Raw genomic sequence first — 53,313 nt, forward strand, 5'->3', positions numbered from 1 at the left:
GAAGCGGGTGAGTATGAACTGGAGCGTTTTATATTTAATTGCACCTAACTACTTACAAAACCAACGCTTAGTTTTGTGGGGTTTCTCTGACAAGCACAGGTCACCCTCTTTTTTTTGGAGTTTGCAATGGCGACACAGGTTTACCAAGTAAGAAACAAGGTTCTAACGCAAAATCAACTGAGGCTAAACTCTCAACTTCGTTTAGAAAGTGCGATAAAAACCACCTTAAAGGTGATGAATCAAGTTGCCACACCAGGCTTTAGTAGATTCGATCCTGGTGTGGCTCAACCTGCTAATTACATCCCTAAACAGAATGGGGTGTCACCCAGGGTTTATGAGTATGCAACAAGTGCGCCTGCTCAATACAAAAATAGTGGAGGGGGTGTAAATCGCTATAGAGATATTCCAGCAACTCCTGTTAGAGACTCGTTCAAACAATACATCGAATCAAAAATACCTCCTCCCTACGAGTACATCCCCAAAAAACAGGGTGTCGCACCTAGGGTTTACGAGTATCAAACACAGACAGCACCTCAATACTCAAACAATTCTGGTGGTGTGAACCGATACAAGGAAATTTCAGGGACACCCGTTAGAGATCCTTTCGCAGCTTATCAAGAGAAAACGTTAAGAAAGGGACTGATTAATCAAAATCCCGCAATTAGAAACGGCTCTAATCCTGTCAAGGCTCAACTAGGTACTAGCGGCGGCGGTACAGCGATGATGGGTACTGCTTCCGTTTTAGGTGAAGTGGCGCTACAGCAAACGGTGATCATGAATGCCGAGGCAAAACGAACCTTGCAGCAGCAAATTAAAGACGCTGGATTGACTGAGGAACTAGCGGACATCAATGTTGGCTTTTTTGGTGCCGCCGAGTTATCGGAATACGGTAAAGCTCGAATCGCTCAAGCTGAATTACAGCGCTACATCGATCGCCAACAAGCAAAACCCGAAGTCAGACGCAAACTCTACGATCGCCTCATGGCAAATCAGGGGGGCGGTTCTAGTAGTTCTGTCAGTGGCGGCTACCAAGGGCGCATGAACTCGTCCAATCCGACAGCGGGAACAAGACCTTACCTCCCTGCTTACACCCCACCCATCCCTGACGCGAATTTTCCCGGTGGATTTGTGCCCGTGACTAAGGAAAACTATCCTCCTTTTCAAGATGTAAACCCCGGCGGAACAAATCCCGCAAATGACTTCAAATCTCCAGCACCCGAAGATTTTGTCACCCCCTACAATGACCCACTAGCCCCAAGAACTCAAATTTGGTTGGGAAACGGCAATCTACCCCCCGGATTTGAACCTTCACCTCCCTCACCAGGCGTACCCCAACCTGGAAGAGTGGCAGGAAAGCTTTACATCGTTCAGTTAAGCTACGCAACTACCTCGATCCAGTTTGGCGGTGAGTATCCCGATACGACTGTGGTAGGGGTTTATGGCCCCGTTGGAAACGTTTCAGTTAGTGGGGGAAACGCTTTTCTAAATGCATTTGATGCGGCGGGGAACCCAAAGCAATTTCAGTTTTTGCAGATCGATCCTAATGCTGGAAGGATTATCAGGGCTAGTGTGTCTAGTCTGGCTCCGGCGGCTGGCTACCCTCCTGATCCAATTCTTCCAGGCGACCCACAGCCAGCACCGCAAATTCCAACCAATCCAGACGGAAGCCCAGACCTTCCCGAAATCGATACCAAGCCGACGATCGACTCTCCCACGTCCCCGGCACGATCGCCCTCACCCTCACCCAGAAACTCACCCAGCGGCCAACCGTCACCAACCGCTAGACCCGATACAACCCCTACGCTTAACCCAGGCATCGCCCCAACCTTTCAGCCGTTTGCACCTCCACAGATTCAAAATCCACTCACACCCAAATCACCCTCTAATCCGTTAGCAAACCCTACGCTACCTCTGACCAACCCGGCAGCCCATCCATCGACGGGGAATCCAACTAAAACGACTGACCTACCGGGCACCAGCGTCACGATCAACGGTGAACCTGTACAAAATGGCGATACGCCCATCCGACAGATCACAGCGCAACCCTCACGGCAAATGACCCCATCTCAAAACGTCAAGGCTCCCTCGTTTGGGCCTGGTACAAACGTCACGATCAATGGGCAACCCGTTAACACACCTGCAAACGTAAACAAACCTGATGGCACAGTAGACCCTGAAAAAGTACAGCAGAGAGAACAGCAAAAACAACCGCAAACACAACCGGAAGCACCTAGAAAGACGTGCGATGATCCATGCATTCAGGGATTGCATGACAAGTTAGATACACAAGGTAATAACAATAGCGAGACAATCGAATTCAAAATCTTTAAAGAATGCAGTCAGGAAACAGGTGAGGCAGTCTATACAACAGGGTCTCTGTCTGTACCAAAGATTGCATCTGCAATTCTCAAAGCAGCACTTGATAGAATTGCAGAATCACAAGGGGAACAATGCAGTAATAATTGTGAGTGCTACGCTGCAATCCCTGACTGGTGGCAGATTCGACTAGGGGCAGACATCCCACAGGCAGTAGTGCAATATGCCGAAGTCAAAGCCGATGGCAAGTTTGGATCACCTAAATATGCTGTATCAATTCCCCATTATGCAAAGTCACGAGAAGCAACTGTAGCGAGTGACTTCCCAACCTACATTAAAGGTCAGAGGATGGGCATTCTAACACTTAGAGATAACTCAAAACTAATTGTTAATGCAGATGGAAATGATGCAGATCGAGTCATTAAGGAACTCGAAAAGTTAATTGAACCTCTCTGGTTAACCGGGGCAATTTACAGCGACGGTAAGCGCAAGGGAACGGCGTTAAAAACCATCCGAGTTGCACCTCGAATCGTCAAGTTTTTCCCAACTGGTCAGACCGACACTAAGCCAAAATGGATCAAGTATTTTTAGTTAAGTTTCCGTTCAAATCTAAGCGAGTTGAAAGTGATGAGCAGCTCGATCGGCTGCTAAATTCTCACGACTTCGCAAAGCAATTTCACATTGTCGAGCGAACCGCTTATCAGTGGGCGCGGGTTGGAAAAGTTTGGGCAACTAAGATCGGTAGCCGATGGTACTTCGATCCTCTGTCTGTGAAACAGGAGGAGTAAGTTACTAGTCGGGGCTTAAGGGCCGACAGAATGAACAGAAACTTATGCCAGAGGTTGAGGTTATGTTTTGAGTATCAAACGATACGACATAAACAACTCTCAACACTTAGGAGATTTACAACATGGCTGCTGCAATTACAACCACTGCAACCTCTCTCGAAGGGCAATTAGTCGAAGTCGTCCGTGCGATCGAAGCAGCCGAAAAAGCTGTTCCTGAGACGACTCGTGAGAACCGCGTCTCAATCACGCTGGATGTGGACAACGGCCGGATTTCCATCTCTTCCACTTTGAACGCAACCATTAGCGGTTCTGGTGGACAGATTGTCTTTGCGCCTGTCACGTACCTGCCTTAATCGCCTAACTAACAACTGAAAAAGGAAGGCTAAAAAATTATGGCAAGAACTGAACGCGGCAATTATTTCGCTCGATATGCGGGTAAAACTGGCACCAATATCGCTTTTCGGTCTCCCAAAGCAATCTACGACTCCATCAAAGGGGATTTGGGTGTGCAAGATGTGACCGAAGCAAACGATCAAGCGATGCTCTATGGTTTGGCGGGTCGCTATCTGCCTCGTCTGTCTCTCGGCTTGCAGCAGACCCTTTTAAACACTGGGTTGGGCAATCAGGCCCAGGGAGACACTCAAAACACAGTGCGCGTCTTTTGCTCGACAACTAACTTGGGGACGGCGATCGCGAGTTTGGTGGGCAAAACTACCAGAGGACGGCGGATCGTCAAGGTCAGCATTCCTAAACGACGGGTGTTTCTGTAATGGATGAACTGCCAGTCATTGAAGGTTTATCACCTCAAGAAGTGGCATTTCTGATCGCGTCTGGAGAGGTCGAGGTTGAATATGAGCCAGTGGAGAATGTCATCGAAACGGTAGATCTGATTCTGCCTGCTGGCTTTTCTTCACTGGCTGAATTTGAAGACAAAGTGATCTGGACTCCTGACAGTGAACGGGAAAGGCGCGAAACAACTACCTTAGTTTTGTAGAAATGCTTGCGGATTCTTGGCGGTTGATCGGGGCGGTCAGTTTTAACCGTCCCCAAACAGATGTATCGGCTAGTCCGGCGCGTTCTCTCACTAGCCGCGTTGTCAGAATCAAAACGGTTTCGTCTACTCGTGCTAATTGGCGACGGGGCTGCTACATGAAACAGATGTATGTATCAGCAGAGACAGACAATAGAGTAGTACCACTGAACCAAGACTCTATTTTTGAGCTTTCTCACCTGGCTACAGGTAGGTATGAGCTGGTTTTTACGCCTGTACGGTGGTTGCCTGATTTGGTGGTTTGGGTGTGGGAGTACACCGGGAATCTTGATTTCTTGCCTGAATCGGTCGATCGCGGGGCCTCGGTGAATGATGGGACTGTGAGCGACTAATGACGATTCAACACAAGACGTTCTTAAAGCCGGGTAGGGTGCCTCGGTCTGATGAGTTGGTTGTAGGGCAACTCGCAATCAATGCAGCAGACGGGAAACTCTTTATCGAGTTGCTTGATGGGTCGGTGATTTGCGTTGGGGTTGATATTGGTGGGTTCGTTTCACAAGAAACTCTGAGCGCGGCGTTGTTAGCGTTTCAAAGTGCGACAAATGAAGCGTTAGCGACGAAGGCTAACACCTCACATACTCATGAGATTGCTCACATTGGCACTCTTTCAGACCTGCTGAATGGAAAGGCCAATCAGGCAGACATGACAGCAGCGCTCAACCAAAAAGCCAATGCTGATCACACGCATCCCACGACGGCGATCGCTTGGGGGGCACCAGGCGCGATCGGTGCCACAACTCCCAACTCTGGAAGGTTCACGACTCTGACCATTACCAGCAATGCCAACACAGTCAGCACGACAACGGGGGCCTTCTTCTGTCTGGGCGGTGCAGTGATTTCCAGAAATACGATTATTCAAGGTCAATTGAGCGTGTATGACGCTTTCAGGCATTCGGGAGCATCGATCGGCTTTTTGGGTGCGACACCGATCGCCCGTCCAACCGTTAGCGGCTCTCGCGGTGGGAATGCGGCTCTACTCAGTCTCACGACGGCGCTCAAAAATTTGGGGCTGATTATCGACTCAACTACGGCTTAAAGGTATGGCTATCAAACTGTTTGAAGATTTGCCCGTTTTGATGTCGGAAGAAAAGCGCACCTGGTGTTGCTCGATTCTTTCTCCATTAGGGGAAGAGCCACGTACAGAGGTTTATCGAGAGAAGGTGAGGCGATTGTCTACGGGGGAGGTGACGACTTATCAAGACTCGTCACCGATCGTCGTCAGACCTGCTGAGATGGGAGGATTAGCAAAATTTGCTGAGATTCCTCCGGAGTACGCTCATCTAATCCCTGATAAAGCAACGCTTGGAAAGTTTTTGGCACTGTTGCCGCTTTTGGTCTCAATCGCCTGTGATGCAGCAGAGAGGAAGAAAAATGAAAATCACCCGTAGCTTGAAACAAAAAATCTCGTTTGTCGCCTTCCAGGTTGTGACAGGGCAATTAAACGATTTGGGGGCGCTGGCTGATTTGTTGGATGCGATCGCAAGTGAGGCACGAAAGCAAAATGAAACTTGAGATCAGCAATGTTATCTCGATACTTACCTTTCTTGCGGGTGCAGGTTCGGCCGTTTGGGGAATGGTGCGATGGTATGGGGATGGTGAGAAAAAACGCTATGCGGCTGAGAGAGACTTTCAGCATTTGCGGCGCAATCAAGAGCAAATGAAGGAACAGATCAGCCACATTGGAAAAGAGATCGACGGTTTGAGCGATGATTTTAAGACGCTCAATGCTTGCTTTAACCTGCTGCTAGGGCAGTCTGGACAAACAATGTCAGGCATTCTGGGCTATCGAAAGCGATCGGAGGATGGCAATGAGTGACGGCAGCGCGACAGTTGATATAAATGAGGTTGGTGCTGAAAAGGCAATGCTGAGGCTGCTTTTGAGCATTGGGAAATTTCGTGGCGATTGGACGACGGCGTTGGCCCTTGAGGGTGTGGCGGATGAAATTCGGCGCCGCGTTGTCGTCACGGGGGAGGGGACGATCTCAACGCCGTGAAATCCTTCTATCTCCATTCAGAGGATTATGTTGAAGTCGATCTGGTTTAACCTGTTTGCAACCAAGCAGAGGGACGATCGAATCGTTGCGGCGCTTGCCTTAAAACCTCAAACCGCTTCAATGCTGTCAGAACAACTCGGATGGCTCGTTCCAACTGAGGCTCTATGGGCATTGGAGCGGAAAGGGGGTTTTGACCTCTTACTGGGATGAGGCAAGGTTGACACAACGCGGTGGAATGAGACGACGGTTTTATGTGGTCAGAGGTTAGCTCACCAGATCTGTCGATCGTCTTTGTTTGGGGTGCCGTAAGTGATGCTGAAACACTCCGAATACTGGGTTCCAGTGGCTAGAGGCCAGCGACCGCGGTAGGGACGGGTGTTTCCACTAAACTCAACGTCAACTTCATACTCTCCGGGCTGGAGCGTGTAAGTCTGGGTGACTCCAACTTTAGGACAGCTTTTGGGAGGAGTCGAATAGATTTGGCAGGTCTCACATCGCGGGATTTCTACACTTTTCTTTTCAGTTCCCTTGAAGAAAATTTTCATGTCCTGTGGTGAGGCGTTTTTGATGGAGAGTTGCACGATCGTTGACCCAGTTGTACCGATCACTTGAGGTGGTGGAATGGGAATAAAGTCTTCTCGTTTGGCTGTGAGGGCGTTTTTGCTGTTGGATGCACTCACTTGAATCAGAAGCATGGCAATTAAGGCAGCCACAATAAGCCACGTCGATTGATCGATCTTGATGCGTGCGGGATGGCGGGTGTGTTTGCTGGTGCCTTGTTTCATGATGACCTGGAAGAGGTAAAGCGGCAACAAAAGAAGCGCGACACCTAACAGGACAGGAATTATCTGGATGAGAGTCTCTAGCATTGGGAATAATGAGTTTGGGTCTGATTTACGTGCAAACAAAAAACCCTTTCATGTCGTTGTGAGAGGGGTCTTTGCTTATTTATGATTCCCAGGCTGTGAGGACGCGCTACCCTTCGCTCCGGCGGTCTCTCATCTCGTCAATCAGGTCTCTGATAGCGTTTTGGTTAGCTTGAGCAAGGAACGCGGATGACTCAGCAGCTTGCGCCGATCGACGGGATGACTCTACAGATTCGCGTACAGTGCGAGAAAGCTCAGAGACAGCGCGGGTGGTTTCTCCGAGAATGGAGGCAAATTGTTGAATGGTTTGCTGTTGACGAGTGGCAGTTTCAGCCTGACGTTCTACCACTTCTCGCAAGCCATTGAAACCTTGACTAATCGCTTGACTCAAAGCGTCAATACTTTCGCGCTGCTGTTGGCTTAATTCAAGCTGAATTTCTGCCATTCTGACAAGTTGAGAGAGTGAGTCGCTGTTGATTTGATCAGCCATAATGATTTAGAGACTACAACATTTTTTTAATGATAAGCCTCTCTAGATTGCTTCTAGGGAGGTTCTTTTTATGAGCAAACAAAAACCCCCCGGTGACGAGTCGGAGGGCTTTCTTGATGACGTGGTAGGAACTGATTTTTACTGATCAGTTTTCTCAACGATCGACCGCTTACCAGATGGAACTTTTTTGAGATGAAACTGAACCATTGCGATCGGAACTCTTGCCTTTTTTGCAATCGCGGCGATCGTCGTCTCAGTCTGCATTGCTGCTTTGAGTCTTTCTAAGCTATTCATGGCTTGTTTGCTGGGTTTCTAGGGTTGCCTGGATCGTACTCAGTCGGATAGTAGAAGCCTGGTTCATCCACTTCAAAGATAGCAGTGTTGAACCGTTTGGAATCATCCACGTCTGAAGCGTCTCGACCGTCCTTGGTTCGGATGTCAGAGCCGCCGTCGTACTCATCAAATCGCGCAGCCTGATCGAGTGTTTCATCTTTGCTGTGATTCGTGTACTGAATGCCTGAGTTAGTGTCTACAAAGCTCTCGTCATCATCATCAGACTCATTACCGAAAAAGATTCTAGAAAAAATTGACATTGCTACCTCACTTTGGTTGATACTGAACGCCTTGAGAATCGAGTTCAAATTCAGCGATCGTGAATTTCTGCCCAGATTCAACGTCATAAGTTGCAGAAGTATCGATAGAAGCATCGTTCCAGACGGCTTCTCTGCCCTCCTCAAGCGCTCTCGATTCAGCTTCAACAGCATCAGTAATGTTGCCAACCTGATAAGTATTGTGGGAGCCTGTATCGCTAAAGTCTCCGTCTTTGTCGTCGGATTCTAGAATCCATGTTTGTCCAGGCATAATTGAAAGTACCTCGATAATTTTGTGGTTGTTGGGGTGTGTCCAGGGCTGTAGTTTGAGCGCTTCCGCCCTGGTCATTGATTTGGGGATAGAAGGCTGATAGAGGCGACGGTATCTGTTGCCCGATCGCTCACTACCGCTATCTCTCCGTCTTCAGTCATGTAGAAGTCGGTTGAAGTCGCATCGTCAAATCGGTTTGGGTAGCCGACTCTTCCAAGCAGCGATCGCATTCGATTCCCCGGCGCGGTGTTCATTAAAATCGTGGCTCGTCGATCCCGATAAGTAGGCTTTGCAGGTCTGCGAGCAGGCTGATTGCCCAAAGATGTGGGCATCTCTTCAGAAGTAGGAACTGATGCCATCGTTGGAAGCGGCGCCGCGCAGGGTTCGATCGAAGATCCATTACTGCGTCCAACCGGGGGAGTGTTTTGGGGAACGGGAAGCGGAGTTTCTTCGACTTCTTGGGCTTCTGCACTGTTGCCATAGGAGGCACTCCAGCGAGAAAGTGAATCCAGAAAGGAGGCGTTCACTCGCATCACGATCGCTGGGGTAGCCAGAAGTCCTCCAGCAATAAAGCCGAGCATGAATTTAATTTGACTGTTGGTCATAAGTCCTTTGAGGTTGAAATTGAGTTGAGTATCTTGGGGACAAAACATTGAAAAGTGTGAGAAGCACGATCGCCCAAAACATCGTTCGCTTTAGCCGATAGTTTCTTAGTTCAGTTCTCGGAATGTTCTCGGAATGTTCTGAGAAGTTTCCGAGAATTCCTAGAACAAAGAAGCGATCAGTTGCTTTGGGTTGGTCACCTCTGGTAGTGCTGAGTTTTCAACCGTTGAGAGGTCAACAACTGCAAGCTCATCGACAAAATCGTTAAAGGCTTTGTCAGCCACTACACGAGTCTCTAGATAGCCTTTAACCTTACTGGCTAACTCAGCTTTAGCAATCGCACTTCCTTCTTGATAGCCTGCTTCAGTGCGTTGTAGCAATAGACTACCAGATGATTGCATCACATCAGTTCTCAGTTGCAGATTGTGATTCTGTTCTGATTCGGCTTGTGCTTCCTGGTTTTCTCGGTTTCGTCTCTCTTCCATACTCAGAACGTTCTCAGAATCATTCTGAGTAACCTCAGCTTTTCTAGGATTTGGTGTGAGAGTGCCATGACGACAAGCGTTAATTAAGTCTTGATCGACATCATTGAAGTAGGTTCGATTGCGTTCACCGGGCTGACCAATCTCGTAGCCTAACTTTCTAACTTTTGCGACCCAGTTGGTGAGCGATCGTGAGTCGATTTTCCAAAACTCTGCTAGTTGTTTGGTATGCATTGACATGTTGCTGTCAGCATAGATAGCGTCATTGACTGCTGCATTTTTCATGTTGGTTTCCTGATTTTGATTGAACAAACAAAGGGCGCACGGGTTTCCCGCAGCGAAGCTGTTCGCTCCCACTAATGGAGGCGATCGCCCTCTGGCTTGAACAAAGAATCGGAATACAGAGATAATCATGGTCTCTACAGTTGAGGTTTATAGGCTGTGGAGCATCCAGGGAGAGTTAACGGCTCTGCCCTGGTTTTAAGTTTTTAGCGGTACACTTCGCGACGATGACCGATTTTGACGACGATGACGATTAGAACTTCGTCGTAGATTTCGTAGACAACTCGGTATTTGCCAACGCGAATGCGGTAGGCATCGTCTCCTGACATTTTCGCAATGCCCATTGGTCGTGGGTCTGCTGCTAGGTCGGTGAGTGCCTGCAATACCTCAGCTTGAATGTCTGAGGGTAGTTTTTTGAGTTGACGACGTGCGCTGGGTGATAACTCGACTTGATAGGACATCACGCCAATCCCAATTCGCGCTTGACTTGTTCTAGAGGAATGGTGCCTTCTCGTTTGATTTCTTCACGAGCGGCGCGGACATCCTCCAGGTCTTCTGCCAATTCGAGTTCTTCTTGATGGTGCTGGTGTTTGATGAATCGAACAAAGTCGAGAATCTGATATTGCATCTGCTCTGGAGTCTGCTCAAGTTCTTCCAGAAGTTCGTTCAGGATGAGTTTGGTGTCCATGTTTTGACGGGTTGGTAATGGATATCTTCATTGTCTGTCAGGATTGAAGTGTCCTTTTGACGGGACTGGTCAGGGTGAAATAGACCTTGACCTTAAAGTTTTTCCTCTTCTAGTGAATCGTCGATCGTCGCGCTGGGATGTGTTGAGTCACGCCTCAGCGTTTTTGTTTGCGGATTTGAAATGGTCAGGCAGTTCCTCAAGTTCGCAATTCAGCAGACTGCACAGTGCTTTGACTTGCCAAATGAAAAGTCGCGGCTCTTCTCTGCCCTTTTCCCAGTTTCTAACCGTGTGGTCAGTCACCCCAAGGGCATCTGCTAAAGCTTTTTGAGTTACTCCTGCTCTTTTTCTAAGTTCCACAAGTGTTGATTTAGCGCTGTCATCAGTCATCTTACCGTATGTGTGTTTACGAGTAAACCGACATACGGTATTCTTGTTAAAGCCTACCGTAAGTCCGCTTACGCTGGTGAATTAGCTCACAGGGTTCTGATTGCCAAGTCCTAGCCCTGTGTGGCTATCCAATGATCCACGGGAATTGCCACTCTGAGGAACTCAACCCTTCAGAAGCCTTACTGCGATTCCCTTCACACTCCGGAGACCCTATGACCCAAAGACAAACGACTGAGACCGCGATCGACCTGGAAGCGATCGGTCACGACGCGGTTTTGACTGATGAACCTGATGCGAATGACGAAATCGACCAAATTTTCATCTTGTTCAGAAAACTCCCTCGATGGCGGCAATTAGCCGTTGTCGAACGTATGCAAGTGTTTCTTGACCACAGGCCAGAGCCAAGCTTTCACGGCGATCTCTCCGAGTTACCCGCAAGGGGTCGGTTCGAGTAATAAAAACGCGATCGCCTTCCTGAGTGGGGAAGAGCGATCGCAGAAATTGACTTTTGTTTTTTAGCGATCGGAAACTTTATGCCTACAAATCATCAGGCTCTAACCCTGTCTTCTTGGCAATTCGAGCCAACATCTTCGGGCCAATTTCATCCCCATCGTGAAACGCAAAGATGTAATCCTCCCAACCCTCACGCTCTAAGACCTGGTGAGAACCGACCTGGCGCTTCACACTCCAACCGATTCGGAGCAGCGCCGCTAGAACCTTTCTAGCCTTCGACGATGGCCACTGACTCATGCTGCAACAAACGAAATGGACTCAGGCACCGATTCACCATGCTCAATCCGGTCAGCCAGCACTCTCAGCGCTAACGCTTTTGCATTGGCGATCGCCTCCTCCCTCGTCTGCCCATAAGCCAGCACCCCCGGCAAAGCTGAAACCTCAGCAATCCACCGCCGATCATCTTCCTGCTCAAGCTCAATGTTGAACATCATTCAGCCTCTTTCACTGCCCTCATTATCCCAACAAAAAAGCGATCGCCTCCAAACAGCGATCGCCCCTTCAATTTGAATTTTGAAACTACCCAGAGGTTACCGTATGCCGCAACTCATGGAACAAATTCTTTCACTGCCAGAAGTCCAGCAGGTTGAGATCATCAACGCCCTTTAAACGGGATGAGGCGCACCGTCTAGCAAACGAGTGCGCCTCGATTTCAGGTTCGCCTAGGAACGAACGTAAACACTTAATCCGAGTCATGCCATGAATACTAGCGTAAAACCACGTAAAACTGAACCCCACCACAGACTGACTGTAAAAGATGTCATCAGAGACTATAAAGCGGGGCTGCTGACTACCAGGGGCGCAATCTTCTACTTGGTGGCCGCCGCCCGCAAAATCGGGGAAATCGTCAAAGTTAGCGTCAGTTGGATTTGTAAGCAACTGGGCATTAATCCCTCGACTTACTACCGCGCGATCGGGGCACTTTCAGAGCAGTCTCGGCTCAAAATTAACGCACCCGACGAAATGGAGATGAGCATTCCAATCTCAACCACAGAAGGCGTTCCCGATTATATTTTTTTGGAAAAATTGTCGCATTTCTGCAACAACCCGTTGCAAGATTGCAACACAGAGTTGCAAGATCGCGAGTCAGAATTGCACGATTGCAACAGTCAGTTGCAGAAATGCGACAAAAAAACCCCAGAACCCAGTCACAGCAATCGGTCTGAAACCCCTCAGTCTTTACACTCTCTTCAATCTTTCTCTATTGAGGAAAAGAGAGAGAGAGAGCCAAAAAAAAGTGAAGAAAGCTTAATCCCAGAGGAAGAACAGGAAAACTTTTTGGAATGGCTCGATCGCAAGGCCGATCAACTTCCCTCACCTCCAGCCCTCAGAGAGCAGTGGCTCAAATCTCAAAGCAGGGTGAAAGAGAATCAAATAGATTTTCTAAAAGAAAAAAGCTTACAGGAGAAGACAAAACGTTCCGCCGCGCCGCCAAACTGGGATCAGATTGAATTCGCTTGTGATGCGTCGATCGCCAAATCGGATTATGTTTGGGCACTAAAACGACTCCAGACACTCAGAGACGATGGCTACAAAGCAGAAGTAGACGAGCTTTTGGGCTATCATCCTGACTGGAATTTAGCGATCGCCTATGGGTGCGTAGTGAGGGCAGAGTCATGATCGAACCCCTTGACCACAGCGATCGGCTATCCCGCGTTCAGGCGATCATCATCACTCTGAGAGACCTCACACCTGATGGCGATTGGAGCGATCACCCACTTTTCAGAAAGTGGCAAAAACGCCCCTACAGCCTGACGACAAAAGAGTTCGGCACCCTAGAACGTCACCTGGAGCGGCATCATAGAGAGCTTGTTCAGCAGACGATCGCTAAAAACTACATCCAGATCGACCTGTTTGGAGGCGGACATGAGTAAAACCTCTGACTGGGTGCCTACCTCTACCGTCTGCGAGCAGTTAGGGTTCAGCGTCAAACACCTCTGGAGACTACGCGACGAGGGACTTTTTAAGGAAAACATCCACTGGAGAAACGTCTCACGGCCGCAAGCGGCTAGACCCACCTACCGATGGCACCTCAAACGCTGTGAGGAGGCTTTAGAGATTCCTCCGGAGATGAGGGGCTAGGAGGCAAGGGGCGATCGGCTCTCAGCATCAGCGCCTCATACGCTCTCTGGTGAACCTCCTCACTGATCCAGGCGTGATAGATCTCGCTATGGACTCTTACGCTATGCCCCATCTGTTGGGCAGCCAGGCTGATGTCTAACCCAAACTCCATCGATCGCACCGCCCAGGCGTGTCGCAAATTGTAAGCAGGGAAGGGCACTTCATAGCGCTTGAACTGGTGACTTACCCGGCTGCCCAAATCAGAATTGTTGCGGCCGCTCACCGTCGGCAATGTCCCCTCTCTCAAGTTCCACAGTTCAAGCCACTCAGGGTAGAACGGATAGATTCGTCTCTGCCCTGTTTTCGTGGCTTCTCCCACTTGCAGCACTGGAAATTTGTCCAGGTTGCAATGAAACACTTCATGCGGTCTGAGTCCATAGGTTGCAATCAACCCATACGCATACCGCCATTTCTGGTTAGGGATTCCCTCTCGCCACTGCGCGATCGTTTCGTCGGTTGGCAAGTCACGCGGCATCACCTTACTCGGTGAATAATTGCCCCTCAGTGGCTTAAAATTCGCCTCTAGCCCCAATACATCCACAAAGCGCTGACGAGTCCTAGAATCGGCTTCTGTGCCCGTGATGGCACTCGTCAACAGTTGCAGCGTGATCGGTTCATCCGGCGGTAGACGTGAGAGAACTTGAGAGTAGTCTGTCTTCCAGGTCGTCTCGCTTTTGGGCGATCGCTTGCGGCGGTTGAAATAGTCAGACTCAAATTTGTCCACCCAATTTATGATCGTCAGTGGGTCGATCGCAGATTCTCTCAAATAGGGTTGCCATGAAAATTCGTGACAGTCTAGCAACGCCCCAACTTTTCTGGCTTCCTGCTCTGCCAGTTTCAATCCGGTGGGGTTGGCATGGTAGCCAAGCGTCAAGCGCTGCTGAGAAGGTTTTTCTTTATCAGAGTCTGGTTTGGGAGGGAAGGTCGATCGTAGATAAAGACGATTCCCAACAGCCTCGATGCTGACACCCACGTTAGAAGCCTTCAACCGTCCGTTAGCCTGTGCCAATCGTCCTGCAATCATTTGACTAAAACTTGCCTAAAAACTAGAGGGGGATTAGGGGTTATTAGGGATGATTAGGGATGATTGCAAATATGCAAATATCCCGTAACCCCTTCAAATAGTGAATTACAGAACATTTTATTTCAGCTAGAAGATGCCAGGAACGAGACTTGAACTCGTGACACGAGGATTTTCAGTCCTCTGCTCTACCAACTGAGCTATCCCGGCGAATTGGGGTGCTTGATTCAGCGCTTAACTAAGGTAGCAAAGTTAGCAACACTTTGCAAGCTAATTTTTGAAGTTCCAGGGTTGAGAACGCAAATCAGTTGCTTTACCAGGGTTGAACTTGGACGACTCTGACCATTTTGATCTAAGCTGGGGGCGATCGCTCTTAACCTTTTTACCGACCTCAACCTTTTTAATGTGGATTTGATCGGTCAAAATAAAAGGAGTGACTTTATCGTCGTCACCAATGCCTTGCTAACAGTCGAGCTACTCCTGTTCAAAACATTATGATTCGCAGACGTTCTACACCTTGGATTCATCGCTGGTCGCGTCCGATCATTGGTGCGATCGCCACGTTGGGAGCCATCATCACAGGCTACATCACTGCGACCAAGCTATTTGGCGGAGAAGTGGCTTGTCCGGCGGGTGGCTGTGACCTGGTGCTTTCTAGCCCGTACGCCACCGTATTTGGGCTGCCGCTTGCCTTATTTGGGTTTCTTGCTTACGCGAGTGTGGCAGTGCTGTCTCTGGTGCCATTAGCCGTGAGTGCGGAAAATAATAAATCGCTGCGAACTAGTCTAGACAATTGGACATGGCTGCTGCTGTTTGCAATCTCAACGGCCATGCTGCTGTTTAGCGGCTATCTGATGTACATTATGGCCTTTGAGCTAAAGACGATTTGCTATTACTGTATCGCCTCTGCCCTTTTTGCGACGGCGCTGTTTGTATTGACGCTGGTGGGGCGATCGTGGCAAGACATTGGTCAGCTATTCATGATTGGCATTGTGGTAGGGATGGTGACTTTGGTCGGGACGCTGGCCGTCTACTCGGCTCCGACAGCTAAGGCTGGCGAGTATACGATCGGGCCTGCCAACGGTCAGGCGTTCTTTACCGTCAAAGACACGTCAGGCGAAGCAGAAATCAAACTCGCTCAACATCTCAAAAATATCAACGCCAAGATGTATAGCGCTTACTGGTGTCCTCACTGCTACGAGCAAAAGAAATTATTTGGAGCCGAAGCGCTTCAGTACTTGCCTTCGATTGAGTGTGCCGAAGACGGCAAAAATCCTCAAGCAAACCTGTGTCGAGAGATTGCGCCCAAGGTTGAAAAAGAGACAGGTCGCGGCTTTGGCTTCCCTACTTGGGAGATCAACGGCAAATTTTACGCTGGACAGCAGCCTCTAGAAGAACTCGCAAAAGCTTCAGGCTACGACGGCCCCCGCAACTTCAAAAACAGCTTCTAATAATCTCAAAAACTCCGTCTCCAGACAGCTTCCAGGCTTTAGCAAGGGAGTTTTGAAAGAAGTTGCCAATCTTGGAGAGTTAACTAGATCCTCCAATTCCAGGAACTTTGACTTTCAGACTCATCATTAAAGGCAGATGGGTAAACTTACGGCGTTGCTGATTGGAAGAATGAATCTGTGAGAAGTGTCAATCTTTTCGCCCCCTAAATTCCTCAAGATTGGAGGACTTTGAACATTGGGTTCCCCTCCACTTTGGGGCAATTCATCCCCTGATTCAGCAACGCCAATTTACAAAACGAGGGATGCAAACATTCACAAATCAATTGAACCAACCTTTCATCCCTCCTCCCTCCTCCCTCATTCCTCATTCCTCATCCTTCCCTCAATCAACCCGCTCTAGCTGCCAGAGAATCTGATTTCCTTCGCGGCGAACTCGTGACACCACCCAATTGCGCCAAACCCAGTTATCGCCTCGACTGGTGACCGCGCTGGCATTGACATCCATCAAATCCGCCAACTCCGAACTGGTGATCAGATAGGCACGGCTGGCGATTTCGTCGGCGATGTGCAGGGTTTCAACCAGTCCTCGCAGTTGTTCGACTCGGATCTCGCGGGGCAACTCTTCTGAGGAGTCGATCGCAGTCGTAGATGTGTCCGTCATAGCAACCTCAGAATCGGGTGTTGGGTCGTTGAGGGTCTTTAGAGCAGGCGTTTGTTTGAGTGAGAAGGCACGGGCGATCGCATCACACCGTTCGTTGCCAACATCGCCTGTGTGTCCGCGCACATACCGCCATTCAACCTGGTTTGAGTTGAGTTCGTCTAGAATTTCCCACAAATCTTGATTGAGAACGGCTTTGCCTGCGGCGGTTTTCCAGCCTTTTTGCTTCCAGCCTCTGATCCATTTGGTGATGCCATTTTTGACATATTCACTGTCGGTGTAGAGGGCGATCGCGTCCTGCTGATCAGAGTCTGCCAAAAATTTGAGGGCCGCTACGGCTGCTTGCATCTCCATTCGATTGTTGGTGGTTTGCGGTTCTGATCCTCCCATTTCATGAATGGAACCATCTGCAAAATAGACCACCGTTCCCCAGCCGCCAGGGCCAGGATTTCCAGAACAAGCTCCGTCTGTGTAGATCGATCGAATTGCACGCAAGCCCATAAACCGTCTGTTGAGAACTGATCTAGAGTACCGCATCCGCTAGTTACATCCGAGGGACACCCTAGAAAAAATCGCCCAGTTCTCAGACCCATCAGCCCCAACGCTTGAACCCTCGCAAACGACACGCCGCATCAACTCCGATACACTGGAAGACGTGGCTTTTACTTCTGAACTCATGGCTTCTGTTTCTCGCTCATCTTCAGGATCGACTTCTTCCACAATTTACGACGCGATCGTCATTGGCTCTGGAATTGGGGGAATGGTGACAGCCACTCAATTGGCAACGAAAGGGGCCAGCGTTTTGGTGTTGGAGCGGTACTTGATCCCCGGAGGCAGCGCTGGCTATTTTGAGCGATCGGGCTATCGGTTTGATGTCGGCGCATCGATGATTTTTGGGTTTGGCGATCGTGGCACCACCAACTTGTTAACTCGTGCGCTCAAAGCGGTGGACATGTCGATCGAGACGGTGCCTGATCCGGTTCAGATTCACTACCATTTGCCCAACGGGTTAGCGCTAAAAGTCCACAAAGACTATGAGAAATATATTCATGAGTTGAGCGATCGCTTTCCCCACGAAGAAAAGGGAATTCGCCAGTTTTATGATGAGTGCTGGAAGGTATTTAACTGTTTGAATGTGATGGATCTGCTCTCTCTAGAAGAGTTGGGCTATCTGACGCGAGTCTTTTTTCAGCATCCGATGGCTTGTTTGGGGTTGGCTAAATATTTGCCTCAAAATGTGGGCGACCTGGCACGACGGTTTATTCGTGACCCCGAACTGCTGAAGTTTATCGACATGGATTGCTACATCTGGTCAGTCGTCCCGGCAGACAAAACGCCGATGATCAATGCGGGAATGGTGTTTAGCGATCGTCACTATGGCGGCATCAATTATCCCAAAGGTGGAGTCGGACAAATCGCCCAAAAGTTAGTCGAAGGGCTAGAAAAAGCGGGCGGTCACATTCAGTACAAAGCCAACGTCACGGAAATCTTGACCGAAAACGGACGAGCGACAGGCGTAAAGCTTGCCACGGGAGAGGTCTATCAAGCCAAACGGATTATCTCAAACGCGACTCGCTGGGATACGTTTGATAAGCTACTGCCTGAGAGCCGCAAGCCCAAGTCTGAGAAAAAATGGCAGCAGCGATATCAACAATCACCCAGTTTCTTGAGTCTGCATTTGGGCGTGAAGGCTGAAGCGCTCCCCATTGGAACCGAGTGTCACCACATTTTGCTCGAAGATTGGGACAACATGGAAGCCGAACAGGGAACGATTTTTGTCTCGATTCCGACGCTGCTTGATCCCAGTCTTGCCCCCGATGGCTATCACATCATTCACGCCTTTACGCCTAGCTGGATGAGCTACTGGCAAAATCTGTCGCTCAGCGAGTACGAGCAAAAAAAAGAGGCGGCGGCCGGTCGCGTCATCGATCGCTTAGAAACCCTCTTCCCCACGATCAACCAACACCTCGACTACGAGGAAATCGGCACGCCCCGCACGCATCGCCGCTATCTGGGACGGGCAAACGGTACTTATGGCCCCATTCCCTCCCGCAAACTTCCTGGACTGTTGGGAATGCCCTTTAATCGGACGGCGATCGCTCACCTTTACTGTGTCGGAGATAGTACCTTTCCGGGTCAAGGGCTAAATGCGGTGGCGTTTTCGGGGTTTGCCTGTGCCCATCGGGTGGCGGTTGATTTGGGACTGTGAGCGATCGGTTAAAAGGTCTGGGCTGACTGACAACATCGCGGCTACGTCCCGATTTCCTGAAATGAGCGGTGTATCCTCTAGAGGACGCTGCTTGAGGTGCGCTCTGCTGGAGCAGATATCTCTCTGAAATTGCTCTCCTTGAAATGTTGTTCCATCCTCAGCAAAAGAGTTTAATAAAGCTGAGTTTGGTAATAAAAACTACAAATCCAATCTCTTACAAACACAAGCTATCCTACTTATATCTAAAGGCTAATATCGCAGGAGATAGTTTTATTAACTCCCAACGAAAAACTACCCTTTTAGATACTGTGTGGTTTTGTTAACAGAGCTTTAAATAGGATTAAAGCTGGAATTTAACCAGTTATATCCACAGCCTATCTCATTGATGAAGTAGGTCGGAGTCCTTATCAGAGGCGAGTTCCTGCTGTTTATTTGCAACAGGTTTACCGAAAATTAATCAAAAACTCAGCGAATCGATTCTTAGCTTTACGGAAATCTTAGTCGCTGTTTGTATCTTGATAGTGAAAGAACAAATTGATTCATTGGTTCCCTACAAATTCAGCAAATCTCAGCCAAAAAGATTGATTCTCATCGACAACCAAGGTGGCTTTTATGTCTCACTCAGAAATGACTTTTGATATCGGTTTCCAATCCCTTCGCCCACCTCAACCTCGCTTTAGTTTTCTCAATCCCATTCGTCAAAAACTAGACGCGATCGACATCCGCGATCGTAAGCTGGCTCACCTGATCTGCAAATTGATCCCCGCCCAGTGTCCGTTTGAGCGCGACATCACGCTGTTTGGCAAAACCGTCGCCCACATTCCGCCCATGTGTAAGCTCAATCCGCTCTATGACCAGTTTGTGGGACTGCGGTTTCGATCGCTCTGCTACTTAGTCGATGAATGTGGAGAAGCCGTTTAGAGTAGAAGAGGCTTTGCCCCGGCCGCTTCAGTCTGCCGCTTTACCGCTTCGTTCTGAGGGCATCTGCTTTGAGCTACGCGAGCGCTACAAGTTTGGATTCGATCTCTTGAGGACTCAGATCCCGTCCGATAAAAACCAGGCGAGTTTGGCGAGGTTCTTCCGGTTGCCAGGGGCGATCGTAAAACTGCTCAAACCGTGATCCCACTCCCTGCAAGACCATTCTCATCGCTTTATTGGGAACCGCCACAAATCCCTTAATTCGATAGATTTCCTGCTCTTGCACCAGACTTTCTAGTTTTGCTCTCAGCCGGGTTGGATCAAACGATCGATCCAAAATAATGTGAGTCGAGCCAATCTCATCATCGTGATCATGCTCTTCTTCAAAGTCGTGGTGACTGGGACGCGCAGCCAAATCATCCTCAACCGCAGCATTAAATCCCAACAACAAATTGGGATCTAGCTGACTTTCTACCCCTGAAGCACTGCGGCCGTTGGCAACAATTTTTACGGCTCTGGGCAATTCTTTTTGGACTAGCGCTTTCACCTCAGCCTGAGTTGCGTCGTCCACCAAATCAGTCTTATTAAGAATCACCAGATCAGCGCAGGCGAGTTGGTCTTCAAAGAGTTCTTGCAGAGGGGTTTCGTGGTCGAGGTTGGGGTCGGCTTGGCGTTGGGCGGCGATCGCCTGCAAATCACTGGCCAGGGTTCCCGAAGAAACTGCCTCACAATCGACAATAGTAATCACGCCATCGACCGTGGCCGCCGTGCGAATTTCATGCCAGCGGAAGGCTTTGATTAGAGGTTTTGGTAGTGCCAATCCAGAAGTTTCGATCAAGATGCAATCCAGACTGTCTCGACGTTTGAGTAGCTCTAGCATCGTCGGCAGAAATTCTTCTTGAACAGTGCAACAGAGACAGCCATTCGTCAGTTCAACAATGTTAGAAGAAATGTTAGAAGGGCTAGGTTCGGATAACTCATCTTCGGGGCAAACCTCGCAAGATCTCAGCAAATCGCCATCAATGCCCAACTCACCGAACTCATTCACCAAAACTGCAATGCGCCGACCTTGATTATTTTGCAGCAGATTGCGAATCAGCGTCGTTTTGCCACTTCCCAAAAAGCCTGTAATCACCGTAACCGGAATCTTCGCCGCCATCTTGTCTCCTTTCAAACTACGAATCCTGAAAGCTTGATAGTTTTGTCCACCAAGCCTCCAGGATTCAAAATAACGCGGATTGTTCGTTCAGGTTGTCAGTTTAGAGGACTTGACTACTCAGCCGTTGCCAACTCGGTGCTGCCACGATTGCGCTTACGAGTCAGCAGATTGAATAGTTGAACCCCGATCGCCTTGATCAGATTCCCTTCAAGCTCCTGGAACATTTTCATATTTAGCCCAAATGCGTCATTGGCTTCTTCGACGATGCGATCGTCTGTTGCTTCATCGACGGGGACTTCATCCAACTGCTGGCGATACATCTTTTTGAAGGCTCGCTCGTCTGGAATTTGGGAAAACGAGTAAAAAGCCAATCCATCTTCGTCAGACAAGTTCATTGCATTTTGAGCAATTTTTCTGAGAATTTGTCCGCCAGAGAGGTCGCCCATGTAGCGGGTGTAGAGATGTGCGATCAACAGTTCGGGTTGGGTAGCGGCGATGTCTTGAATGCGCTTGACATAAAGCTTTGTAGCTTCAGAGGGTACGACTTCTGACTTCCAATTGGGGCCAAAGTAGTAGGCGAGATCTTGTTCGAGACTGGCTTTGCGGTCTAGCTCTGGGAAGTACAGCTTGCCGAGAACGGGATGGTCTTGATGCTGGTGCATCGCTTCTTCCATCGCTGAGTAGACAAAGTAAAGATTTGCAACCAGTTTGCGGTAAGAATTCTTCTCAACAGTGCCCTTCAAAAAGCACGAGATGAATCCCGTGTTCTCTGCCATTGTGTGCGCTTTCTTGGTGCCCTCGCGGAGTTTCGTTGCTAAATTACTGCTCATTCTAAACTTCCCAACGCTAAATAAGTTTGCTGGCGTGTCAAGCCTCAAAGGTTAAAAAACCGCATCCTTTGTTACGTTAGTCTGATTTGATGAGCGTTTTTATTACAAATTCTTACGCTAATTCCGATAAGACGGCGTGAGACTGCCCTGCTGCCTAGACTTTCAGCCGATTGTGGTCTGATGAGAGACGATCGCGATTCTGAATTTTTCTGAACTTCTAGAAGCCAGCTTGATCTGATGTCCGTTTGAGGAAGGGTTTTCGCTGCGTTATTGGGTTCTTCTGCCCCCAAGCTGCCAATTCTGGGGAACTTAAGACCAGATTTGCGGTTTAGAGTCTCTGACAAGTAGACGATTTAGAGGCAACTACAAAACGCTGTTGACTCGTGACTTTTTACCTACCAGTCCACTGCGATCGCCGTGTTAGAACAGAGCTATCACTATTAACAAAAACGATTATGGGAAGCCTAGTGACTGCCTTTTTGGGCGCTCTATTAATTTTGTCGCTCAACGGACTGAAGATCGATCGAGAATATCAGCGCGGCGTAATTTTTCGACTGGGGAGAATTAAAGGCGTTTTGGGGCCGGGAATGTATTGGATCATGCCCTTTGTTGATCAAAAAGTTCAAATTGATATTCGGACTAAAACGGTCAACATCGAGCCACAAGAAACCGTTACGGCCGATAGCGTGACGATTCGCGTGAATGCTGTCCTTTATTACCGAATTATTGACCCTTCAAAAGCCATTAATCGAGTCGAAAATTACGAAGTCGCCGTTTATCAAGTGGCACTCACGACGCTGCGAAATGTTGTCGGACAAAACATTCTGGATGATGTGCTGCAAAACCGCGACAAAATTAACGTCAAAGTGCAAGAAATCGTCGATGAAATCACAGAACCCTGGGGCATTGTGATCGAGCGAGTCGAAACCAAAGATGTCGAAATTCCGCCGACAATGCAGCGAGCGATGGCCAAAGAAGCCGAAGCCATTCGAGAAAAGCGGGCCCGCATCATTAAAGCCGATGCCGAACAGGAAGCCTCCGCAAAATTAGCCGAAGCAGCTCAAATGATCAATGCCAATCCGGTCGCTTTAGAGTTACGTCGATTACAAATGCTGACCGAAGTTGGGGCAGAAAATAACACCACGACGATCGTAATGGTGCCCTCCGATTTCGTCAGTCTAGCGCAGCGATTTTCTCAACCTGTGCAAAACAATTCAGCTAACGGCTTCACCGCACAACCCTTTAATCCAGAAGTTATCCTCACCCCTAAGACGCATCAAGAGACTGATCGTTCGACAGATTCTTGAGAAAATTAAACCTAACTGAAGAGAAATGTTTTACGAGTAGGAGAGTACGGTAAACTCCACTACTGACTACCAAACGGGAAACGGTACGATCAGACTACGAACCCCATCAAAACAGGAGACTCAAGAATGCAGGGAACCTACGATTCGGACAAGCGCAAGCTGTTATCTTGCCTGTCTCACGGAGCAATCTTTTTTAGCACGACCATCTTATCGATCGGGGTGCCGATCGTGATTACCCTAATTTCTGATGATCCTGTCGTCAAAGCCAACGCCAAAGAATCGATTAACTTTCACTTTAATGTCTGGTTTTGGGCAGTGGTGTTAGGAATCGTTGTTTTCTTGCCGTCTCTGATTACCTTTGGGCTATTTGGAGCGATCGTTTTTGGGATTGGGTTTGCTCTCCATTGGGGGCTGACCGCTTGGGCGCTGCTTCACTGTTTTGGTAAGCCTGACGAGCCATTCCGCTATCCGTTTATCTTCCGTTTGGTCTAGAAGTTTTGAAGATAATAGGCTTCTTGCACAAATCATAGATGCTCTCCGAAGGCTCCTGCGAAGCTAACATCAATCTCCAGCTATTCTGACGTTAAAAGACAACCTGATTTTTTAGAAATAATGGGTAATGGACGATCGCAGGTTCCACTACCCATTTTTTTGTGGTTATTCTGTCAGAAAACCTTGCTGAAATTATCGTTAGCTCTGTTTAACTGGGTCGGCGATGTAGCGAAAAGTTGGCTCTGAGTTCCAGGGGCCGCGTTCATCTTCTTTGCCGTTAGAAGAGAGATTGTAGTAGATATCAACCGTCTCATCGGGAGCAACATTGCCAAACATGGGATCGGTCAACTTGCCCAAAGAATCCAGCGCTTTCATAAACATCTGAGTGTGAGAAATTTCACGAGTCAGAAGATGTACCAGCGTTTTTTTGGTGCCTTCATCAGGAGCTAATTTGATCAAGTCTTCATACATTTGTCGGGCCCCCGCTTCGGCTGCAATATTACAACGCAAATCGCGCACAACATCGCCGCCTTCATTCAGATAGTTTGCCGTCCAAGCGTTGCCCTGACTGTCTAAAAAGTGCGGCCCCATACCTCTGACTGCAAATAAAGTGCTTTTGTAAGCGTCTGTTTGATCGACATTTTTGGTGTGTCCTTCGATCAGTTTGCCGACCATTTCTAGGTGTCCAAATTCTTCGATCGCAATGTCTTGAAGCATGTCTTTAATTCCAGCATTCTCGACGTGAAAAGACTGCACCCAGTATTGCAGCGCCGCAGAAAGCTCACCCGTTGCCCCCCCAAATTGCTCTAGCAAAAGTTGAGCAAACCGAGGATTGGCTTCATCAATATTAACTGTATGAATTGTTTCTTTTTTGTGAAAGAACATAATAGATAGATCTCCTACTTTTGTGAATGGTTGACTCTTAACTTTTCTCGTGGAGTCAACTGGCCCTACAATACTAGACGAGACAGTTATTTTGAACTTGCACCCTGCGAGAGAGTTTCAAATCCTCCATTCTCAAAGATTTCTATCTCGATATCAGCCCTCAAGGAGGTGTTAAGTCTGTACAAATGATCTTCATCTAAAGATTCAATAATTTGTTGTGATTAACTCTGAGGGTCGTCATCAAAAAATCTCTTTCATTCTGTCTACCTAGCCCTTAAAATATCAATCATGAACAGCGACTAGCAGACGTAAATACGCCGATCGTTTTCCGCCCTCTTTTCTCCTTCCTTCATGCCCCTTGCTCCCTGGCGATCGCCCCTCTCCCGTGCTCTACACCGCAACCGTTCTCTCGTTCATGCCCGTTATTTACAACTGGCGACGGTGCGATCGGACAACAAACCCGCAAATCGCACGGTTGTCTTTCGAGGCTTTTTTGATGACGAGACGAACCAATTGAAGTTTGTCGTCGATGCTCGCAGTGAAAAGGCGGGTCAGATTGACCAAAATTCTTGGGCAGAAGCTTGCTGGTACTTTCCCAACACTCGTGAACAGTTTCGTCTATTAGGGACGCTGACCTTGGTACGAGAAAATGGTGAAGATCCTTCCCTACAGAGCGCCCGTCAAATCGCCTGGCAAACACTCTCAGACAGTGCGCGGATTCAATTTGCCTGGGCCCATCCTGGTAAACCGAGGGCTGATGCGATCGAGTTTTCTCCGCCGCCTCCCGACCCAGTGGAACCTTTACCCCATTTTTGTCTACTGCTACTCAAAGCAACTCAAGTCGATCATTTAGAACTGCGAGGCGATCCTCAAAATCGTAGACAGTACGTTCTAAGCGACGGTACCTGGGCGATTCAAGAAATCAACCCTTGATCGCGGAAAATGATCGCGGAAAAACTTTGTCGAATTTGCGTTAATTTAGCGACCTTCTCACAGTCCGCCAAACCATTCATAACCCTGATCTTCCCAGTAGCCTTTGTTGGGTAACAGACGATCGACCAGCGTGATCTCCGTTACCCATTTACTTTGTTTGTAGCCGAGTTTAATCGGAGACGCTAACCGTAAAGGTGCGCCATTTTCGGGGGATAGGGGCTGTCCATTTTTTTGATAAGCCATCAAGGTTTGAGGATGCAGCGTCGAAGTCAAGTCCCAACTTTCTGAATAGCCGTCAGCCGATTTGAAATAGACATACTTTGCCCCATTTTTGGGCTGTGCCAGCATCAACAAATCGCGCAACCGCACGCCGCCCCACTGGACGATCGCCGCCCACCCTTCTACACACACATGCTGAATCACCATCGACGTAAGCGGCATTTTCTCTAGATCTGCGAGGCTCAGTCGTAGGGGATTGTTGACTTGACCCGTGATCGATAATCGAAACTGAGCACGCTCCTTGCTGTCAGTGATCGCGAGTTGTGGCGTTCCATTAAAGGAGTTGATCAGGAGTTTGTCTGGCTCAATGGCAGCAACATCAAATTCGGGGACAGGCTCTTGTGACAGGAGCAGCGTTTCAATGCTTTGATTTAACGGCTCCGATAGTTGTCCCACTGTTTCAGACAATAGACTTGATCCACAGCCCGTTAATAACAATCCGGCTCCAGAAAGTCCTGACTGTAGCAATTGGCGACGTGAAAAGCGTTTTGGCAGAATGAGATTCATATGGCTATAGAAACATAGATTTGATCAGGCGAATTGTTCCCACTTTCAGCGCCAGCAATATGTGAGTGATTGTGAAGAGGATCACGATCGGCACCGTCATAAAGTGAATTGTACGAAGCGTTTGCCAATTGATAAATAAACTAGAAAGCCAATGCAACTGAGCAGGTTTGTACATCGCTAAACCACTGGCGATCGCTAACACTAAAATTGGAATAATCGCCGTGTAAGCTAGTCGGTGCCACGCATAGGTTTTACGCTTCTGATTTTGACTAACGCGCACAGCTTTGACATCGCCACCACTCGCAAATCGATGTTGCCAGCGACGAGTCACAAGGATATAAATTCCATACAGCAACAGGCTTAGTGAATAAATCCACATGATTGCAAAGTGCCAATCTCTTCCCCCGGCCAGCCATCCGCCCAGCGTCACAACCTCTGGAAAGCGCCAGCCGCCTCGCCCGCCAAACACTGGATTTGCGTTGTAGATTTGCAGCCCACTAACAATCATTAAAATGAGACTAAGCAGATTAACCCAATGAAAAGTCTTCGCCAGGATTGCTTGACTGGGAGGCTTTGGTTGACGTTTGGGGGTTGAATTTGTCATGAGTTGCAGGGGTGGCAATGGGTTGAAGTTTTTCGCTGCATTGTTGAAATTTTCTGCCTCCCAAGCTGCCAATTCTGAGGGACTTTTAGACAGAATTTTTAGTTCACAGTCCTCAATTTAAGGGGATTTAGGAGACGTTTTGGAAGGGACAACCGCAGTGCAGTAGTACGGCGAATTTACATCTAGCCTCACAGTTGTAAGGGTGGAAAGAGGGGGGCTAACCAGAGTTGAATTTGAATGTCCCAACCGAGCAGAATCGCGATCGCTGTTCCTACAATTATTAGTCCTCCGATTCGCTGTAGCGTTGAACTGTACGATCGCAAGTTTAATAATCGCTGACTAAAAAATCGTCCTCCGTAAGCGATCGCCAAGAGCGGCAAAGCAGCCCCCACGCCATAAACTAATAGCAATCCAAAGGCGCTAATCACTTGATGATGTACAGCCGCCAGGATTAAAATTGCGCCTAAAGTCGGCCCAGCGCACGGTGTCCACAAGAGTCCTAGCTGTGTTCCTAACCAAAATTCTCCCCAGAGTCCGACTCGCTTAGAGGGCTGCAATCGACCCGCGGGCAAGTAGCTAAATAAGCGGTAACTCCAGGTTGGAAACATTGCCAGCGTGCCTAAGATCAACAGCAACCCGATCGCTCCAAATCGCAGCCAATTCGCCAATTCTGTCACCCAGCTTGCTGTCAGCCCAATCACACTCCCCGCAACCGCAAACCCGCTCACCAATCCGACTACCAGCGCCACCGGGCCCAGACGATGTGACTGAAGAGATCCCCCCACCAAAATCGGCAAAATCGGCAGCACACAGGGCGATAAAACAGTCAAAATGCCAGCCAACAGCGACAGCGAGATAGAAAGCATGGTAGGGAGTCTTAGGATAGCAATCCTGAATCATTTGTGAAAATCTTCAAAGCGCGGGTTCTTAGTCATTAGTTTTTAGCCTTTGATCGACCACTAAACACTAACCACCGAATCACAACTCAAATAGGACGGCTATAGATGGGCAATCAAGCCTCTTTCAGCAGTTGTCGAATGAGTCGTTCTGTCTGGTCATACGCACCTTCACCAATGTGGTCATAGCGAATCAGACCTTGACGATCGCCGAGAAACAAATGCGGCCAATATTCATTGTCGTAGGCATTCCAGGTTTTAAAGTCGTTGTCGATCGCAATCGGATAAGTGATTTTGTGTTTCTCAAGCGCTTGCTTAACGTTATCTACTTTGCGTTCAAAGGCAAACTCTGGTGTGTGAATGCCGATGATCTTTAAGCCTTGAGCTTCGTATTTCTGATGCCATTGCACGATCGCAGGAAGCGTCCGCTGACAATTAATACACGCAAATGTCCAAAACTGAATCAGAACAACGTTGCCCTTGAGATTGGCGATCGACACCGCAGACGAGTTTAACCACTGAGCAATGCCCTGAAATTCTGGCAGCGATCGACCAGAGTCAGGGAGTGCGATCGAGGGTTCAGGGCTGATTTGAGGAAGGGCAATCGGTTCATTCCGACTTCTGGATGAGAGTCCCAGTGCGGCTCCCGAAAGACCAAGCCCTAGATACAAAAGGAGTTGTCGCCTTTGCCGCAAAAGTTTGTTCATCGTCTTGTGGCTCAAATGGAAACAGAAGCGTGACCCAGGGGAGCGGTCAAAACTACACAAATCTGAGCGTTGATCCTCCCCCTTTTTGGCGCTACACATCACTAGGGTTTGCTTTTCGTATCTTTCATCGCGTCGCCATCTTTCTTCATGGCATCGTCTTTTTTCATTGCGTCCCCTTGTTGCATGGCATCGCCTTTTTTCATCGCGTCCCCTTGTTTCATCGCATCGTCTTTCTTCATCGCGTCGCCGTCTTTCTTCATGGCATCACCCTGTTTCATTGCGTCTCCTTGTTTCATCGCATCACCCTGTTTCATAGAATCTGCGGCTGGGGAGACACTGGGAGCCGCTTGATTGGTGCTGGGAGTAGGCGTAGAGCAAGCTACCAAACTGACGGTTAGAGCGCCGATGACAAAAATCACGTTCCACTTCATGGTCTTATTTCCTTGAGTAATGGGATACGACCGACTCTTGCCGTCGCTTGATTACAGATTGCTGCAAGACAATGAGGTCAGACTGATACCATCCTGAGAAAAAGCTGAGAATTCTAAATCTGCTGAAATCAACTTGCTGAAATCGCTTTGTAAGAAGGCGGCGATCGTGGACAAGCTGCGTAAAGAGAGCATGATTCGTCACCCTAAAAGATTTCATTCAGAAAAGGAACTTTGACTCTGATTCCTGCTTCTTAGATTTACAAGCTTGATTTAGAGTGCGTCGATCGCATGATGACCGCTAGTTTTCAATTCATTGCGATCGGGTTCTCTACGGGGTAAGATACCCAAGTGTCGAGTTGTCCCACTTCTGAAAATACGTAAAAGGTCATTCATGGTACCTTCTGGAACTGTTCTCCGCCGCCTCGTCCCAACGCTGATGTCTCTATCGGTTTTGGCAAGCCTGACTTTGATCAGACCCGCTGGTGCCCAGACTCCCGCACCTTCTGCTCCGCCCGCCCAGCCCGACGATCTGCGTCCCCTTGCTCAAAATGACAGCATTCTCAGCCTTCAGGGTGGACAACGCTTGATGGAGGATGCCACCAAAGCGGTTAATGGCCAAAACTATCCCCTGGCGCTCAAAAAGCTACAAGAAGCCCGTCAGGTTTACAATCAGTTGTCAAACTTTTATCAAGAATTAGCCAGCAGCTTTTCAGGAATCGATAATCGAGTCGCAGACAGCCAGCGCAAAAAGGCGTTAGAAACGGCTCAGATGCGTGATCAGGCGACCTATCAGTTGGCGTTGGTGCATCGCGCCCAAAATCAGCCCGAATTGGCCGTTCCGCTACTGGTGCAAATCATCCGAAGTCAGCAGCCAACGAGAGATTTGGGCAAAAAGGCTTACCAACAGCTTTTAGAAATTGGCTTTGTCGATTCGCCGTTTCCGCGTAGCGCTGAGGGTGGGTCTGCTCCGGCTGCCAATCGTTAAGCCGCGCAGAGTCATTGATTTTCGAGATGGGCATTCCCAGCGTAGCGGGGTGTCCATTTTGCGCTTTAAAGTAACGTGAATTCGATGAAATCTTTCGCTACGGTGATTAATCCGGGTAGCCCCCCAAATTCCCCACGAGTCAGGGACTTTGAACCAGAAATCCGAATTTAAGAGTCCCCCAGAATTGGCAGCTTGGGGGTTAGAAGACCCCAACACCGCAGTGAGCCAACTTCATCGGATTCACATGGGTTTAGAGATTTCATTCATCAGTCTGAATAGTCTCTTGAAGGACGCTTGGCCCTCGTCTGAAACTTTTGTAACCACTTTGACAACAGAGCCGTCACGACTCCTGGCTGTTCTAAATGAGGCAAAATTCCCGTTTCTGGCACTACTTGAAAGTCTTGGATTGCATCTGGGTTGAGGGCAGCTAATCGACGGCCCAACGTCACATTCGTAAATTGGGCCTCCGCGCCCCAGAGTAGTGCAGTTGGAACGGTCAACTGAGGAATGTAAAGGGATAAGTCAAAATACAAATCGCCGCGCAAAAACGCTAAAGCAGAATATTCAGCGTTAGGCTGTTGGGCGGATTCGAGATAGGCAGCCACGGTTTCATTGGTCAGCCGATCGCGCTCCACAAACAAAAACTGCTCCAAAAAGTTGCGGACGGCGACTTCGTTCATGGCTCCGATCGTATAGATCAACTTGTCCAATAAAGGCGTGCCAATGATCGATAAAGGAAGTCTACGACCCGCATCCTGACCAAAATCGGCAAATCCAGACGGACAGACGAGAAACAGCGATCGCAGCAAGTCTGGTTTTTGAACGGCCAGCCGAATGGCGATCGCTCCCGTCAGCGAAGAGGCAATAACGGTCACAGGTTCTTGGGCGATTTGGGGAATCAACTCCGCGATCGTGGTGATGTAATCGTCGATCTGATAGCTGCGTTCGGGATGGGACGATCGTCCCCAACCAATCAAATCAGGGGCAATCACTTGATGGCTCTGAGCAAATGCCGCATACACCTTCGACCATTCATAAGCCGACGACCCGCCGCCAAAATTGTGTAAAAACACCAAAGTCGGACGCGACTCGACAATCGTCCAGGGTTCGCTCAGGGGAGTGTAGTAAGCGATCGTGCCTAACGAGGTCTCAAGATGCTTTTGCCCAAAGCCTGGAGGCTGAAACTTAGCCATTTCGCATTCCTTATGGTTAAGAGCAGATTACACCAGATTTGGCGATCGACATGCTCTCTCTACCGCCTGATTTTACTGGCGTTAAGCTAGAGATAGGCGTAGTGTTGGCAAAAAGTTGGCAAAAAGTTGGCAAAGATTATGACTTCAGAAAAACGGACTCAGTGGGATGCAGGTCGGTTTGTACAAACGCTGGCATACTTTGAAGTGATCCCATTTGTAAGCTGGATTCAGAAAATGTTTCAAGGTGGAACGGTGCGATCGCAGGCGATTGATCCTCAGTCGGGACTGTTGTTTGATTTTGCCAAAGCGTCTGAAATGAATACCAGTTGGGGCGCATTGGATGATGTGGTGATGGGAGGCGTGAGTGCGAGTTCGGTACAATTTGTGGACGGGGCAGCTTTGTTTACAGGCAATGTGTCTACAGCCAATTCAGGTGGCTTTGCCTCGATTCGGACGCGCAACTTTGAGCCAGCGATCGACCTCTCCCATTTCACAGGAATTGAGCTTCGACTAAAAGGCGACGGCAACCGCTATAAGTTTCTAATTCGCGACGACGACAAATGGGACAGCATCGCTTATTCTCATTCCTTTGATACCGCGAGTGGGGAATGGATTACCGTGCGGATTCCATTTACTGAGTTGGTTCCTGTCTTTCGCGCCAAAACCTTGCAGAATTCTTCGATTAACAAAAACAGCATTCGATCGCTGCAATTAATGTTGAGCAAATTTGAGTACGACGGCGGCCTAAATCCTCACTTCACACCCGGAGCGTTTCAGCTATTTGTGGGCACGATCGCCGCTTATTTGTAGAGGTCAAATCAGACTTCGGGGGCCCGTGTAGAAAAAGAAACTTTTGAGGGAGCAATTGCTCTACTACAATGGCAGTGCCAGTTACGCCAGCTTCAGAGCCGTTGCAATACCTACAGCCTCTCATTCCCAATCTCAAGATCGAGCACCGCAATTCAGACCTCAATCATCTTCGTGATCAAGATCGAAAGGCTCATGATTGGTATCGGTTTGTGCTGTCCTATCCGCCGCATCTGGTGCAGGATTATTTGCAGAAATTTGGGGTTGAGTCTGGTCAAACGGTTCTCGATCCCTTTTGTGGCACCGGGACGACGATCGTCGAATGCAAAAAACAGGGCATTCCCAGTGTCGGCGTTGAGGCAAATTTGATGGCCTGGTTTGCCGGGACGGTAAAAGTCGATTGGACTCCCGATGCTGACAAACTGTTGAGCCATGCCCATCAGATCGCTGAAAAAACTCAGAACCTGTTGAACGCTCAAGGAGATATCTCCTTGAGATCGCTCCCCGAAGACAGCCTCAAACTGTTGCTCAAAAATTCCATTAGTCCGCTTCCGCTCCACAAAACGCTCGTCTTGCTAGAACAGATTCAACAAGACAAATCGCCCTACTGTCAGCACGAATTATTAGCGTTGGCAAAAGTATTAGTTTACTCGGTCGGCAATTTGCAGTTTAGCCCCGAAGTTTGTGTCGGCAAGCCCAAACAAGATGCGCCCGTGGTGGAACTGTGGCTCGACGCAATGGGAGCGATCGCGCAAGATCTCCATCACCTTCAACCCCTTTCTGACACAGCCGCAACGGTTCATCACGCTGACTCGCGCCACATTCTCAAAGTCTTAGAGCCAGACTCGATCGATGCTGTGATCACGTCGCCGCCCTACCCCAACGAAAAAGACTACACGCGCGCGACTCGGTTGGAATCGGTGATTTTAGGCTTTATTCGCGACAAAGCAGAACTGCGAGCGATGAAAGAAGGCTTGATGCGATCGAATTCTCGCAACGTCTATAAAGCCGACAACGACGATCAATGGGTAGCGCACCATCCCGAAATTCAGCGCATCGCCCACGACATCGAAGCCCGACGAATCGAGTTAGGCAAGACGAGCGGATTTGAGCGGGTCTATGCTAGAGCCACAAAACTTTACTTTGGCGGCATGGCAAAACATCTGGCGGATCTTAGATATGCTTTGCGTCCAGGTGCCCAACTGGCCTACGTTGTGGGGGATCAGGCTTCCTATTTGCGCGTCATGATTCGCACAGGACAACTGCTGGCGGATATTGCTCGATCGCTCGGCTATGAGGTCGTCAACATCGATCTTTTTCGGACTCGACTGGCAACCGCCACCAAAGAACAACTGCGCGAGGAAGTCGTTGTTTTACGCTGGACTGGGCGTTAGTCAACTTGATCAAGTTTTGCCGTTCGTTGCTCAAATCTTCTGCCTCCCAAGCTGCCAATTCTGGGAACTTTAAGACGAGAATTTCACTTCAATATGAACTATTGGCGTTGCTGACTAGAGGGGTGAATGCGTGGAAAGTGTCCATCTTTTCGCCCCCTAAATCCCCCAAAATTGGGGGACTTTGAACCTTGGGTTTCCCGCCGCTTTGGGGCAATTCATCCCACGATTCAGCAATGCCGGACTATTTAGTGTGGACTAACGGTAGGAAACGGCACCGCGATCAGTAGCGCAAAACCAACGATCGCCATTCCCAAAGACACACCCAATAGTTTTAAGCGATTTTGCCAGGACGGAGATTTTTGAGGAACGAGCCAGAGGAGCAGGGTGGCGATCGTCATCAAACTGCCCAAAATTGCCGCCGTTCCGCCCAGCCAAGCCACCACCAACCAGGTAAAAATCATCATTTCGATTCTGCAAACGGGCTGTTCTGAGTATCGTACAACGCCAAAGGTAGGGTGAACTACCGCTAGAGTAGGGGACAACTTGTTTGAGAAATTCGTCAGGGATCGCACCCAAACCTCTGCCATTTAGACACTAGACTTCAAAGACCTTAAGTTTTAAGATGAATCACGATTTCTTCGGTCTAAAGTCTTATATCTTTGGGCATACCAGATCTTCTTTAAGATCTCCCGATTCAGCATTACAATGCAGCAGAAGTTTCGCCGTTCAATTGTCATAAGGGTCAAAAAACATGGGTGATTTAGGGCGTGTACCCGTGGGTGTGGTTGGCGCATCAGGCTATGGTGGGGTGCAGTTGGTTCGCCTGCTGATGGATCACCCAAACCTGGAATTGGTTTATCTAGGCGGCGACAGTAGCGCAGGTCAAGAATTTTCGAGTCTCTATCCTCATCTGGCCCATCGTGTCAGTCAGCAGATCGAGCCGATCGACCTCTACAAAATTGCCGATCGCTGTCAAGCTGTCTTTCTCTCGCTGCCGAATGGACTGGCCTACAAAATGGCTCCGACCCTATTGGCAAAAGGTTGTAAAGTGCTGGATCTGTCGGCAGACTATCGCTTTTCGGATCTGAATGTCTACAAAACCTGGTATGGCGGCGATCGCACCGATCACGATGTGGCCGAAACGGCAGTTTATGGGCTACCAGAACTGTATCGCGATCGCATTGCTCAGGCTCAGTTGGTGGGCTGTCCGGGGTGCTATCCGACGGCGAGTTTGATGGCGTTGTCACCGTTGCTCAAGCAGGGATTAATCGTGGCCGAAACGGCGATCGTGGATGCTAAATCGGGCACTTCTGGGGGCGGACGACAACCCAAAACTAATTTATTGCTGGCTGAGGCTGACAACTCGCTGGCGGCTTATAGTGTGACGCGACACCGCCATACGCCTGAGATTGAGCAGATTTGCAGCGATTTGGCAGGTCATGAAGTGCTGGTGCAGTTTACGCCTCATTTGATCCCGATGGTGCGCGGCATTCTCGCAACGGTTTACGCTACTTTGCGCGATCCGGGTTTAGTTCGAGAAGATCTGTTGACGATCTACAGCGCGTTTTATCGATCGTCACCCTGGGTCAAACTTTTGCCCGTAGGCATCTATCCTCAAACCAAGTGGGCGGCTGGCACCAATCTTTGCTACATCGGCATCGAGGTTGATCCTCGTAACAATCGGGTGATTGTCATGTCAGCGATCGACAATCTGCTCAAAGGTCAGGCGGGGCAGGCAATTCAGTGTCTCAACTTGATGATGGGCTGGGAAGAAACGCTCGGCTTACCCAATATGAGCTTCTATCCGTAAAAATTCTAGGCGCGAAACAAGCGATCGTGATCAGGGTCGTAGAGATGCGATCGGGCACCCGTCAAATCAAGGGGACGATCGCCTGAAATAAATTCGGTAGGGACGGTGGCCGCCGTCAAAGCGGGACTGATGACATACAGCGTAGTGCGAATTAAATTTTCTTGAAGGGTGACGATCGCCATTTCTGACAGTGCCACTACTCTAATTTTTTCATCGTCCCAACCCAGCCGAAAGCAGATGGCGACGGGTGTATCAGCAGGATAGTGCTGCATCAGTTTCCACATTGCCTTCTCAATATGACGGGCGCTTAGATAAAGGCACAAACTCGCTTGATGCGCTGCCAAAGTCGAGAGTTCTTCAGCCTGCGGAACTTCGGTACGACCACTGATTCGCGTCAAAATGATCGACTGCACCAATCCCGGAATGGTCAATTCCACCCGCAGCCGAGCCGCCGCCGCTTGAAAAGCACTGATCCCCGGCACCACCTCAAATGGAATTTTAGCCGCTAACAACCCCTGCATCTGTTCTTGGACTGCACCATAGAGACAGGGATCGCCAGAATGGAGGCGCACGATCGACCGTCCCGATCGCACCTTCTCAATCATCAAAGGCAAAATTTCCTCCAACGTTTTGTCTGCTGTCGGCACGATTTCTGCGTCAGGTCGAGCGCCCTCCAGGAGTTGTCTGGGCACCAGAGAGTCGGCAAATAGAATCACGTCTGCCTGTGACAGCAGTTTTTGAGCTTTGACGGTCAGCAATTCTGGATCGCCCGTCCCGGCTCCGACAATGTAAACACCAGGAGCCAAACGCGGCAAATTGTCTGAAGGAGTCCCATTCATCACGTTTGTTAGCGCCTCACTCAGGTAAAAAAACGTTTGTCGTGGAGAATCTTTCCGGATATCTACCGACGATTTGGGTAAAGGGGATTGGTAGATGCACCCTGACTAGTCCCCGGAGTAACCCTTCGGGGGTTTTTTCTTTTTAAATCGAGGTTTTTATTTTTAGATACAGCACTTTGCAAATAGATGAAGTACAAAAATAAGTGATTAAAACTCTCGGAGGATCGGGCTTCTTGTCAATTTAACTGTACTTCACTAACTAGAAATCTGCTGTATTTTTACTGCGAGAGTTCAGAATCTCTGGCGTTGGGATCAGGCACGACATCGGGAAGCGATCGCCGCAGTCCATACAGCCAGATTAACCCGATCGCGCCGAGCGAGATTCCAATCAGACTCACAATTTGCGCCGTTCGTAATCCACCAAACATCAGGCTATCGGTTCTCAGTCCCTCGATCCACACGCGACCCAAACTGTAAGCAATCAGGTAAGTCAAAAACAGCGTGCCAACTTTTAGCCGAATTTTGCCGCGCAGATCTTGAATAAATAGCGCCATCAACAGACCAAACACCGCCAAATTCCACAGCGATTCGTACAAGAAAGTGGGGTGATAAAATTCAACATTCTCAAAGCCAGCGGGACGATGCACGGGCGGAATAAACAGCTTCCAGGGCAGATTGGTCGGAGCGCCAAAGGCTTCTGAGTTAAAGAAATTGCCCCAGCGCCCGATCGCCTGTCCCAAAATCAACGACGGAGCCACCAGATCCGCCAACTGCCAAAACGAAATTCGCTTGATCTTTGAGAAAATTAGAGCGGCGATCGTACCGCCCAAAATCGCTCCATGAATGGCAATTCCCCCTTCCCAGATCGCCACAATCTTTTCGGGATGTTGGGCATATTGCTGCCATTCAAACAGCACATAATACAGCCGAGCACTGGGAATCGCTGCCACCACGAGCCACACGGCCAGATCGCTCAACAGTTCTGGATCGACCCGCCGCTTGGTGGCTAACGTTTGAGAAAGACTGACTCCGATCAAGACGGCGGACGCAATCAGCAGCCCGTACCAGCGCAGAACGATCGGGCCCCACTCAAACAAGATCGGACCCGGAGACGTAAATTGAAATGCCAAAAAAGACGTGTTAGACATGGGAGGGAGGTGCGATCTCTTCGAGTTACCCGCAAGGGGTCGTTTTGAGTTACCCGCGAGGGGTCGAGCATAAAAACCATAGCATTTCAGCAAGGCAGTGGATTGATTTTCTCAGAAACGCGATCGTTCCTGTTTGAAGTGCGGTAGCTTCGCTTCCCGTAGGGTGCGTTCCTGTTTTTTACTCCGCCTTCCACGCTTTTTGCTCAACACTCCATGTCTTCTGCTCAAAGCTCCACACTCAAAACAAAAAAGCTTCAGTTTCAAATTGGAAGACCTTGGTGGGCATGGCTTCGCTGTTATCAAATTTCTTCCAACCTACAAAGGCTGTTGGAATAATACGACAGACGACTATAGCTTTTGTTCTAAGACTTGGGGCAACCCAATTTGGTTGAGTAAAGTCACCAAATCTGCGCGAAGATTAGGGTCAGTTGGCTTGTTTAAGTAGTCAGTTGCGATCGCCGCCAGTGCGTCATACCAGATCCCGGCAGTTGCGTAGAAAGCAGCCCGATCGCGACCCGATGTAATGGTCGCCAACTTTTTTGCCTGGTCAGCCGTTAACTCAACGCGCGTCACAAACGATTGAGAGACGGGATTAAGAGAAATCATCGTGGGAAACTGCACGATCGAAATTGACCAGCGATAGTCTTTTCCAGGCTGCAAGGGGGGCAAATTTTGAGGCATTTCTAGCTTGATGATTCCAGCTTGTTTGACCGCCATCCGCTTCACAAACATCGGTTTTGCCACGCCCCGCTCAAACAAGGCAAACTCTACCGGAAATTGAGAAGCCCCCGAAACGTACCAAAAAAAACTGGGATGCCCTAGAGTTGTTTGACCCATGTGATCCGTCGGTGCCAACAGTTTTACCTGCACCACAGCGACCTCTTCACCCCCACGAGAAGCGGCCCCCTGCGTGTTTCGCGGTCTGCCTCGTGATGGGAGCTTGGGAGGCGTGTAGCGCAAGTTCGCTTTCTTCTGAGCAACCATCGTCCCTGCATTTGAACTCGATCGAGTGCTCTGTCCCGCATTAGCTGCAAACGCCTGCACTGAGAGAAGCCCCCCTGCGATCAGGAGAGCGGCCGCAAATCTTGAAATCATCATATCAGTAGGTTAGCTACGGGTCTAAACGATCGCTGAGTTCCGCACCCCAAGCAGGAATGACGGAGCCACCTACTATTTTGTTGCCATTATGGTTAATTGTGGCAAGGGTTAATTGTGGCAAGCTTGAGCTTTGAATCTCAGCGGATGCATTTGATCCAAAACTCAAACTGCTCATTTGCCAACGAGGATGATGAGGGAGCGATCGCCCAACAAAATCCCCTGCTGATTGTCGAGAATGGGTTCGTTGCCAATCTCCCAGCAATCTTGGGGAGACGGTGCGCCTGTGTTGACTGAGACGTGCCATCGCAGTCCAGAAGGCAGTCCCGGAAGCTCAAACCAATTGGCTTGCCAGTGCATGTTCATGGCGACATAGATGAAATTGTCAGCGATCGTGCCGCCTTTGGCATGGTTGCCGCAAAGCATGAAGGCTAGAGTGTTGTTAGAGGCTGACCAGTCTGCATTCCAGGCGCGTGTCCCATGCCAGGTGATGTCTGCGTAGCCGCTGCCTGCGTAGTCACGATTCTGATAATGCCAGTGGTTGCGTAAGACGGGATGCGCGTGACGAAAGTGGATACAGTGTTTGACAAATCGAAATAAACTTGCGTTTGTTTTGAGAAGATCCCAGTTGATCCAGTTCAGATCGTTGTCATGACAGTAGGTATTGTTGTTCCCATTCTGGCTGCGTCCCATTTCGTCTCCCATGAGAATCATCGGAATGCCCTGACTGACGAATAACATTGCCATTGCGTTTCGCATTTGTCGCTGACGCAGAGCATTGATTCCCGGATCATCTGTCCAGCCTTCTGCACCACAGTTCCAACTATCGTTGTCGGTCGAACCGTCGTTATTGTTTTCGCCGTTCGCTTCGTTATGTTTTTCGTTGTATGAAACGAGATCTGCGAGTGTAAATCCGTCGTGAGCGGTGATGAAGTTAATTGAGGTTGCGGGGGCGCGTCCTGACCATTCATACAAGTCGGGAGAGCCTTGAATTCGCTGCGCCATATCGCCTGCACTTCCGGGTTCTCCTTTGAGAAATTTGCGGATACCATCGCGATATTTGCCGTTCCATTCTGCCCAGCGCCCAAAGGCGGGAAAGGAGCCAACTTGATAGAGTCCGCCTGCGTCCCAGGCTTCGGCAATCAGTTTGCACTTGGCGAGAATCGGGTCAAATGCCAGCGTTTCGAGCAAAGGAGGATTGGCCAGCGGAGCGCCCCAGGGATCACGGCCGAGAATGGAAGCGAGATCAAATCTGAACCCATCGATGTGATATTCAGATGCCCAATAGCGCAAGCAATCGAGAACGATATTACGAACGATCGGGTTATTACAGTTCAGCGTATTCCCACATCCACTAAAGTTGTAGTAATAGCCTTCTGGCGTGAGCATGTAGTAAGTCTTGTTGTCGATGCCTCTAAACGAAATATAAGGGCCCTGTTCGTTGCCTTCTGCCGTATGGTTAAAGACGACATCGAGCATGACTTCGATACCATTTTTGTGCAGTTCTTTGACCAAAGTTTTAAATTCATCGACCTGCATTCCTAGCTTACCTGTAGCGGCATATCCCGCTTTGGGCGCAAAGAATCCGACAGTGCTGTAGCCCCAATAATTGACCAATAACTCACCCGTTTGGGGATTGGGTCGAGAATTTTCAAATTCGTCAAACTCGTAGACGGGCATCAGTTCTACACAGTTGACTCCCAGTTCTTTGAGGTAATCGATCTTTTGGCGAATGCCCGCAAACGTACCGGGATGCTTGACTCCAGAAGACGAATGTTTGGTGAAACTGCGAACGTGCATTTCATAGATCACCAGATCTTCGGGGGGAATTTCGAGCGGTCGATCGTCTTCCCAGTCAAAGTCATCCAGGGCAATGCGCGATCGATGGTGATAGATATCGCTCCAATCGGGTGTAACGCCCCACACATCCCGTCCACCAATCACTTTGGCGTAAGGGTCCATGAGAATTTTGCGCGAATCAAACCAGTGTCCCGCCGTGGGATCAAAGGGGCCATCCATCCGATAGCCGTACTCAATGTTTTCGTAATCGAGATCAAACACCGTCATACTAAACACGTTGCCAATGCGAAACTCATCGGGAAAGGGAATTTCCCCCATTGGTTCTGGCATTCCTTTTTTGAACAACACCAGCGCACAAGAGGTCGCGTGACTGGAGAAAATCGAGAAATTAACGCCGCCAGGCACGATCGTTGCGCCAAACGGAAAAGGCTTCCCACGACGCAGCTTAAACTCGCCGTAAGTATGAGTCGGATGAATGTCGATGCGTTCCATTGTGATAGTTCCAATAAAATTATTGGTCACGCATCATTGGTTCTTGGTCATCTGTAGAAGACTAGAAACTAACGACTCATGACCAATGATTAATGATCAATTAACTAAGGACTTGAACCTTGACGTTGAGGGCTTCATAGCCTTCGTCGATCGTGTTGCAGGTGGTGAAAAAATCGAGAAATCCGGTGACGGACATGGTATCTTGCAGGTCTTCGGCAAGTCCTACGAGAACAACTTTGCCCTCTTTGGCCAACACCTGACGGTAAACAGAAAGCAACATTCGCAAACCCGCACTAGACATATACGGAACTTGAGTCATGTCCAAAATCAGCCGACTGTTGGACTCTGCCACGGGCAACACTTCAGATTGAACTTTGGAGGCAGTGCTGCCATTGATGTCGCCGACTAACTCGACGATCGCCATGACTTCATCCGTCCCATCCAGCAGTGTGACTGGCAATTGTTTGATCGTAATCTCCATGAATGCAAACTCAATAAGTGAAGGACTAGTTGGGGACAATCTGAACTTTGATTTTGACGCGCTCTGTGGTGTCAGGAAGCTTGACTGTCAGAGCATTTGCGTCGAAGTCGGTGTAGGGTCGATCGTCAATCCAGCATTGACCAATCCGAATGCTACCGGGAGGCAAAAGGTCGGGTGAGACACGCAAAATGTTGTCTTTGAAGGCTCCCGGCATCGGCTTAAAGTAGAAATCCATCGGCTGTTTGGTGATTAGCAGATTGGTATAAACAGCGCTCAGATAGCATAGCTCTGTGGAGTGGTAGCCGCTCATTGAGTGAGAGCCTTTAAAGCGTTCGTTGCCCATCAAGAAAGGCAATCCATTTGCCAACACGTTGAAGTACACGCCACCGTCATCATGGTCGAGGAAGAATGCATTGTAGAAGGCTGCCGCTTCACGCGCATGGCGCAGATACTCTTCTTTTTTGGTAATGCCATTTAGAATCATGTAGGCGAGAATGGCTTGTTCTTGTTGCCACCAGGCTTTGCGATCGTGCCACACAAACCGATGATGTTCGTCTCCTGGCTCAAGCTCTCTTTCTACTACGTCATACCAGCCGCCGCGCTGTTGGTCACTGCCGACTCTGGGCATTAGCGTTGCAATCTTTTCTGCGAGTTGTTGGTAATCTTCTTTGGATTTCAAAGACTGCATCCGCATCAAGTTCCAGGCAATCTTTAAGTTATGTCCGACCACGGCGCGATTTTGTTGCCATCCCCATTCCTGATCTTTGCTCCAGTTCTCAAAAAACTTTTCTTCAACAAAGGGGCTATTGTCATAATCAGGGAAGTACTTGGCGATCGTATCAAACGTATACTCCAGAAAATCTGCATACTTTTGCTCACCCGTTGCCAGATAGAGGTTGATCAAGTAAGCGGGCGCATGATCGCCGACAGAATTCCAGTTTTTGCGGGCGCGATTGTGTCCTAAAGATTCGGCTCTTGGATCCAGGGTAATCGGATCAATGTGTGAGAAATAGCCACCACCTTCGCGATCGATAAAGAACTTATCAAACAAATCGACCGTCATTTCGGCATCTTTGAGAATGCGCGGATCGCCTGTAATCCGGTAGGTCTGAATTGGGCCAGCCAGCGCATAAATTTGCTCATAAGCCGGAATCGCGTCAAAGTCGTCGCCAAACTCTGAAGTCAGTAGTTTTTGTTCGCGATTGCCCGTCACTTGAACGCCGTGATACCAGTAGATCAAATCTTCATCGGGATCATAAAAGCGCATGTGATCGCGCAGGTATTCGGTGCCTTTTTCGGCAGCTTCTAAGAATCGATCTTCACCTGTCATCAAGAAGGCAGAGGCAAACCCGTAAACCAACCGAGAAATGGTGTCCGTTTCTTGCAGAAAATCGTCTTCTTTTTTGGCACCCGCTAAATGCAAGTAAGTGCGATAGTCGCGGTAGTCAATTTCCTTAGTTGGATAGCTAAATTGCCACTTGAGATAGCTGTCTGCGATCGCCCTGACTTGCTTGACCCACCAATCCGCTTCTTCATGCCGATAATCGTCCGTCGCTTCGCCCGGAAAGACGAGAGATTTCACGTCAAAACGGTGCCCGTCGCCTTGGGGATAAAACACACCATAGGCAAACACATGTTGACCGGGAGACAGCAGTTCGGCGAAGCGTCCGGTGCAATCGTTGTAGGGTTCTTCGAGGTTTTGGGCGATTCGTCCATAAGCGGCTGGGGTGAGATGTGCTTCGTAGATGCGACCGTCAGAGGTCTTGATACCAAAGCTTTTGGCGGCGCGATCGAAGTGGGTGACATACCCCGTCACCAGATCTGAAAACGTAAAATTCATGCGCTCCATAAGAACATTCTCCGGGAAGGTAATTACTGGTTGAAACGACGCTCTAACTGTCTGTAGTGCTTGCGGTGATATCGTTTTGGAATGATGTAGTAAATAGAAACTGCAATCAACATGAACTCAGCCAGATTGACACTGATGAATGAAGCCAGAATTGAGAGCGCGTATACGATCGGAGCAATCCGAATATAGCGATGCACAAAAGTAATGAACTCTGGCTCAATGCCTTCTTCAAGCAAATGATGGGTACTTGAGTACCACCAGATCAGATTGAGAACGATACCAGTCAGCGTCAAAACCGCAGCATAGGAAACTACGGCAATTTGTTGATCGGGATAATGACTAATCAACGCTGTCGTGAATGGAACCGACGCAATGCACATCAAAAAAAATGTGTTTAGCCACAGCAACGTATGATTGTGATGCTTAATAGACATAAACATATTGTGATGAGCAATCCAGTACAGCCCCAGAATCATAAAGCTTATAATGCATCCCCAAATGCTAGGCATTAAGTGACCAAGCTCTTTGAACAATGCTGGAGTGATTTCATTTACAGGGACATCGTGAATCTCAGGAACTTTAATTTCGATCACCAATAAGGTAATCGTGATTGCAAAAATACCATCACTAAAGAACATCAATCGTTCATTACTGTGAGGCGCTCTGGGCTTGGAAACCGGACTCTCAAATTCGCTGCTGTCAGACATGTCGATCGTTCCTTTTGACTAAGCGCTCACTGCGACTTTTTCATCGACTAATGCAGGAGGAGTTTCTTCATCGACAAAGCCCTGACTCAGTTCGATAATTCTGCCGTCGGGGTCAGCTAGCCACACCGTCCGCCAACCCGGAATGTAGTCGTCAAAATTCAATGGGCCGAGTGTGATCTGGGCGGCATTGCCAATTTCAGCTAGTTTCTCGTCAACGCTGCTGACCTTGAAGGCGAGGTGACGCACTGAAGGGAACGAATAGCCGTCATTGATGGCAGGCGGCAGCGGTGACTCTTCGCTAGCTTGAAAGATTTCTAGATAGAACGCACTATCCGCCATTTTGATGAACACAATTTGATTGCCATCCGGGAGTTTTGCAACTCGTGCCCGCTTGAAACCGAAGTATTTTGTATAAAACTGTTCGGTGGCGATCGCATCTTTGCACGTAATTGCTAATTGAGAAAAAATCTGCATGGTTGGTTCTCTTGAAGATAAAAAAGTGAGGAGTGAGGGGTGAGGAGTGAGAAGAAATAATCAACTCAAAACTTAGGATTTTCTATCGATGTTCTGACAGCATCTTGATGATTTGTTTGGCAAATAAATGGCAGTGTCCACCACTTCGAGCCGTGACTAAATCAGCAGGTTCTGGCCAGTTTGCAAAGTCAACAATCACATCTTGATCGATGTAAATTGCACCCATGTTTGTCACATCTCCATAGAGATTGTTGTGACACGTTACCCGCCGACCTTTGACTAATTCGGGAGCGCGAGACAACAGCCACATGCCATGACAAATAATCCCTTTAATAATGGTTTTTTCGGCAAAGGCTCGACGCATAAACGTTAAAGCGGGCGGTTCCTGACTGAGATCATCTGTCCAGCGCAAGCGATCGGACACCATTCCCGCTGGCACAATAATCGCTGAGTAACTGCGAAGTTCTTGCACACTCATGTTCTCAAAACTTTCGTGACACTCAAATGGCGCATGATATTCATGACCTTTGAATGTTAGAGAAGGTTGACCCCACAAGCGCGTTAGAAAATGTACCTCTGCGCCTTCTTCTTTGAACCGAAAATTGTAGTACCAGATTTCCTGTTCATAGAAATCACTTTCTATTAGAATGCCGATCTTTTTGTCTTTCAGCTTCATAGCTATCACCTCTTTTCTACTGCTGAATTTGGGCGACGATCTTGCCTCGAACATGACGCTCAGACAACCGCACTAAACCTTGAGGAACCCCTTCTAAATGAATCACTTCATGTAACAAAGGATTGATCGAATAGCGTGTAACTAGTTCGCCAAATTCTTGTCCAATTCGTGCCAAATCTTCCTGTGCTTGAACGTCTTTCTCCAGGTAAGCACCACCGAGCGCCACATCATGAACGGACAGCGCTTTGCCAAACGATCGCATCTGACTAAAATCGGGCAAGCCATTCACGCAAGCAATTCCGCCGCCAAACGCCAGCATTCCCAATCCGGTTGTCGCGCTATCAGATCCAACGGTGTCGATAATGCCGTCAACGCCTCTGCTGTCGGTAATTTCAGCAATTTTGGCAGACACGTTTTCAGCAGTGTAATCGATGATTTCGGTCGCGCCCAACTTGCTCACCCAGTCGATATTTTTAGCCGAACAAGTGGTGATGATTTTGAGATCGGCGATCGCTGCTAACTGAATTGCAAATCCGCCCACACCACCCGCACCGCCGTGAATTAGAATCGTCTGTCCCGCTTGCAAATGCAGCTTACGATGTAGCACCTGATAGGCGGTAAACCCTGAGCAGGGCAGCGCGGCCGCTTCTGTAAACGACAGATTTTTGGGCAGGGGAGCGATTGCGTGAGAACTGGCGATCGTATACTCGGCAAAGCCACCTGGTTTCGCTAAGTTACCGTGATAGTAGACGGCATCTCCAATCTTCCAGTTTGTGACGTTGGGCCCGATCGCCTCGACAACGCCTGCGACATCTAATCCTGAAATCCACGGATATGTCCAGGCTTTCATGCCTCTGCGCGCAAATTTGTAGTCGGCTGGGTTGAGTCCAACGGCGTGGACTTTAATCAGCACTTCCCCTTCCCCCGGTTGCGGTTTGGGCATCTCTGACACATAGAAGGTGTCGGGTGATCCAGGTTTATCGAGAATGAGTGCTTTCATGATCAATCAGTTTAAGTTTTGAGTTTTGGGCGGTGTGATTTAGGTTTCAGATTTTGTGTTGAATGTGCAAGTTTAGCGTTCCAATTTTTATCAGGGAGCGATTCGTAAAGCACTTCTCAACTCAGTATCCAAAACCCAAAATTCAAAACTCAATTAGCCTTTGAGCTGATTCATCAAGCCAAAGACATCCCAGTTGTTCCAGAGTTGGGCAATTTTGCCGTCAATGACTTGAAAAATGGTGATGCCAATCATTGTGACCTGTTTGCTGGTGGGTTCGATGCCGAAGAATGCGCCTTTTTGGGTGCCTGTGCAAACCCAGCGAGTGACAATGCGATCGCCGCTCTCGATCGTGTCTTCGACGGTGTAGTGTGCGTCAGGAAATGCAGTCAAAAATCCAACAATGAAACCTTTTGCAGCCGTTGCGCCGACAATATCGTGACCGTTGACGTGACCGACGTAGGTATCAGCGAGAATTTCATCTAACAAGTCAGGCTTGTTTTCGTTGTAGACAGTGTAGAAACTTTGAGCGACGGATTGTGTTGCTGTAGACATGACGAACCTCTAGTGTTTTGAGTTTTTGGTTAGCGATCGTTAATGCAAGTAGATAGCACTCAGCATTGATTTAATTAGAATTTGGACGTGTCGAAGCTAAATCCTCTCGCCCCCTAAATCCCCCACAAGTGAGGGACTTTGAATATTCAGAAGTTTCTCAAAATGGGTAGTTGAGAGCAACTTCATTCCACGGTTTAGCAATGCCAGAATGTGTCAGGCGACTGAGCCGCCGGGGTATTGAGTCATGCCCGCAAAGTGAATGGCAATCTTACCGTCGCGCAGCACCCAGCTATCTGCAAAGCGCATTTTGGCTTCCTGTCCACCTGCGGTCATGGTGATCGCTTCTACAATCATCAGGGTTTCAGGATTCTCGGTTTCTGCCCAAAATGCGATATCGGTTTCCAGTCCTTCGATTCCCAAAATGCCCTGCATGTGTTCGCGCAACTGATCACGACCCTGGTAATATTTTGGCTCTTTCATGAAGCTGCTGATTAATAGAGCATCCTCTGTATACTGATTGAGAAGCGCTTCAATATCTTTTTTGAGAATGAGTTCGATGTGTTCTCGATAGAGTTTGCCTAAGCGAGTATTGGGTACGTTTTCCACTGTGTTTTCTCCTTGTATTCGTTATTTAGACAGAATCAAATCGGCTGCTTTTGCGCCAATCATGAAACAGGCTGCGACTGTATTGCCACTAGGCACGATCGGCATTACTGAAGCATCTGCAACCCGCAACCCCTTGACACCTCGCACTCGTAACTGGGGATCAACCACGGCGCGATCGTCCGTTCCCATCTTGCAAGTTCCGACCGGGTGCCAGATTGTGGAGGCTTGCGATCGAATAAATCCTTCCATCGCTTCATCATTCAACTCACCCGGAACAAGCTCGCCAATATTCAACACTGAGAATGCTGGAGTGTTTGCAATTTCTCTCGCTAAATGAATAGCAGAGACAAAGGTTTTTACATCTGCATCAGACTGTAAGTAATTGGGATTGATGATGAGTTGATCTTGGTAATTGCTCGATCGCAGCTTGACTTCTCCAATACTTTCTGGCTGCACTAAAATTGCTAGAAAGATACAGGCTGGAACACCAAAGTCAATCGGAAGTTGAGCCGGAACGGCCGGCGTGAAATTAAGCTGTAAATCTGGAGCATTGTCGGGCTGATCCTGGCGAGTATTGACAAACAAGGTGTTTCCGGTCAGCAAGTCAGGCTTGGGTCGCTCTTCCTGAGTGCGGAAGACGATCGGTAACTGCATGTGATCTTGCAGATTTTGTCCGACTCCTGGAAGGTCAGCGACGACGGGAATATTGAGTGACGCTAACTGTTTTGCATCGCCGATTCCAGACAGCATGAGAATTTTGGGAGAGTGCAATGCGCCTGCACTGAGGATGACTTCTTGAGTCGATCGCGCCTGCTTTAATTCACCATTTTGCACATATTCCACGCCGACAACGCGAGTGCCTTCTGTGAGAATCCGAGTCACTTCTGCACACAGTTCTAGCGTCAAATTAGGACAATTCAATACAGGTTTTAGAAAAGCGGTCGCACCACTGACTCGATCGCCATTCTCATCAACGTGAAATTGCAGCAGACCTGCCCCATTTTCTTGACGATCGCCGTTGTAATCCCAGTGCGCGTCATATCCGATTTGAGCCGCAGCATTCATGAATTCGTCCGATCGCATGATCGCTTCTGGACAATCTCGAATTTTTAGCGGGCCACCAGCGCCATGATAGTCAGACGCGCCGCCTTCGTAATCTTCTAATTGTTTGAAGTAGGGGAGAACGTCGTCATAGCTCCAACCCGTTGCGCCACCAGCAGCCCAGGCATCAAAGTTACGACGGTTGCCTCTGACATACATCAGTGCATTGATCGATGTGCTGCCGCCCAGGACTTTACCCTGATCGATGACAATGGAACGATCGTCTAATCCAGGTTGGCTTTCAGTGATCAACTTCCAGTCGTACTCTGATCCCCACAGTTTGACAAAGCTACTTGGCTTCGAGATATTGGGATCTTTGTCGGCACCTCCTGCTTCTAGTAGTAGAATTTGACAATCAGGATTTTCACTCAACCGATTAGCGATCACGCTGCCACTTGCACCACTGCCAATGATAATGTAATCAAAGGTGCAGTCAAAAGATTTACTCATACTGCCTCCGCAGACAGAACGGGTTTGATAATAAATTCTTCAACAGATTTAACCATTTCATCAACTGCATCAAACTGTGCAAAGAATGATTCTGCATTGAGTTGATGAACGCTAAACCAGGAATTTTTGAACGCAAAATCCTGCTGTGCAACCAGGTATCCAGGATCTTTGGGCTGACCGTACAGGTGCAGTGTGGGAACAGGTAGAGTGAGTTGAGCTAGTGCTTGAAGTGGAAAGCTAAACTGATCAAAACTGGCGGCAATTTCGCGGCCCGATCGCATCCACATTTCGCCACTGTAAGACCCCATTTCTTCTTTAATGAAGGTCACCAACTCAGGCGGATTAGAAATGCCATTCGTCCAGATGGTAAACAGCATGTCTCGCGCTTGTTGCCAGCCCTCAGAAGCCAGCCCTCTGACCAGATTCATGTAAGGTTCGGGAGGCGGAAATATGACCCAATCAAGGTGAACAATCCGCGCAATTTTGGAACCTAATCGACGACGAAGTTCGATCGCCACCCAGCCCGCATGATGCATCGAAACCAGCGTAATTTCTTTAGCACCACTGGCTTCGATCACAGCGATCGCATCTTCGACTAACTCATTCGCTCCAAAATCACCTGTAGGTGTTTCAGATTTGCCATGTCCGCGCCAGTCAAACGTGAGAACGCGATTGTTTTTTGCCAGCTTTTGAGGAAGGTCAGCGTAGCCCGATCGACTCATACACCAGGCGGTCATCAGCAAGATAGTTGAGTCACCCTGCCCCAAATCGTCGTAGTCAATCCGCACATTTCCGGCGGCTGTTGCCTGTGCCATTATTTCTTTCCTTGTTTGGAACTTTTCGTCTCGTTGAGCAAGTCCTGAGCCACGATGTAGCCAGAAGCTCCGCCAATGCCCAATCCCGGATGAGTTGCCGCTCCGATCACGTAGAGATTTGGCACCCCAGTCTGATAACTCGGCTGGCTAGAAATCGGGCGCAGCAGATAGCTCTGGGCAATGTCATGAGCGCCACTATAAGGGTCACCATATTTCCAGTTGACGTTACCTTTTTCGACATCTAGCGGACTGAGAATCGATTGCGCCAAAATTGCATCTTTGAGATTAGGAATGTGCTGACTGGCGAGATCAATCACGCGATCGGCGTACCGATTTTTTATGTCATCTGTCCAGGTTCCATCGCCAATTGTTTTGATCTCTCCCGCCGCATCTCCTTTGAATTGGTAAGGAATGTCTAACACCTGTAAAACGGCAATGGACTTACCTTCTGGCGCACGAGATGGATCAAGAATCGTCGGACTTCCCACGCCAATTACAGGCTCAGAAGGCAACAAATGACGAGTGGTTTCATTATAGTTTTTGGAAACTCCGTCAATGCCATCGGTAATGTGAGTGTAAACCACATCGTTAAGGCGATCGTCATGCCATTGAAGTGACTCATTCAATGCTAAGTGGATGTGAAGTACACTATGACCGTACCGGAATTTGCTCGCTTGTTGTTTGACGATCGCAGGAACAGTTTCTTCATCCGCCAGCAGTTTTAAATACAGTTGATCAGGATTCGCTGTAGCAATAACTGCCCGACTTGCGCGGTATTCTTCTCCTGATTCCGTTCTGACTCCAACCGCTTTACCGTTTTCGACAATAATTTTACTAACGGTCGTATCACACTGGAATTCTCCACCTTGATCTTCAATCAGTTTTACCAGCGATTTCGCTAACATTTCTGTCCCGCCCACTGCCACAAATTGTCCAGCCGACTGAAGACCCAAAGCAAAGATATGTGTCCAAAAACCACTGTTGGCATCTTCGGGCCCGTGACCACTGTGTAACACCCAGGGCGCGAGAATGCCTTGCCACGTCTCAGATTTGTACAGCGAGGTCAAAACGTCTCTAGCAGAAACGAGAAAATCACTGGTGAAGGCGGCGGGATATTTGCCGTCGATCGTCATCAACTGCTCGATCAAATTCGCCGCTTCGGGACTGGTCAGATTCATCTTCAACAAACTGAAGACTTGGGGGGCATATTGCCCGATCGTTTGAATCATTTGCATCCAGCCAGCCCCATCGCCAGGAGACAGCCGTTCTGCTTCTGCAATGTTTGCTTCCATGTCGGTTGCAATCACCGCCGCTTTGCCTCCGGGCATCGACACACCAGCCGGACGCTGAGTACCGATCATTTGCAGTCCACGAGCTTGTAGATCTGCACCAAAATCAACATTCGCCTGTGATAGCGCAAATAGAATTAGATAGCCCGCATAGATATCGTGGGTGAATCCAGGTAGCGTTAGGGCTTCCGTTCGTAAACCGCCACCGGGACGGTCTTTTTTCTCTAAAATCAAAACGCTCCAGCCTGCTTTGGTCAGATAAGCAGCATTGACGAGCGCGTTGGGGCCACTCCCAACAATAATCGCGTCGTAAGATTTCATGGGCAACTTTTCAGAGGGATGAGGGATGCAGGGAATTCATGACTTTGAGATGGTGGATTAATACAACTCCTGAAGCCGTCATTTTCTGTAGGTTGGTGTTGAGCAAAGCGAAACCCAACAGAAGCCTTTCTCACGTTGAGTTTGACCCGGTTCAATCCAACCTACCTGAAGGAATTTGTTAGTCAATCAGCCACTTTGAGACATGATCCCAACGCAAAATTCAAGGCTTTTTTAGCCAAACGCACCGATCTGTTTCATCAAGCCGAGATCATTTTCGTTAACCCAAATCTCTGCGATTTTGCCGCCTTCGAGAATGAAAATGTCAACACCTTGATCTTTGATAGTGTTACCTGTCGCGGGCATACCTAAAAACATGCCTTTATGTGTTCCAGTGATATACCAGCGAGAGGCTACTTTGTTAGCTTCAGCAATCTGACGCTCAACACTAAACTGAATGTCAGGGAAACCAGTTCGTAACCCAGTAACGAATGCTTTTAGACCATCGTGACCGCGAATCGGCTCAGGTAACGTGGGAATGCGAAAGGTCACACCTTCGGTCATGATTTCAGGAATAATTTCTAACTTGCCCTGATTCATCAACTCGTTGAAGTAGCGATCGACCACCGCTTCATTTAAGTCGATCGGTAACTCTGGAGGCTGGGGAGGCGCAGGCAGGGCACCGATTTGCTGCAATAGTCCGAGGGTATCTTCATTGATTCGAGCTTCGACAAACTTGCCGTTCTCAATCCGAATCCAGGAGATGCCGTCAATCACAAACGGGTTGCCTTTGGCGGGAATGTCGCCCTTCAGGGTTTTGAGCGGGGTTCCTTTGTGGGTGCCGCGTGCCGTCCAGTGTCCGACTACGGTATCGCCCTGAGCCAGCATGTGTTCAACCGTGAACTTGAGATCGGGAAAAGCACCGCGCAACATCGTCACGAGATCTTTGAATTCCTGCCCGCGATAAGGCTCAGTGTGGGTGGGATTGGTAAACTCAAATTGGGGGGCAAAGTAGCGATCGACAAAGCTCAAATCACCCGTACTCATTAGCTCGGTGTAGTAACGATTGACTAGCACCTTATTTTCTTCAATAGACATTGGGGTAGCTCCTTGCTCATCGTCATTGAAATTATGGGTCACTTATCATGCAACTAGTACAGAGAACGACCCCCAAAAAACTATGCTGCCAATACTTCTGCGATGTTGGTGAAGCCAGCCCAGGTTTTGATGATTTTGCCGTCTCTGAGTTGAGCAAAGTGAATGCCAGTGACATTAACTCGACGATTAGTAGCAGGAAATCCTGCAAACTCATTTGTATGCGTTCCGCTGAACGTGAAGCTTGTCGCTACAATCTCACCATTAGAAACAAAACTATCAATGGAGTAAACCACGTCAGGAAAAGAATTGCGGAACGCTGTCACTCGCTTTTTGAAATTCTCACGCCCCTGGACAACGTTGCTGGTCATGCCTGCCAGCTTGGGGACGATAAATTCATAGCTTTCGTCGTACAGCTCATCAATGAGTTCTTGACGATCTTGGGTCAACACTTCGTCAAATAGCGTTGCGAGTGTAGATTTAGAATCTTCGGGGTTCATGAATGTTTCTCCAAAAAGGTTTGCAGGTAGAGGTTAAGAAGTTTGAGTTAGCTGATTATTCACCGAGCAACATGGCGCGAAGCGGGGTGCCATATTCACAGATTCTCAGGTGACGAATTTTGCCATTGGCAAACTGCATGTACCAGAGTTCGCCACCTTTAATATATTTATTGGTTGCCGGAACGCCAGCGAAGTCTTTTGCGTGAGTCCCTTCATACAAAACATCGACCGCAAGCGCATCACCTTCCGCAATGCAGTACGCCATCGAGCATTTCACATCAGGGAATGAATCGACGAATGTGCTGGTGAAGAATTTGAAAATGTCGTTACCCTTGAGTCTGCCGTCTGCGGTAGGTACACCGGGCGCTTCCATAACAATGTTGCCGTTGATAAATTCGTCAGCAATATCGCTAATCTTTTTCCGGTTCAGGCCTTCTTCAATAAATCGAGTAAAGCAAGCAATATTTCGCTCTTCAGTTGGAGTCATTGTTTTGTTCCTTAGTTGCATAATGGAGTGTTGGACATTGGACATTAGACTTTGAACTACTTGGAACATTCAAGAATCTAGTCTCTTGTCTAAAGTCTTTAGTCTTCAGTCTCTTTAGACCAAACGATCGGGAATCGGTTTCAAATGGTAAGCTTCCCAAAAGAAAGCGTCGTAGCCGTGCTGATTAGCCATTAACACTTGTACTTCGGTGATTTTGCCGTTCTCGACGGTGTAGTGATTGCAGTTCAACGCTTGTAGTTTTGTGCCATTCACATCACCTGTTGCCCGATACATTTCAACAACTGTGCCAGAGTTCAATTCACCCATGCCGATCGGGGTTACTTGTAGCCCTAAACCTCGCAAACGCCCAAAAAAAGCGAGAACCTCATCAACGCCGTGTTTAGTTCCCGCGAGGGGGTGGTGTCCGGGTAGGTGCCACTTCAAATCTTCTGCAAAGACCTCTGCTTTGAGGGTAGTCATATCGCCTGACTTAAAGCAGTGATACATCTTTTCAACAACTTCGACACTCGAAGACATAGCCGCTCCTGATGCTGCTGGGAAATAGAATTGATTGAAAAATAGAAGATCGAGTGAGACGATCGCAGACAAAAAGTTGTCCCT

At 48.7% G+C, this 53,313-nt stretch carries 68 protein-coding genes and 1 tRNA gene; 25 read left to right on the forward strand and 44 right to left on the reverse strand.

What is annotated here, in order from left to right; all coding sequences use genetic code 11:
• Positions 1 to 234: 234 nt before the first annotated feature.
• The 12 genes from ACKFKH_RS21810 (at position 235) to ACKFKH_RS21865 (ending at position 6,359) form a co-directional block, all read left to right on the forward strand.
• Entirely contained in the window at positions 235 to 2,907 is a 2,673-nt protein-coding gene (locus tag ACKFKH_RS21810; protein ID WP_446860458.1) for a hypothetical protein, read from the forward strand.
• A complete protein-coding gene (locus ACKFKH_RS21815; protein ID WP_446860459.1) occupies positions 2,889 to 3,104 on the forward strand; it encodes a hypothetical protein in 216 nt (71 codons plus the stop codon). Before ACKFKH_RS21810 ends, ACKFKH_RS21815 begins: the two co-directional genes overlap by 19 nt.
• Before the next feature lie 122 nt (positions 3,105 to 3,226).
• Positions 3,227 to 3,457 carry a hypothetical protein gene (locus tag ACKFKH_RS21820; RefSeq protein ID WP_446860460.1) on the forward strand — a complete coding sequence of 77 codons (231 nt, stop codon included), beginning with the start codon at positions 3,227 to 3,229 and terminating at the stop codon, positions 3,455 to 3,457.
• A gap of 39 nt (positions 3,458 to 3,496) precedes the next feature.
• Positions 3,497 to 3,874: a hypothetical protein gene (locus ACKFKH_RS21825; protein ID WP_446860461.1), complete on the forward strand. Its 378-nt coding sequence runs from the start codon at positions 3,497 to 3,499 to the stop codon at positions 3,872 to 3,874.
• The gene (locus ACKFKH_RS21830) at positions 3,874 to 4,098 is read left to right on the forward strand and encodes a hypothetical protein (protein WP_446860462.1); all 225 of its coding nucleotides are present in this window, start codon (positions 3,874 to 3,876) and stop codon (positions 4,096 to 4,098) included. Before ACKFKH_RS21825 ends, ACKFKH_RS21830 begins: the two co-directional genes overlap by 1 nt.
• A 2-nt stretch (positions 4,099 to 4,100) precedes the next feature.
• On the forward strand, positions 4,101 to 4,487 hold the full coding sequence (locus ACKFKH_RS21835) for a hypothetical protein (RefSeq protein WP_446860463.1): 387 nt from the start codon (positions 4,101 to 4,103) through the stop codon (positions 4,485 to 4,487).
• Positions 4,487 to 5,191, forward strand: a complete 705-nt coding sequence (locus tag ACKFKH_RS21840; RefSeq protein WP_446860464.1) for a hypothetical protein — start codon at positions 4,487 to 4,489, stop codon at positions 5,189 to 5,191. Before ACKFKH_RS21835 ends, ACKFKH_RS21840 begins: the two co-directional genes overlap by 1 nt.
• Positions 5,192 to 5,195: 4 nt before the next feature.
• Positions 5,196 to 5,543, forward strand: coding sequence for a hypothetical protein (locus tag ACKFKH_RS21845; RefSeq protein ID WP_446860465.1), 348 nt, complete (start codon positions 5,196 to 5,198; stop codon positions 5,541 to 5,543).
• Complete coding sequence (locus ACKFKH_RS21850) at positions 5,527 to 5,667, forward strand: hypothetical protein (protein WP_446860466.1); 141 nt, start codon at positions 5,527 to 5,529, stop codon at positions 5,665 to 5,667. Before ACKFKH_RS21845 ends, ACKFKH_RS21850 begins: the two co-directional genes overlap by 17 nt.
• Positions 5,657 to 5,971 carry a hypothetical protein gene (locus ACKFKH_RS21855; protein ID WP_446860467.1) on the forward strand — a complete coding sequence of 105 codons (315 nt, stop codon included), beginning with the start codon at positions 5,657 to 5,659 and terminating at the stop codon, positions 5,969 to 5,971. Before ACKFKH_RS21850 ends, ACKFKH_RS21855 begins: the two co-directional genes overlap by 11 nt.
• Positions 5,964 to 6,149: a hypothetical protein gene (locus ACKFKH_RS21860; RefSeq protein ID WP_446860468.1), complete on the forward strand. Its 186-nt coding sequence runs from the start codon at positions 5,964 to 5,966 to the stop codon at positions 6,147 to 6,149. The genes ACKFKH_RS21855 and ACKFKH_RS21860 overlap by 8 nt, the downstream gene beginning before the upstream one ends.
• A 27-nt stretch (positions 6,150 to 6,176) precedes the next feature.
• Positions 6,177 to 6,359, forward strand: coding sequence for a hypothetical protein (locus tag ACKFKH_RS21865; protein WP_446860469.1), 183 nt, complete (start codon positions 6,177 to 6,179; stop codon positions 6,357 to 6,359).
• A gap of 59 nt (positions 6,360 to 6,418) precedes the next feature.
• On the opposite strand, the gene ACKFKH_RS21870 is transcribed toward ACKFKH_RS21865, so the two are convergent.
• The 10 genes from ACKFKH_RS21870 to ACKFKH_RS21915 form a co-directional block, all read right to left on the reverse strand.
• A complete protein-coding gene (locus ACKFKH_RS21870; protein ID WP_446860470.1) occupies positions 6,419 to 7,018 on the reverse strand; it encodes a hypothetical protein in 600 nt (199 codons plus the stop codon).
• Positions 7,019 to 7,124: 106 nt separating this feature from the next.
• Complete coding sequence (locus ACKFKH_RS21875; RefSeq protein ID WP_446860471.1) at positions 7,125 to 7,505, reverse strand: hypothetical protein; 381 nt, start codon at positions 7,503 to 7,505, stop codon at positions 7,125 to 7,127.
• Positions 7,506 to 7,643: 138 nt separating this feature from the next.
• Positions 7,644 to 7,799 (reverse strand): hypothetical protein, encoded by a 156-nt coding sequence (locus ACKFKH_RS21880; protein ID WP_446860472.1) that lies wholly within the window; start codon positions 7,797 to 7,799, stop codon positions 7,644 to 7,646.
• Positions 7,796 to 8,098: a hypothetical protein gene (locus tag ACKFKH_RS21885; RefSeq protein WP_446860473.1), complete on the reverse strand. Its 303-nt coding sequence runs from the start codon at positions 8,096 to 8,098 to the stop codon at positions 7,796 to 7,798. The genes ACKFKH_RS21880 and ACKFKH_RS21885 overlap by 4 nt, the downstream gene beginning before the upstream one ends.
• A gap of 7 nt (positions 8,099 to 8,105) precedes the next feature.
• The gene (locus ACKFKH_RS21890) at positions 8,106 to 8,444 is read right to left on the reverse strand and encodes a hypothetical protein (protein ID WP_446860474.1); all 339 of its coding nucleotides are present in this window, start codon (positions 8,442 to 8,444) and stop codon (positions 8,106 to 8,108) included.
• Entirely contained in the window at positions 8,441 to 8,971 is a 531-nt protein-coding gene (locus ACKFKH_RS21895; RefSeq protein WP_446860475.1) for a hypothetical protein, read from the reverse strand. Before ACKFKH_RS21895 ends, ACKFKH_RS21890 begins: the two co-directional genes overlap by 4 nt.
• A 159-nt stretch (positions 8,972 to 9,130) precedes the next feature.
• Positions 9,131 to 9,736 carry a hypothetical protein gene (locus ACKFKH_RS21900; protein ID WP_446860476.1) on the reverse strand — a complete coding sequence of 202 codons (606 nt, stop codon included), beginning with the start codon at positions 9,734 to 9,736 and terminating at the stop codon, positions 9,131 to 9,133.
• A gap of 203 nt (positions 9,737 to 9,939) precedes the next feature.
• The gene (locus ACKFKH_RS21905) at positions 9,940 to 10,194 is read right to left on the reverse strand and encodes a type II toxin-antitoxin system RelE family toxin (RefSeq protein WP_446860477.1); all 255 of its coding nucleotides are present in this window, start codon (positions 10,192 to 10,194) and stop codon (positions 9,940 to 9,942) included.
• Entirely contained in the window at positions 10,194 to 10,421 is a 228-nt protein-coding gene (locus ACKFKH_RS21910) for a hypothetical protein (protein ID WP_446860478.1), read from the reverse strand. Before ACKFKH_RS21910 ends, ACKFKH_RS21905 begins: the two co-directional genes overlap by 1 nt.
• A gap of 147 nt (positions 10,422 to 10,568) precedes the next feature.
• Positions 10,569 to 10,808, reverse strand: a complete 240-nt coding sequence (locus tag ACKFKH_RS21915; protein ID WP_446860479.1) for a helix-turn-helix transcriptional regulator — start codon at positions 10,806 to 10,808, stop codon at positions 10,569 to 10,571.
• 212 nt (positions 10,809 to 11,020) lie between these two features.
• On the opposite strand from ACKFKH_RS21915, the gene ACKFKH_RS21920 reads away from it, so the two are divergent.
• On the forward strand, positions 11,021 to 11,263 hold the full coding sequence (locus ACKFKH_RS21920; RefSeq protein ID WP_446860480.1) for a hypothetical protein: 243 nt from the start codon (positions 11,021 to 11,023) through the stop codon (positions 11,261 to 11,263).
• Between the two features lie 82 nt (positions 11,264 to 11,345).
• Here the strand turns inward: ACKFKH_RS21920 and ACKFKH_RS21925 are convergent, their stop codons facing one another.
• On the reverse strand, positions 11,346 to 11,558 hold the full coding sequence (locus ACKFKH_RS21925; protein ID WP_446860481.1) for a type II toxin-antitoxin system HicA family toxin: 213 nt from the start codon (positions 11,556 to 11,558) through the stop codon (positions 11,346 to 11,348).
• A complete protein-coding gene (locus tag ACKFKH_RS21930) occupies positions 11,555 to 11,752 on the reverse strand; it encodes a type II toxin-antitoxin system HicB family antitoxin (RefSeq protein ID WP_446860482.1) in 198 nt (65 codons plus the stop codon). The genes ACKFKH_RS21925 and ACKFKH_RS21930 overlap by 4 nt, the downstream gene beginning before the upstream one ends.
• A gap of 268 nt (positions 11,753 to 12,020) precedes the next feature.
• Between ACKFKH_RS21930 and ACKFKH_RS21935 the strand changes: the two genes are divergently transcribed.
• Positions 12,021 to 12,941 (forward strand): hypothetical protein, encoded by a 921-nt coding sequence (locus ACKFKH_RS21935; RefSeq protein ID WP_446860483.1) that lies wholly within the window; start codon positions 12,021 to 12,023, stop codon positions 12,939 to 12,941.
• Entirely contained in the window at positions 12,938 to 13,195 is a 258-nt protein-coding gene (locus ACKFKH_RS21940; protein WP_446860484.1) for a hypothetical protein, read from the forward strand. The genes ACKFKH_RS21935 and ACKFKH_RS21940 overlap by 4 nt, the downstream gene beginning before the upstream one ends.
• A 158-nt stretch (positions 13,196 to 13,353) precedes the next feature.
• On the opposite strand, the gene ACKFKH_RS21945 is transcribed toward ACKFKH_RS21940, so the two are convergent.
• The gene (locus ACKFKH_RS21945; protein ID WP_446860485.1) at positions 13,354 to 14,466 is read right to left on the reverse strand and encodes a site-specific integrase; all 1,113 of its coding nucleotides are present in this window, start codon (positions 14,464 to 14,466) and stop codon (positions 13,354 to 13,356) included.
• A gap of 134 nt (positions 14,467 to 14,600) precedes the next feature.
• A tRNA-Phe gene (locus ACKFKH_RS21950) sits at positions 14,601 to 14,673 on the reverse strand.
• Positions 14,674 to 14,957: 284 nt separating this feature from the next.
• Here ACKFKH_RS21950 and ACKFKH_RS21955 point away from each other — a divergent pair.
• A complete protein-coding gene (locus ACKFKH_RS21955) occupies positions 14,958 to 15,914 on the forward strand; it encodes a vitamin K epoxide reductase family protein (protein ID WP_446860486.1) in 957 nt (318 codons plus the stop codon).
• A gap of 382 nt (positions 15,915 to 16,296) precedes the next feature.
• Here ACKFKH_RS21955 and rnhA read toward each other — a convergent pair whose 3' ends face one another.
• Positions 16,297 to 17,109 carry a ribonuclease HI gene (rnhA, locus tag ACKFKH_RS21960; RefSeq protein ID WP_446860487.1) on the reverse strand — a complete coding sequence of 271 codons (813 nt, stop codon included), beginning with the start codon at positions 17,107 to 17,109 and terminating at the stop codon, positions 16,297 to 16,299.
• Between the two features lie 139 nt (positions 17,110 to 17,248).
• Here rnhA and crtH point away from each other — a divergent pair, with 139 nt between their 5' ends.
• Both crtH and ACKFKH_RS21970 read left to right on the forward strand, forming a co-directional pair.
• A complete protein-coding gene (gene crtH / locus ACKFKH_RS21965; protein WP_446860488.1) occupies positions 17,249 to 18,781 on the forward strand; it encodes a carotenoid isomerase in 1,533 nt (510 codons plus the stop codon).
• Between the two features lie 612 nt (positions 18,782 to 19,393).
• Positions 19,394 to 19,702, forward strand: a complete 309-nt coding sequence (locus ACKFKH_RS21970; protein ID WP_446860489.1) for a Mo-dependent nitrogenase C-terminal domain-containing protein — start codon at positions 19,394 to 19,396, stop codon at positions 19,700 to 19,702.
• Positions 19,703 to 19,775: 73 nt separating this feature from the next.
• Here ACKFKH_RS21970 and cobW read toward each other — a convergent pair whose 3' ends face one another.
• A complete protein-coding gene (cobW, locus tag ACKFKH_RS21975; protein WP_446860490.1) occupies positions 19,776 to 20,858 on the reverse strand; it encodes a cobalamin biosynthesis protein CobW in 1,083 nt (360 codons plus the stop codon).
• A gap of 113 nt (positions 20,859 to 20,971) precedes the next feature.
• Complete coding sequence (locus ACKFKH_RS21980; RefSeq protein ID WP_446860491.1) at positions 20,972 to 21,688, reverse strand: biliverdin-producing heme oxygenase; 717 nt, start codon at positions 21,686 to 21,688, stop codon at positions 20,972 to 20,974.
• Between the two features lie 455 nt (positions 21,689 to 22,143).
• Here ACKFKH_RS21980 and ACKFKH_RS21985 point away from each other — a divergent pair, with 455 nt between their 5' ends.
• Both ACKFKH_RS21985 and ACKFKH_RS21990 read left to right on the forward strand, forming a co-directional pair.
• A complete protein-coding gene (locus ACKFKH_RS21985; RefSeq protein ID WP_446860492.1) occupies positions 22,144 to 22,995 on the forward strand; it encodes an SPFH domain-containing protein in 852 nt (283 codons plus the stop codon).
• A gap of 126 nt (positions 22,996 to 23,121) precedes the next feature.
• Positions 23,122 to 23,487 carry a DUF4870 domain-containing protein gene (locus ACKFKH_RS21990; RefSeq protein ID WP_446860493.1) on the forward strand — a complete coding sequence of 122 codons (366 nt, stop codon included), beginning with the start codon at positions 23,122 to 23,124 and terminating at the stop codon, positions 23,485 to 23,487.
• Positions 23,488 to 23,685: 198 nt separating this feature from the next.
• Here ACKFKH_RS21990 and ACKFKH_RS21995 read toward each other — a convergent pair whose 3' ends face one another.
• Entirely contained in the window at positions 23,686 to 24,372 is a 687-nt protein-coding gene (locus ACKFKH_RS21995) for a manganese catalase family protein (protein ID WP_446860494.1), read from the reverse strand.
• Between the two features lie 351 nt (positions 24,373 to 24,723).
• Between ACKFKH_RS21995 and ACKFKH_RS22000 the strand changes: the two genes are divergently transcribed.
• A complete protein-coding gene (locus tag ACKFKH_RS22000; RefSeq protein WP_446860495.1) occupies positions 24,724 to 25,305 on the forward strand; it encodes an Npun_F5749 family FMN-dependent PPOX-type flavoprotein in 582 nt (193 codons plus the stop codon).
• A 57-nt stretch (positions 25,306 to 25,362) separates the two neighbouring features.
• On the opposite strand, the gene ACKFKH_RS22005 is transcribed toward ACKFKH_RS22000, so the two are convergent.
• The 5 genes from ACKFKH_RS22005 to ACKFKH_RS22025 form a co-directional block, all read right to left on the reverse strand.
• Positions 25,363 to 26,091 (reverse strand): molybdopterin-dependent oxidoreductase, encoded by a 729-nt coding sequence (locus ACKFKH_RS22005; protein ID WP_446860496.1) that lies wholly within the window; start codon positions 26,089 to 26,091, stop codon positions 25,363 to 25,365.
• 4 nt (positions 26,092 to 26,095) lie between these two features.
• Entirely contained in the window at positions 26,096 to 26,695 is a 600-nt protein-coding gene (locus ACKFKH_RS22010) for a cytochrome b/b6 domain-containing protein (RefSeq protein ID WP_446860497.1), read from the reverse strand.
• Between the two features lie 188 nt (positions 26,696 to 26,883).
• Positions 26,884 to 27,561: a cytochrome c biogenesis CcdA family protein gene (locus ACKFKH_RS22015; protein ID WP_446860498.1), complete on the reverse strand. Its 678-nt coding sequence runs from the start codon at positions 27,559 to 27,561 to the stop codon at positions 26,884 to 26,886.
• A 146-nt stretch (positions 27,562 to 27,707) separates the two neighbouring features.
• Positions 27,708 to 28,298, reverse strand: coding sequence for a thioredoxin family protein (locus ACKFKH_RS22020; protein WP_446860499.1), 591 nt, complete (start codon positions 28,296 to 28,298; stop codon positions 27,708 to 27,710).
• A 101-nt stretch (positions 28,299 to 28,399) separates the two neighbouring features.
• Positions 28,400 to 28,729, reverse strand: coding sequence for a hypothetical protein (locus tag ACKFKH_RS22025; protein ID WP_446860500.1), 330 nt, complete (start codon positions 28,727 to 28,729; stop codon positions 28,400 to 28,402).
• 391 nt (positions 28,730 to 29,120) lie between these two features.
• Between ACKFKH_RS22025 and ACKFKH_RS22030 the strand changes: the two genes are divergently transcribed.
• On the forward strand, positions 29,121 to 29,714 hold the full coding sequence (locus tag ACKFKH_RS22030; RefSeq protein WP_446860501.1) for a hypothetical protein: 594 nt from the start codon (positions 29,121 to 29,123) through the stop codon (positions 29,712 to 29,714).
• Positions 29,715 to 29,980: 266 nt separating this feature from the next.
• Here the strand turns inward: ACKFKH_RS22030 and ACKFKH_RS22035 are convergent, their stop codons facing one another.
• Positions 29,981 to 30,907, reverse strand: a complete 927-nt coding sequence (locus tag ACKFKH_RS22035) for an alpha/beta fold hydrolase (RefSeq protein WP_446860502.1) — start codon at positions 30,905 to 30,907, stop codon at positions 29,981 to 29,983.
• Between the two features lie 138 nt (positions 30,908 to 31,045).
• Here ACKFKH_RS22035 and ACKFKH_RS22040 point away from each other — a divergent pair, with 138 nt between their 5' ends.
• The gene (locus ACKFKH_RS22040; protein ID WP_446860503.1) at positions 31,046 to 31,717 is read left to right on the forward strand and encodes a CIA30 family protein; all 672 of its coding nucleotides are present in this window, start codon (positions 31,046 to 31,048) and stop codon (positions 31,715 to 31,717) included.
• Positions 31,718 to 31,785: 68 nt separating this feature from the next.
• Positions 31,786 to 33,108 carry a DNA methyltransferase gene (locus ACKFKH_RS22045; RefSeq protein ID WP_446860504.1) on the forward strand — a complete coding sequence of 441 codons (1,323 nt, stop codon included), beginning with the start codon at positions 31,786 to 31,788 and terminating at the stop codon, positions 33,106 to 33,108.
• Positions 33,109 to 33,353: 245 nt separating this feature from the next.
• On the opposite strand, the gene ACKFKH_RS22050 is transcribed toward ACKFKH_RS22045, so the two are convergent.
• A complete protein-coding gene (locus ACKFKH_RS22050; protein WP_446860505.1) occupies positions 33,354 to 33,572 on the reverse strand; it encodes a hypothetical protein in 219 nt (72 codons plus the stop codon).
• Positions 33,573 to 33,859: 287 nt separating this feature from the next.
• Between ACKFKH_RS22050 and argC the strand changes: the two genes are divergently transcribed.
• Complete coding sequence (argC, locus tag ACKFKH_RS22055) at positions 33,860 to 34,918, forward strand: N-acetyl-gamma-glutamyl-phosphate reductase (RefSeq protein ID WP_446860506.1); 1,059 nt, start codon at positions 33,860 to 33,862, stop codon at positions 34,916 to 34,918.
• A gap of 5 nt (positions 34,919 to 34,923) precedes the next feature.
• Here the strand turns inward: argC and cobM are convergent, their stop codons facing one another.
• From cobM to ACKFKH_RS22150, 19 genes are all read right to left on the reverse strand, one after another.
• On the reverse strand, positions 34,924 to 35,757 hold the full coding sequence (gene cobM, locus ACKFKH_RS22060) for a precorrin-4 C(11)-methyltransferase (RefSeq protein ID WP_446860507.1): 834 nt from the start codon (positions 35,755 to 35,757) through the stop codon (positions 34,924 to 34,926).
• Between the two features lie 278 nt (positions 35,758 to 36,035).
• A complete protein-coding gene (lgt, locus tag ACKFKH_RS22065; protein ID WP_446860508.1) occupies positions 36,036 to 36,905 on the reverse strand; it encodes a prolipoprotein diacylglyceryl transferase in 870 nt (289 codons plus the stop codon).
• Between the two features lie 348 nt (positions 36,906 to 37,253).
• Positions 37,254 to 38,003 carry a DUF928 domain-containing protein gene (locus ACKFKH_RS22070; RefSeq protein WP_446860509.1) on the reverse strand — a complete coding sequence of 250 codons (750 nt, stop codon included), beginning with the start codon at positions 38,001 to 38,003 and terminating at the stop codon, positions 37,254 to 37,256.
• A gap of 171 nt (positions 38,004 to 38,174) precedes the next feature.
• Entirely contained in the window at positions 38,175 to 40,292 is a 2,118-nt protein-coding gene (gene glgX / locus ACKFKH_RS22075; protein ID WP_446860510.1) for a glycogen debranching protein GlgX, read from the reverse strand.
• 100 nt (positions 40,293 to 40,392) lie between these two features.
• Positions 40,393 to 40,773, reverse strand: coding sequence for an STAS domain-containing protein (locus ACKFKH_RS22080; protein ID WP_446860511.1), 381 nt, complete (start codon positions 40,771 to 40,773; stop codon positions 40,393 to 40,395).
• Between the two features lie 25 nt (positions 40,774 to 40,798).
• Complete coding sequence (locus ACKFKH_RS22085; RefSeq protein ID WP_446860512.1) at positions 40,799 to 42,622, reverse strand: AGE family epimerase/isomerase; 1,824 nt, start codon at positions 42,620 to 42,622, stop codon at positions 40,799 to 40,801.
• Positions 42,623 to 42,645: 23 nt separating this feature from the next.
• Positions 42,646 to 43,329: a TMEM175 family protein gene (locus ACKFKH_RS22090; RefSeq protein WP_446860513.1), complete on the reverse strand. Its 684-nt coding sequence runs from the start codon at positions 43,327 to 43,329 to the stop codon at positions 42,646 to 42,648.
• 18 nt (positions 43,330 to 43,347) lie between these two features.
• Positions 43,348 to 43,803 (reverse strand): VOC family protein, encoded by a 456-nt coding sequence (locus ACKFKH_RS22095; RefSeq protein ID WP_446860514.1) that lies wholly within the window; start codon positions 43,801 to 43,803, stop codon positions 43,348 to 43,350.
• Between the two features lie 82 nt (positions 43,804 to 43,885).
• A complete protein-coding gene (locus ACKFKH_RS22100) occupies positions 43,886 to 44,479 on the reverse strand; it encodes a DJ-1/PfpI family protein (RefSeq protein WP_446860515.1) in 594 nt (197 codons plus the stop codon).
• Positions 44,480 to 44,495: 16 nt separating this feature from the next.
• Positions 44,496 to 45,479, reverse strand: coding sequence for a zinc-binding dehydrogenase (locus ACKFKH_RS22105; protein WP_446860516.1), 984 nt, complete (start codon positions 45,477 to 45,479; stop codon positions 44,496 to 44,498).
• Positions 45,480 to 45,632: 153 nt separating this feature from the next.
• Positions 45,633 to 46,031, reverse strand: coding sequence for an ester cyclase (locus ACKFKH_RS22110; protein ID WP_446860517.1), 399 nt, complete (start codon positions 46,029 to 46,031; stop codon positions 45,633 to 45,635).
• A gap of 213 nt (positions 46,032 to 46,244) precedes the next feature.
• Positions 46,245 to 46,637, reverse strand: a complete 393-nt coding sequence (locus ACKFKH_RS22115) for a nuclear transport factor 2 family protein (protein ID WP_446860518.1) — start codon at positions 46,635 to 46,637, stop codon at positions 46,245 to 46,247.
• A 21-nt stretch (positions 46,638 to 46,658) separates the two neighbouring features.
• A complete protein-coding gene (locus ACKFKH_RS22120; RefSeq protein WP_446860519.1) occupies positions 46,659 to 48,188 on the reverse strand; it encodes a GMC family oxidoreductase in 1,530 nt (509 codons plus the stop codon).
• Positions 48,185 to 49,003, reverse strand: coding sequence for an alpha/beta fold hydrolase (locus tag ACKFKH_RS22125; protein ID WP_446860520.1), 819 nt, complete (start codon positions 49,001 to 49,003; stop codon positions 48,185 to 48,187). The genes ACKFKH_RS22120 and ACKFKH_RS22125 overlap by 4 nt, the downstream gene beginning before the upstream one ends.
• On the reverse strand, positions 49,003 to 50,613 hold the full coding sequence (locus ACKFKH_RS22130) for a phytoene desaturase family protein (RefSeq protein ID WP_446860521.1): 1,611 nt from the start codon (positions 50,611 to 50,613) through the stop codon (positions 49,003 to 49,005). The genes ACKFKH_RS22125 and ACKFKH_RS22130 overlap by 1 nt, the downstream gene beginning before the upstream one ends.
• A gap of 231 nt (positions 50,614 to 50,844) precedes the next feature.
• Entirely contained in the window at positions 50,845 to 51,708 is an 864-nt protein-coding gene (locus tag ACKFKH_RS22135; RefSeq protein ID WP_446860522.1) for an ester cyclase, read from the reverse strand.
• Between the two features lie 80 nt (positions 51,709 to 51,788).
• Positions 51,789 to 52,205, reverse strand: a complete 417-nt coding sequence (locus ACKFKH_RS22140; RefSeq protein ID WP_446860523.1) for an ester cyclase — start codon at positions 52,203 to 52,205, stop codon at positions 51,789 to 51,791.
• Positions 52,206 to 52,260: 55 nt separating this feature from the next.
• On the reverse strand, positions 52,261 to 52,692 hold the full coding sequence (locus ACKFKH_RS22145; RefSeq protein ID WP_446860524.1) for an ester cyclase: 432 nt from the start codon (positions 52,690 to 52,692) through the stop codon (positions 52,261 to 52,263).
• 114 nt (positions 52,693 to 52,806) lie between these two features.
• Entirely contained in the window at positions 52,807 to 53,229 is a 423-nt protein-coding gene (locus ACKFKH_RS22150) for a nuclear transport factor 2 family protein (protein ID WP_446860525.1), read from the reverse strand.
• Positions 53,230 to 53,313: the final 84 nt, after the last annotated feature.

Source organism: Phormidesmis sp. 146-20 (genome assembly GCF_052939475.1).

Coding starts and splice junctions, on each gene's coding strand:
- ACKFKH_RS21935 (WP_446860483.1), top strand. CDS start 12,021: ATGAATACTAGCGTAAAACCACGTAAAACTGAACCCCACCACAGACTG.
- ACKFKH_RS21870 (WP_446860470.1), bottom strand. CDS start 7,018: ATGCTAGAGACTCTCATCCAGATAATTCCTGTCCTGTTAGGTGTCGCG.
- ACKFKH_RS21900 (WP_446860476.1), bottom strand. CDS start 9,736: ATGAAAAATGCAGCAGTCAATGACGCTATCTATGCTGACAGCAACATG.
- ACKFKH_RS22085 (WP_446860512.1), bottom strand. CDS start 42,622: ATGGAGCGCATGAATTTTACGTTTTCAGATCTGGTGACGGGGTATGTC.
- ACKFKH_RS22090 (WP_446860513.1), bottom strand. CDS start 43,329: ATGTCTGACAGCAGCGAATTTGAGAGTCCGGTTTCCAAGCCCAGAGCG.
- ACKFKH_RS22110 (WP_446860517.1), bottom strand. CDS start 46,031: ATGTCTACAGCAACACAATCCGTCGCTCAAAGTTTCTACACTGTCTAC.
- ACKFKH_RS21825 (WP_446860461.1), top strand. CDS start 3,497: ATGGCAAGAACTGAACGCGGCAATTATTTCGCTCGATATGCGGGTAAA.
- ACKFKH_RS21875 (WP_446860471.1), bottom strand. CDS start 7,505: ATGGCTGATCAAATCAACAGCGACTCACTCTCTCAACTTGTCAGAATG.
- ACKFKH_RS22025 (WP_446860500.1), bottom strand. CDS start 28,729: ATGAAGTGGAACGTGATTTTTGTCATCGGCGCTCTAACCGTCAGTTTG.
- ACKFKH_RS21910 (WP_446860478.1), bottom strand. CDS start 10,421: ATGGACACCAAACTCATCCTGAACGAACTTCTGGAAGAACTTGAGCAG.
- ACKFKH_RS21880 (WP_446860472.1), bottom strand. CDS start 7,799: ATGAATAGCTTAGAAAGACTCAAAGCAGCAATGCAGACTGAGACGACG.
- ACKFKH_RS21945 (WP_446860485.1), bottom strand. CDS start 14,466: ATGATTGCAGGACGATTGGCACAGGCTAACGGACGGTTGAAGGCTTCT.
- ACKFKH_RS21905 (WP_446860477.1), bottom strand. CDS start 10,194: ATGTCCTATCAAGTCGAGTTATCACCCAGCGCACGTCGTCAACTCAAA.
- ACKFKH_RS22050 (WP_446860505.1), bottom strand. CDS start 33,572: ATGATGATTTTTACCTGGTTGGTGGTGGCTTGGCTGGGCGGAACGGCG.
- ACKFKH_RS22015 (WP_446860498.1), bottom strand. CDS start 27,561: ATGCTTTCTATCTCGCTGTCGCTGTTGGCTGGCATTTTGACTGTTTTA.
- ACKFKH_RS21980 (WP_446860491.1), bottom strand. CDS start 21,688: ATGAGCAGTAATTTAGCAACGAAACTCCGCGAGGGCACCAAGAAAGCG.
- ACKFKH_RS21925 (WP_446860481.1), bottom strand. CDS start 11,558: ATGAGTCAGTGGCCATCGTCGAAGGCTAGAAAGGTTCTAGCGGCGCTG.
- ACKFKH_RS22080 (WP_446860511.1), bottom strand. CDS start 40,773: ATGGAGATTACGATCAAACAATTGCCAGTCACACTGCTGGATGGGACG.
- ACKFKH_RS22045 (WP_446860504.1), top strand. CDS start 31,786: ATGGCAGTGCCAGTTACGCCAGCTTCAGAGCCGTTGCAATACCTACAG.
- ACKFKH_RS21840 (WP_446860464.1), top strand. CDS start 4,487: ATGACGATTCAACACAAGACGTTCTTAAAGCCGGGTAGGGTGCCTCGG.
- ACKFKH_RS21845 (WP_446860465.1), top strand. CDS start 5,196: ATGGCTATCAAACTGTTTGAAGATTTGCCCGTTTTGATGTCGGAAGAA.
- ACKFKH_RS22125 (WP_446860520.1), bottom strand. CDS start 49,003: ATGGCACAGGCAACAGCCGCCGGAAATGTGCGGATTGACTACGACGAT.
- ACKFKH_RS21985 (WP_446860492.1), top strand. CDS start 22,144: ATGGGAAGCCTAGTGACTGCCTTTTTGGGCGCTCTATTAATTTTGTCG.
- ACKFKH_RS21865 (WP_446860469.1), top strand. CDS start 6,177: ATGTTGAAGTCGATCTGGTTTAACCTGTTTGCAACCAAGCAGAGGGAC.
- ACKFKH_RS21955 (WP_446860486.1), top strand. CDS start 14,958: ATGATTCGCAGACGTTCTACACCTTGGATTCATCGCTGGTCGCGTCCG.
- ACKFKH_RS21885 (WP_446860473.1), bottom strand. CDS start 8,098: ATGTCAATTTTTTCTAGAATCTTTTTCGGTAATGAGTCTGATGATGAT.
- rnhA (WP_446860487.1), bottom strand. CDS start 17,109: ATGCGGTACTCTAGATCAGTTCTCAACAGACGGTTTATGGGCTTGCGT.
- ACKFKH_RS22095 (WP_446860514.1), bottom strand. CDS start 43,803: ATGCAGATTTTTTCTCAATTAGCAATTACGTGCAAAGATGCGATCGCC.
- lgt (WP_446860508.1), bottom strand. CDS start 36,905: ATGTCTAACACGTCTTTTTTGGCATTTCAATTTACGTCTCCGGGTCCG.
- ACKFKH_RS21970 (WP_446860489.1), top strand. CDS start 19,394: ATGTCTCACTCAGAAATGACTTTTGATATCGGTTTCCAATCCCTTCGC.
- ACKFKH_RS21855 (WP_446860467.1), top strand. CDS start 5,657: ATGAAACTTGAGATCAGCAATGTTATCTCGATACTTACCTTTCTTGCG.
- ACKFKH_RS22150 (WP_446860525.1), bottom strand. CDS start 53,229: ATGTCTTCGAGTGTCGAAGTTGTTGAAAAGATGTATCACTGCTTTAAG.
- ACKFKH_RS21995 (WP_446860494.1), bottom strand. CDS start 24,372: ATGTTCTTTCACAAAAAAGAAACAATTCATACAGTTAATATTGATGAA.
- ACKFKH_RS21930 (WP_446860482.1), bottom strand. CDS start 11,752: ATGTTCAACATTGAGCTTGAGCAGGAAGATGATCGGCGGTGGATTGCT.
- ACKFKH_RS21940 (WP_446860484.1), top strand. CDS start 12,938: ATGATCGAACCCCTTGACCACAGCGATCGGCTATCCCGCGTTCAGGCG.
- ACKFKH_RS22035 (WP_446860502.1), bottom strand. CDS start 30,907: ATGGCTAAGTTTCAGCCTCCAGGCTTTGGGCAAAAGCATCTTGAGACC.
- ACKFKH_RS22000 (WP_446860495.1), top strand. CDS start 24,724: ATGCCCCTTGCTCCCTGGCGATCGCCCCTCTCCCGTGCTCTACACCGC.
- ACKFKH_RS21810 (WP_446860458.1), top strand. CDS start 235: ATGAATCAAGTTGCCACACCAGGCTTTAGTAGATTCGATCCTGGTGTG.
- ACKFKH_RS21915 (WP_446860479.1), bottom strand. CDS start 10,808: ATGACTGATGACAGCGCTAAATCAACACTTGTGGAACTTAGAAAAAGA.
- cobW (WP_446860490.1), bottom strand. CDS start 20,858: ATGGCGGCGAAGATTCCGGTTACGGTGATTACAGGCTTTTTGGGAAGT.
- ACKFKH_RS21895 (WP_446860475.1), bottom strand. CDS start 8,971: ATGACCAACAGTCAAATTAAATTCATGCTCGGCTTTATTGCTGGAGGA.
- cobM (WP_446860507.1), bottom strand. CDS start 35,757: ATGAATGGGACTCCTTCAGACAATTTGCCGCGTTTGGCTCCTGGTGTT.
- ACKFKH_RS22135 (WP_446860522.1), bottom strand. CDS start 51,708: ATGTCTATTGAAGAAAATAAGGTGCTAGTCAATCGTTACTACACCGAG.
- glgX (WP_446860510.1), bottom strand. CDS start 40,292: ATGGAACGCATCGACATTCATCCGACTCATACTTACGGCGAGTTTAAG.
- ACKFKH_RS22120 (WP_446860519.1), bottom strand. CDS start 48,188: ATGAGTAAATCTTTTGACTGCACCTTTGATTACATTATCATTGGCAGT.
- ACKFKH_RS21820 (WP_446860460.1), top strand. CDS start 3,227: ATGGCTGCTGCAATTACAACCACTGCAACCTCTCTCGAAGGGCAATTA.
- ACKFKH_RS22100 (WP_446860515.1), bottom strand. CDS start 44,479: ATGAAGCTGAAAGACAAAAAGATCGGCATTCTAATAGAAAGTGATTTC.
- ACKFKH_RS22140 (WP_446860523.1), bottom strand. CDS start 52,205: ATGAACCCCGAAGATTCTAAATCTACACTCGCAACGCTATTTGACGAA.
- ACKFKH_RS22145 (WP_446860524.1), bottom strand. CDS start 52,692: ATGACTCCAACTGAAGAGCGAAATATTGCTTGCTTTACTCGATTTATT.
- ACKFKH_RS22070 (WP_446860509.1), bottom strand. CDS start 38,003: ATGATGATTTCAAGATTTGCGGCCGCTCTCCTGATCGCAGGGGGGCTT.
- ACKFKH_RS21835 (WP_446860463.1), top strand. CDS start 4,101: ATGCTTGCGGATTCTTGGCGGTTGATCGGGGCGGTCAGTTTTAACCGT.
- ACKFKH_RS21890 (WP_446860474.1), bottom strand. CDS start 8,444: ATGACCAGGGCGGAAGCGCTCAAACTACAGCCCTGGACACACCCCAAC.
- argC (WP_446860506.1), top strand. CDS start 33,860: ATGGGTGATTTAGGGCGTGTACCCGTGGGTGTGGTTGGCGCATCAGGC.
- ACKFKH_RS22130 (WP_446860521.1), bottom strand. CDS start 50,613: ATGAAATCTTACGACGCGATTATTGTTGGGAGTGGCCCCAACGCGCTC.
- ACKFKH_RS22010 (WP_446860497.1), bottom strand. CDS start 26,695: ATGACAAATTCAACCCCCAAACGTCAACCAAAGCCTCCCAGTCAAGCA.
- ACKFKH_RS21850 (WP_446860466.1), top strand. CDS start 5,527: ATGAAAATCACCCGTAGCTTGAAACAAAAAATCTCGTTTGTCGCCTTC.
- ACKFKH_RS21920 (WP_446860480.1), top strand. CDS start 11,021: ATGACCCAAAGACAAACGACTGAGACCGCGATCGACCTGGAAGCGATC.
- ACKFKH_RS22040 (WP_446860503.1), top strand. CDS start 31,046: ATGACTTCAGAAAAACGGACTCAGTGGGATGCAGGTCGGTTTGTACAA.
- ACKFKH_RS22030 (WP_446860501.1), top strand. CDS start 29,121: ATGGTACCTTCTGGAACTGTTCTCCGCCGCCTCGTCCCAACGCTGATG.
- ACKFKH_RS21990 (WP_446860493.1), top strand. CDS start 23,122: ATGCAGGGAACCTACGATTCGGACAAGCGCAAGCTGTTATCTTGCCTG.
- ACKFKH_RS21830 (WP_446860462.1), top strand. CDS start 3,874: ATGGATGAACTGCCAGTCATTGAAGGTTTATCACCTCAAGAAGTGGCA.
- ACKFKH_RS21860 (WP_446860468.1), top strand. CDS start 5,964: ATGAGTGACGGCAGCGCGACAGTTGATATAAATGAGGTTGGTGCTGAA.
- ACKFKH_RS21815 (WP_446860459.1), top strand. CDS start 2,889: ATGGATCAAGTATTTTTAGTTAAGTTTCCGTTCAAATCTAAGCGAGTT.
- crtH (WP_446860488.1), top strand. CDS start 17,249: ATGGCTTCTGTTTCTCGCTCATCTTCAGGATCGACTTCTTCCACAATT.
- ACKFKH_RS22005 (WP_446860496.1), bottom strand. CDS start 26,091: ATGAATCTCATTCTGCCAAAACGCTTTTCACGTCGCCAATTGCTACAG.
- ACKFKH_RS22020 (WP_446860499.1), bottom strand. CDS start 28,298: ATGAACAAACTTTTGCGGCAAAGGCGACAACTCCTTTTGTATCTAGGG.
- ACKFKH_RS22105 (WP_446860516.1), bottom strand. CDS start 45,479: ATGAAAGCACTCATTCTCGATAAACCTGGATCACCCGACACCTTCTAT.